General features: G+C 42.5%; 61 protein-coding genes. 36 read left to right on the forward strand and 25 right to left on the reverse strand.

From position 1 onward, the window contains the following. Positions 1-231: 231 nt before the first annotated feature. From Q4B79_RS04110 to Q4B79_RS04120, 3 genes are all read right to left on the reverse strand, one after another. On the reverse strand, positions 232-1,293 hold the full coding sequence (locus Q4B79_RS04110; RefSeq protein ID WP_303085162.1) for a Fic family protein: 1,062 nt from the start codon (positions 1,291-1,293) through the stop codon (positions 232-234). Between the two features lie 148 nt (positions 1,294-1,441). Beyond that, a complete protein-coding gene (locus Q4B79_RS04115; protein ID WP_303085163.1) occupies positions 1,442-2,617 on the reverse strand; it encodes a restriction endonuclease subunit S in 1,176 nt (391 codons plus the stop codon). Positions 2,618-2,621: 4 nt separating this feature from the next. Beyond that, a complete protein-coding gene (locus Q4B79_RS04120; RefSeq protein WP_303085164.1) occupies positions 2,622-4,169 on the reverse strand; it encodes a type I restriction-modification system subunit M in 1,548 nt (515 codons plus the stop codon). A 154-nt stretch (positions 4,170-4,323) separates the two neighbouring features. Between Q4B79_RS04120 and Q4B79_RS04125 the strand changes: the two genes are divergently transcribed. After that, positions 4,324-5,385 (forward strand): NADH:flavin oxidoreductase/NADH oxidase, encoded by a 1,062-nt coding sequence (locus tag Q4B79_RS04125; protein ID WP_303085165.1) that lies wholly within the window; start codon positions 4,324-4,326, stop codon positions 5,383-5,385. Between the two features lie 174 nt (positions 5,386-5,559). Here Q4B79_RS04125 and ahpF read toward each other — a convergent pair whose 3' ends face one another. Then, on the reverse strand, positions 5,560-7,116 hold the full coding sequence (gene ahpF, locus Q4B79_RS04130; protein WP_303085166.1) for an alkyl hydroperoxide reductase subunit F: 1,557 nt from the start codon (positions 7,114-7,116) through the stop codon (positions 5,560-5,562). 250 nt (positions 7,117-7,366) lie between these two features. Between ahpF and Q4B79_RS04135 the strand changes: the two genes are divergently transcribed. Then, positions 7,367-7,591 carry a YdcH family protein gene (locus Q4B79_RS04135; protein ID WP_303085167.1) on the forward strand — a complete coding sequence of 75 codons (225 nt, stop codon included), beginning with the start codon at positions 7,367-7,369 and terminating at the stop codon, positions 7,589-7,591. 209 nt (positions 7,592-7,800) lie between these two features. On the opposite strand, the gene ahpC is transcribed toward Q4B79_RS04135, so the two are convergent. Next, a complete protein-coding gene (ahpC, locus tag Q4B79_RS04140) occupies positions 7,801-8,367 on the reverse strand; it encodes an alkyl hydroperoxide reductase subunit C (protein WP_303085168.1) in 567 nt (188 codons plus the stop codon). Between the two features lie 171 nt (positions 8,368-8,538). Between ahpC and Q4B79_RS04145 the strand changes: the two genes are divergently transcribed. After that, positions 8,539-9,441 carry a hydrogen peroxide-inducible genes activator gene (locus Q4B79_RS04145; protein ID WP_303085169.1) on the forward strand — a complete coding sequence of 301 codons (903 nt, stop codon included), beginning with the start codon at positions 8,539-8,541 and terminating at the stop codon, positions 9,439-9,441. Here Q4B79_RS04145 and Q4B79_RS04150 read toward each other — a convergent pair. Together Q4B79_RS04150 and Q4B79_RS04155 are read right to left on the reverse strand one after the other, a co-directional pair. Continuing rightward, the gene (locus Q4B79_RS04150; RefSeq protein WP_303085170.1) at positions 9,435-10,037 is read right to left on the reverse strand and encodes a M48 family metallopeptidase; all 603 of its coding nucleotides are present in this window, start codon (positions 10,035-10,037) and stop codon (positions 9,435-9,437) included. The two genes, Q4B79_RS04145 and Q4B79_RS04150, sit on opposite strands and share 7 nt — an antisense overlap. A gap of 56 nt (positions 10,038-10,093) precedes the next feature. After that, positions 10,094-10,738, reverse strand: a complete 645-nt coding sequence (locus Q4B79_RS04155) for an OmpA family protein (RefSeq protein WP_303085171.1) — start codon at positions 10,736-10,738, stop codon at positions 10,094-10,096. A 330-nt stretch (positions 10,739-11,068) separates the two neighbouring features. Here Q4B79_RS04155 and Q4B79_RS04160 point away from each other — a divergent pair, with 330 nt between their 5' ends. The 5 genes from Q4B79_RS04160 to minE all read left to right on the forward strand — a co-directional run bounded on the left by Q4B79_RS04160 (position 11,069) and on the right by minE (position 15,191). Further along, positions 11,069-12,037, forward strand: a complete 969-nt coding sequence (locus Q4B79_RS04160; protein WP_303085172.1) for an acyltransferase — start codon at positions 11,069-11,071, stop codon at positions 12,035-12,037. 54 nt (positions 12,038-12,091) lie between these two features. Beyond that, entirely contained in the window at positions 12,092-13,198 is a 1,107-nt protein-coding gene (locus tag Q4B79_RS04165; RefSeq protein ID WP_303085173.1) for a hypothetical protein, read from the forward strand. A gap of 57 nt (positions 13,199-13,255) precedes the next feature. Then, positions 13,256-14,005, forward strand: a complete 750-nt coding sequence (gene minC / locus Q4B79_RS04170; RefSeq protein WP_303085174.1) for a septum site-determining protein MinC — start codon at positions 13,256-13,258, stop codon at positions 14,003-14,005. A 90-nt stretch (positions 14,006-14,095) separates the two neighbouring features. Then, positions 14,096-14,911 carry a septum site-determining protein MinD gene (gene minD, locus Q4B79_RS04175; RefSeq protein ID WP_303085175.1) on the forward strand — a complete coding sequence of 272 codons (816 nt, stop codon included), beginning with the start codon at positions 14,096-14,098 and terminating at the stop codon, positions 14,909-14,911. 1 nt (position 14,912) lies between these two features. Further along, positions 14,913-15,191: a cell division topological specificity factor MinE gene (minE, locus tag Q4B79_RS04180; RefSeq protein WP_303085176.1), complete on the forward strand. Its 279-nt coding sequence runs from the start codon at positions 14,913-14,915 to the stop codon at positions 15,189-15,191. Between the two features lie 55 nt (positions 15,192-15,246). Here the strand turns inward: minE and Q4B79_RS04185 are convergent, their stop codons facing one another. Together Q4B79_RS04185 and Q4B79_RS04190 are read right to left on the reverse strand one after the other, a co-directional pair. After that, positions 15,247-15,795, reverse strand: coding sequence for a Sua5/YciO/YrdC/YwlC family protein (locus tag Q4B79_RS04185; protein WP_303085177.1), 549 nt, complete (start codon positions 15,793-15,795; stop codon positions 15,247-15,249). Between the two features lie 8 nt (positions 15,796-15,803). Beyond that, the gene (locus Q4B79_RS04190; protein ID WP_303085178.1) at positions 15,804-16,484 is read right to left on the reverse strand and encodes an elongation factor P hydroxylase; all 681 of its coding nucleotides are present in this window, start codon (positions 16,482-16,484) and stop codon (positions 15,804-15,806) included. Positions 16,485-16,582: 98 nt separating this feature from the next. Between Q4B79_RS04190 and Q4B79_RS04195 the strand changes: the two genes are divergently transcribed. From Q4B79_RS04195 to lysM, 6 genes are all read left to right on the forward strand, one after another. After that, the gene (locus tag Q4B79_RS04195) at positions 16,583-17,119 is read left to right on the forward strand and encodes a DUF177 domain-containing protein (RefSeq protein ID WP_303085179.1); all 537 of its coding nucleotides are present in this window, start codon (positions 16,583-16,585) and stop codon (positions 17,117-17,119) included. A 181-nt stretch (positions 17,120-17,300) separates the two neighbouring features. Further along, positions 17,301-17,486: a 50S ribosomal protein L32 gene (gene rpmF / locus Q4B79_RS04200; protein ID WP_066804843.1), complete on the forward strand. Its 186-nt coding sequence runs from the start codon at positions 17,301-17,303 to the stop codon at positions 17,484-17,486. 182 nt (positions 17,487-17,668) lie between these two features. After that, positions 17,669-18,619, forward strand: coding sequence for an ACP S-malonyltransferase (fabD, locus tag Q4B79_RS04205; protein WP_303085180.1), 951 nt, complete (start codon positions 17,669-17,671; stop codon positions 18,617-18,619). Continuing rightward, entirely contained in the window at positions 18,603-19,337 is a 735-nt protein-coding gene (fabG, locus tag Q4B79_RS04210) for a 3-oxoacyl-ACP reductase FabG (protein ID WP_303085250.1), read from the forward strand. The genes fabD and fabG overlap by 17 nt, the downstream gene beginning before the upstream one ends. 145 nt (positions 19,338-19,482) lie before the next feature. Continuing rightward, entirely contained in the window at positions 19,483-19,716 is a 234-nt protein-coding gene (gene acpP / locus Q4B79_RS04215; protein ID WP_303085181.1) for an acyl carrier protein, read from the forward strand. A gap of 181 nt (positions 19,717-19,897) precedes the next feature. Beyond that, positions 19,898-20,377 (forward strand): peptidoglycan-binding protein LysM, encoded by a 480-nt coding sequence (gene lysM, locus Q4B79_RS04220; protein WP_303085182.1) that lies wholly within the window; start codon positions 19,898-19,900, stop codon positions 20,375-20,377. A 241-nt stretch (positions 20,378-20,618) separates the two neighbouring features. Here the strand turns inward: lysM and coaE are convergent, their stop codons facing one another. Then, positions 20,619-21,296, reverse strand: coding sequence for a dephospho-CoA kinase (gene coaE, locus Q4B79_RS04225; RefSeq protein WP_303085183.1), 678 nt, complete (start codon positions 21,294-21,296; stop codon positions 20,619-20,621). A 64-nt stretch (positions 21,297-21,360) separates the two neighbouring features. Here coaE and tsaD point away from each other — a divergent pair, with 64 nt between their 5' ends. From tsaD to Q4B79_RS04250, 5 genes are all read left to right on the forward strand, one after another. After that, positions 21,361-22,395 carry a tRNA (adenosine(37)-N6)-threonylcarbamoyltransferase complex transferase subunit TsaD gene (gene tsaD, locus Q4B79_RS04230; RefSeq protein WP_303085184.1) on the forward strand — a complete coding sequence of 345 codons (1,035 nt, stop codon included), beginning with the start codon at positions 21,361-21,363 and terminating at the stop codon, positions 22,393-22,395. Between the two features lie 64 nt (positions 22,396-22,459). Next, positions 22,460-23,155 (forward strand): ribulose-phosphate 3-epimerase, encoded by a 696-nt coding sequence (gene rpe, locus Q4B79_RS04235; protein ID WP_303085185.1) that lies wholly within the window; start codon positions 22,460-22,462, stop codon positions 23,153-23,155. Then, complete coding sequence (locus Q4B79_RS04240) at positions 23,152-23,490, forward strand: hypothetical protein (protein ID WP_303085186.1); 339 nt, start codon at positions 23,152-23,154, stop codon at positions 23,488-23,490. The genes rpe and Q4B79_RS04240 overlap by 4 nt, the downstream gene beginning before the upstream one ends. After that, positions 23,490-23,804, forward strand: a complete 315-nt coding sequence (locus Q4B79_RS04245; RefSeq protein WP_303085187.1) for a hypothetical protein — start codon at positions 23,490-23,492, stop codon at positions 23,802-23,804. Before Q4B79_RS04240 ends, Q4B79_RS04245 begins: the two co-directional genes overlap by 1 nt. A gap of 18 nt (positions 23,805-23,822) precedes the next feature. Continuing rightward, positions 23,823-24,305, forward strand: coding sequence for an META domain-containing protein (locus Q4B79_RS04250; protein ID WP_303085188.1), 483 nt, complete (start codon positions 23,823-23,825; stop codon positions 24,303-24,305). A 20-nt stretch (positions 24,306-24,325) separates the two neighbouring features. Here Q4B79_RS04250 and Q4B79_RS04255 read toward each other — a convergent pair whose 3' ends face one another. Together Q4B79_RS04255 and ccmA are read right to left on the reverse strand one after the other, a co-directional pair. Further along, a complete protein-coding gene (locus Q4B79_RS04255; RefSeq protein ID WP_303085189.1) occupies positions 24,326-24,985 on the reverse strand; it encodes a heme exporter protein CcmB in 660 nt (219 codons plus the stop codon). Beyond that, positions 24,982-25,584, reverse strand: a complete 603-nt coding sequence (gene ccmA / locus Q4B79_RS04260; RefSeq protein WP_303085190.1) for a heme ABC exporter ATP-binding protein CcmA — start codon at positions 25,582-25,584, stop codon at positions 24,982-24,984. Before ccmA ends, Q4B79_RS04255 begins: the two co-directional genes overlap by 4 nt. Positions 25,585-25,846: 262 nt before the next feature. On the opposite strand from ccmA, the gene Q4B79_RS04265 reads away from it, so the two are divergent. Genes Q4B79_RS04265 through Q4B79_RS04275 form a run of 3 tightly spaced genes read left to right on the forward strand, consistent with a single transcriptional unit; the run spans position 25,847 to position 28,483 of the window. Beyond that, the gene (locus tag Q4B79_RS04265; protein WP_303085191.1) at positions 25,847-26,506 is read left to right on the forward strand and encodes a YbjN domain-containing protein; all 660 of its coding nucleotides are present in this window, start codon (positions 25,847-25,849) and stop codon (positions 26,504-26,506) included. A 15-nt stretch (positions 26,507-26,521) separates the two neighbouring features. Further along, on the forward strand, positions 26,522-27,562 hold the full coding sequence (locus Q4B79_RS04270; protein WP_303085192.1) for a hypothetical protein: 1,041 nt from the start codon (positions 26,522-26,524) through the stop codon (positions 27,560-27,562). 9 nt (positions 27,563-27,571) lie between these two features. Continuing rightward, complete coding sequence (locus Q4B79_RS04275) at positions 27,572-28,483, forward strand: histone deacetylase (protein ID WP_303085193.1); 912 nt, start codon at positions 27,572-27,574, stop codon at positions 28,481-28,483. Here Q4B79_RS04275 and Q4B79_RS04280 read toward each other — a convergent pair. The 5 genes from Q4B79_RS04280 to Q4B79_RS04300 all read right to left on the reverse strand — a co-directional run bounded on the left by Q4B79_RS04280 (position 28,467) and on the right by Q4B79_RS04300 (position 36,818). Then, complete coding sequence (locus tag Q4B79_RS04280; RefSeq protein ID WP_303085194.1) at positions 28,467-29,378, reverse strand: DUF5655 domain-containing protein; 912 nt, start codon at positions 29,376-29,378, stop codon at positions 28,467-28,469. The genes Q4B79_RS04275 and Q4B79_RS04280 overlap by 17 nt on opposite strands. A 9-nt stretch (positions 29,379-29,387) precedes the next feature. Then, positions 29,388-30,509, reverse strand: a complete 1,122-nt coding sequence (locus tag Q4B79_RS04285; RefSeq protein ID WP_303085195.1) for an IS256 family transposase — start codon at positions 30,507-30,509, stop codon at positions 29,388-29,390. 129 nt (positions 30,510-30,638) lie between these two features. Then, positions 30,639-31,778, reverse strand: a complete 1,140-nt coding sequence (locus Q4B79_RS04290; RefSeq protein WP_303085196.1) for a restriction endonuclease subunit S — start codon at positions 31,776-31,778, stop codon at positions 30,639-30,641. A gap of 8 nt (positions 31,779-31,786) precedes the next feature. After that, positions 31,787-33,847: an N-6 DNA methylase gene (locus tag Q4B79_RS04295; RefSeq protein ID WP_303085197.1), complete on the reverse strand. Its 2,061-nt coding sequence runs from the start codon at positions 33,845-33,847 to the stop codon at positions 31,787-31,789. An 82-nt stretch (positions 33,848-33,929) separates the two neighbouring features. Further along, entirely contained in the window at positions 33,930-36,818 is a 2,889-nt protein-coding gene (locus tag Q4B79_RS04300; protein ID WP_303085198.1) for a valine--tRNA ligase, read from the reverse strand. A 196-nt stretch (positions 36,819-37,014) separates the two neighbouring features. On the opposite strand from Q4B79_RS04300, the gene coaBC reads away from it, so the two are divergent. From coaBC to Q4B79_RS04320, 4 genes are all read left to right on the forward strand, one after another. Then, complete coding sequence (gene coaBC / locus Q4B79_RS04305; protein WP_303085199.1) at positions 37,015-38,238, forward strand: bifunctional phosphopantothenoylcysteine decarboxylase/phosphopantothenate--cysteine ligase CoaBC; 1,224 nt, start codon at positions 37,015-37,017, stop codon at positions 38,236-38,238. Further along, a complete protein-coding gene (locus Q4B79_RS04310) occupies positions 38,228-38,959 on the forward strand; it encodes an SGNH/GDSL hydrolase family protein (protein ID WP_303085200.1) in 732 nt (243 codons plus the stop codon). Before coaBC ends, Q4B79_RS04310 begins: the two co-directional genes overlap by 11 nt. Positions 38,960-38,969: 10 nt before the next feature. Further along, positions 38,970-39,725, forward strand: a complete 756-nt coding sequence (locus Q4B79_RS04315; protein WP_303085201.1) for a sulfite exporter TauE/SafE family protein — start codon at positions 38,970-38,972, stop codon at positions 39,723-39,725. A 211-nt stretch (positions 39,726-39,936) separates the two neighbouring features. Then, positions 39,937-41,640 carry an AMP-binding protein gene (locus tag Q4B79_RS04320; protein ID WP_303085202.1) on the forward strand — a complete coding sequence of 568 codons (1,704 nt, stop codon included), beginning with the start codon at positions 39,937-39,939 and terminating at the stop codon, positions 41,638-41,640. Between the two features lie 32 nt (positions 41,641-41,672). Here Q4B79_RS04320 and Q4B79_RS04325 read toward each other — a convergent pair whose 3' ends face one another. Continuing rightward, a complete protein-coding gene (locus tag Q4B79_RS04325; protein WP_303085203.1) occupies positions 41,673-42,962 on the reverse strand; it encodes a tetratricopeptide repeat protein in 1,290 nt (429 codons plus the stop codon). A 133-nt stretch (positions 42,963-43,095) separates the two neighbouring features. Between Q4B79_RS04325 and rph the strand changes: the two genes are divergently transcribed. After that, positions 43,096-43,812, forward strand: coding sequence for a ribonuclease PH (gene rph, locus Q4B79_RS04330; protein WP_303085204.1), 717 nt, complete (start codon positions 43,096-43,098; stop codon positions 43,810-43,812). Next, positions 43,812-44,264 carry a hypothetical protein gene (locus Q4B79_RS04335; protein ID WP_303085205.1) on the forward strand — a complete coding sequence of 151 codons (453 nt, stop codon included), beginning with the start codon at positions 43,812-43,814 and terminating at the stop codon, positions 44,262-44,264. The genes rph and Q4B79_RS04335 overlap by 1 nt, the downstream gene beginning before the upstream one ends. A gap of 5 nt (positions 44,265-44,269) precedes the next feature. Here the strand turns inward: Q4B79_RS04335 and cmoB are convergent, their stop codons facing one another. The 6 genes from cmoB to cmoA are packed head-to-tail and all read right to left on the reverse strand — an operon-like array spanning position 44,270 to position 47,339. Beyond that, positions 44,270-45,292, reverse strand: coding sequence for a tRNA 5-methoxyuridine(34)/uridine 5-oxyacetic acid(34) synthase CmoB (gene cmoB / locus Q4B79_RS04340; protein ID WP_303085206.1), 1,023 nt, complete (start codon positions 45,290-45,292; stop codon positions 44,270-44,272). Between the two features lie 26 nt (positions 45,293-45,318). After that, positions 45,319-45,462 (reverse strand): hypothetical protein, encoded by a 144-nt coding sequence (locus Q4B79_RS04345; RefSeq protein ID WP_303085207.1) that lies wholly within the window; start codon positions 45,460-45,462, stop codon positions 45,319-45,321. Between the two features lie 9 nt (positions 45,463-45,471). After that, positions 45,472-45,765, reverse strand: coding sequence for a hypothetical protein (locus tag Q4B79_RS04350; RefSeq protein WP_303085208.1), 294 nt, complete (start codon positions 45,763-45,765; stop codon positions 45,472-45,474). Further along, on the reverse strand, positions 45,743-45,988 hold the full coding sequence (locus tag Q4B79_RS04355) for a hypothetical protein (protein WP_303085209.1): 246 nt from the start codon (positions 45,986-45,988) through the stop codon (positions 45,743-45,745). Before Q4B79_RS04355 ends, Q4B79_RS04350 begins: the two co-directional genes overlap by 23 nt. Positions 45,989-45,997: 9 nt before the next feature. After that, a complete protein-coding gene (locus Q4B79_RS04360) occupies positions 45,998-46,552 on the reverse strand; it encodes a TIGR00645 family protein (RefSeq protein WP_303085210.1) in 555 nt (184 codons plus the stop codon). A 25-nt stretch (positions 46,553-46,577) separates the two neighbouring features. Further along, positions 46,578-47,339 carry a carboxy-S-adenosyl-L-methionine synthase CmoA gene (cmoA, locus tag Q4B79_RS04365; protein ID WP_303085211.1) on the reverse strand — a complete coding sequence of 254 codons (762 nt, stop codon included), beginning with the start codon at positions 47,337-47,339 and terminating at the stop codon, positions 46,578-46,580. Positions 47,340-47,408: 69 nt separating this feature from the next. Here cmoA and msrA point away from each other — a divergent pair, with 69 nt between their 5' ends. The 4 genes from msrA (at position 47,409) to murJ (ending at position 51,859) form a co-directional block, all read left to right on the forward strand. Then, positions 47,409-47,924: a peptide-methionine (S)-S-oxide reductase MsrA gene (gene msrA / locus Q4B79_RS04370; protein ID WP_303085212.1), complete on the forward strand. Its 516-nt coding sequence runs from the start codon at positions 47,409-47,411 to the stop codon at positions 47,922-47,924. A gap of 73 nt (positions 47,925-47,997) precedes the next feature. Next, positions 47,998-49,383, forward strand: coding sequence for a lytic murein transglycosylase (locus Q4B79_RS04375; RefSeq protein ID WP_303085213.1), 1,386 nt, complete (start codon positions 47,998-48,000; stop codon positions 49,381-49,383). Between the two features lie 147 nt (positions 49,384-49,530). Beyond that, the gene (ampD, locus tag Q4B79_RS04380; RefSeq protein WP_303085214.1) at positions 49,531-50,127 is read left to right on the forward strand and encodes a 1,6-anhydro-N-acetylmuramyl-L-alanine amidase AmpD; all 597 of its coding nucleotides are present in this window, start codon (positions 49,531-49,533) and stop codon (positions 50,125-50,127) included. A gap of 181 nt (positions 50,128-50,308) precedes the next feature. Beyond that, a complete protein-coding gene (gene murJ, locus Q4B79_RS04385) occupies positions 50,309-51,859 on the forward strand; it encodes a murein biosynthesis integral membrane protein MurJ (RefSeq protein WP_303085215.1) in 1,551 nt (516 codons plus the stop codon). A 26-nt stretch (positions 51,860-51,885) separates the two neighbouring features. Here the strand turns inward: murJ and Q4B79_RS04390 are convergent, their stop codons facing one another. Further along, positions 51,886-52,107: a DUF2788 domain-containing protein gene (locus Q4B79_RS04390; RefSeq protein WP_303085216.1), complete on the reverse strand. Its 222-nt coding sequence runs from the start codon at positions 52,105-52,107 to the stop codon at positions 51,886-51,888. Between the two features lie 199 nt (positions 52,108-52,306). Here Q4B79_RS04390 and Q4B79_RS04395 point away from each other — a divergent pair, with 199 nt between their 5' ends. The 4 genes from Q4B79_RS04395 (at position 52,307) to Q4B79_RS04410 (ending at position 56,452) form a co-directional block, all read left to right on the forward strand. Continuing rightward, the gene (locus Q4B79_RS04395; RefSeq protein ID WP_303085217.1) at positions 52,307-53,011 is read left to right on the forward strand and encodes an SPOR domain-containing protein; all 705 of its coding nucleotides are present in this window, start codon (positions 52,307-52,309) and stop codon (positions 53,009-53,011) included. A 280-nt stretch (positions 53,012-53,291) separates the two neighbouring features. Next, on the forward strand, positions 53,292-55,472 hold the full coding sequence (locus Q4B79_RS04400; protein ID WP_303085218.1) for an ATP-binding protein: 2,181 nt from the start codon (positions 53,292-53,294) through the stop codon (positions 55,470-55,472). Positions 55,473-55,530: 58 nt separating this feature from the next. Next, positions 55,531-55,893 (forward strand): response regulator, encoded by a 363-nt coding sequence (locus Q4B79_RS04405; RefSeq protein WP_303085219.1) that lies wholly within the window; start codon positions 55,531-55,533, stop codon positions 55,891-55,893. Between the two features lie 103 nt (positions 55,894-55,996). Then, positions 55,997-56,452 (forward strand): chemotaxis protein CheX, encoded by a 456-nt coding sequence (locus Q4B79_RS04410; protein WP_303085220.1) that lies wholly within the window; start codon positions 55,997-55,999, stop codon positions 56,450-56,452. The last annotated feature ends 183 nt before the right edge of the window (positions 56,453-56,635 follow it).

A 56,635-nucleotide genomic window follows, 5' to 3' on the forward strand; every position in this document is an offset into this window, starting at 1 on the left:
ATTTGTCCAAAACAATAAAATGATTGGTTTCGGTAATGGGGGTGGTTTGGGTGGTCATCTTTATTCCTATTTATGGCAACATATAAAATTTAGGCTCTGGTTCAAAAAGTATGCTACAAAGAAAACCGTTCGTGGTGCGCTTGTCGAACCATAACGGTTTTCCGACCCTTCGACAGGCTCAGGGCGAACGGAAAACCTAGTTCAGCATACTTTTTGGACTACTATCAAAATTTAATTGCGATTTAAAAACAAATTAAACAAAGGTCTATTAATATAATACGCACTGCGTCCAATTTTCTCTTTTTCCAATAAACCAATTTCCACCAGTTCATCCAAATATTTACTGGCAGTTTTGCGAGTTACCTCTAAATCATTCATCACAAATTCAATTTTTGTATAAGGGTGATTGAATAGGTTATTAAGTAACTCCTGTTGGTATATTTTTGGTTTTTCTGTACGCATTTTGTGTTTATAAATCTGAATTAATGCTTTGATTTCTTTAACCAATTCAATGGTGGAGATGGCTGTTTTTTCTACACCATCTAGCATATACAACAGCCAATTTTCCCAATTCCCTGTATCTCTAACCTCTTGGATATATTGATAATATTCAGATTTGTGATGGATTAAATAATGACTCAAATATAAAACAGGCAAATCCAATAACCCCTGTATAACTAGATAAAGCATATTTAAAATACGCCCTGTGCGACCGTTTCCGTCATAAAATGGATGAATACTTTCAAATTGATGATGAATAATAGCCATTTTAATTAAAGGATCAAGCTCGCTTAATGAATCATCATTAATAAACTCAACCAAATTCGCCATTAAACTGGTAATTTCATCAGGGTGTTGTGGCGGTGTATAAATAATATTGCCCGAACTGTCTTTTAAGGTTGTACCAGAGACCTTGCGAAAGCCCGCCTTATTTCTCTCTAGCAACTGTTGTATGTGCAAAATATCATTTAAGCGAATGATTTTATTTGTGCGTACCTCAAAAAAGCCAAAAAGCAAAGCCTCGCGATAATTTTGCACTTCTTTGGTTGCAAGATTGATATTATCTTGTGTAATGTCTGATTTAAACAAATCATCGTGCGTAGTAACAATATTTTCAATTTCGGAACTATGTTTGGCTTCTTGCAAGGCAAGCGTATTGATTAAAATTGCTTCATTGGGAATGGACAGCACCACCCCTTTGAGCTCTGCCAAGTAACGGTTTGCTGATGCCGCCTTCTTTAGCACAGCTTTGGTTTCAAGATTTTCCAGTTCCAAAAAGGGAAGAAATTGCATATTTTTACCTATATGGTTGTCAATGTGGGTAAATTTTTGGGTTTTTTGCCCAAGATTCACATTATATGGGTAAAAAATCGAATTTTCTACCCATATTATCAAAATATGGGTAAATTTTTGGGTTTTTGACCCACATCAAAAAAATCAGTCAAGTAAAATCAAGCAACAACGCCCGATAATATTCATATTGCTTTTGACGCAACTGGATTTCACGGGGCAAACCTTCGCTAATGGAGTGGGTCAATGTTTCAAATTTATCCAATATCTCTACGATTTGGGTTTGGATTTCTAAGGGTGGGATTGGAATCTTATAGTTAGAAATCATCTGCAAATTCAATCCACCTCGAGTTCCTTCTCCTGATGAAATGCGTCGTAAATTTTCATATTGCGTATTCAAAAAGTGATATACATAATCAGGATTTATTCTTTCTTGATCAAAAACCAAAGAAGCAAGAGATTGATTGGTTGTTAAATCAATTCTAATTCTAGCCACTTTACCACGAGTTTTTCCTTGTCCAGCCAAAGCAATAACAATAGAATTTTTCGGAACAAGTTTAGCACTAGAATTTTTCAATCCTGCTTCTGTAATGAATTTTTCTGTACAAAAAACCGTACCTAAATTAACTTCCCCTGAACTCATCCAAGGAATTGTACCATTCTCCCAATATTCATATTTTTCAGTCTTAGGCGTTCCTCCAGAGTAAATCCTTTCAGCAACCTCCCCCAAAGGTTTCCACTCTACATTATCGGAAAAATTTAATAATTTATCACGATAGTATTGATATTGCTTAACTCTTAGGTTATACTCGGCGGTTAGCTCGGCGGTTGTGGCGGTAAATGCGTCCAAAATTTGGACGATTTTTTGTTGGACTGGTAGGGGCGGGATTGGGATTTTAAATTTATCTGTATCAGGTGTAGCAATTTGTGGCATTTGCATTTTTGAACCCAAATTTTGAAAAAATGGTTCATTTAGTTTTAAAAAATAATATACAAATTTAATATCAATATTCTTATCTATGGAGTGATATGCCCACATTTCATTTTTATGTGAAAAAGGCTTATCATAATATTCAAATTCAATAATTCCACGAGATTTGACGATAATTGACGGTTTTTGGTTAATATCCTTTTCTGGTATATCGCCATAATTAACCATTGCAAAAGTCTTACCGCCAGCAAAAATTTTAATTGGTGCATTTTCTTGATGCAATTCTTTCATTTGTCCTGCGGTAATTTTTGTGCCTTTTGTGCGAACCAAAACCTCCCCCAAAGTTTTCCATTCCACCGATTGCCCATTTAAGAGATTTTTAATAAAGGTGTGCATTATTTTACTCCACTTCAATCTGTGCAATAATCTCATCAATACTTTGGCGTAAAGTATCAATTTTACTGACCGTTTGGCGGATTTCTTCATTTAATACCGCAATATCAATCACTTCTTTGGTGTCTTCGGCTTCTACATAGCTGGATACAGAAAGATTATAATCATTGCTCGCAATTTGACTATTTTCAATATTGGCACTTTGATGAGTAATTTCACTTTTTTCGGCAAAGATTTGTAGAATTTGGGCGATATGCTCATCGGTCAAAACATTGTTATTGGTTTCTTTTTTAAATAATTTGCTGGCATCAATAAATTGAATTTGGTTACTTGTTTTGTGTTTGGACAAAACCAAAATATTGACCGCAATACTCGTCCCAAAAAATAAATTGGGGGCAAGGGCAATCACGGTTTCTACAAAATTATTATCAACCAAATATTTGCGAATTTTTTGTTCTGCTCCACCACGATAAAAAATCCCTGGAAAAGTAACAATCGCCGCCCGACCTTTGGCAGATAAATAATTTAAAGCGTGCATAATAAAAGCAAAATCGGCTTTTGACTTTGGAGCGAGTACGCCAGCAGGGGCAAAACGGTCATCATTGATTAAGGTGGGGTCGTCTGAGCCAATCCAATTAATCGAATAAGGCGGATTGGACACAATGGCATCAAAAGGCTTACCATCGCCAAATTCAGGAGAAAGTAGGGTATCGCCCAATGCAATTTCAAACTTATCATAATTGATATTATGCAAAAACATATTCATACGGGCAAGGTTATAAGTGGTGTGATTGATTTCTTGCCCAAAAAATCCGTCTTCAATAATATGTTCGTCAAATTGTTTTTTGGCTTGTAATAATAATGAACCAGAACCACAAGCAGGGTCATAGATTTTATTAATGCTGGTTTGACCGTGTAAAGCCAATTGGGCAATTAATTTAGAAACATTTTGTGGGGTAAAAAATTCACCGCCCGATTTGCCTGCATTGGCAGCATAATTGGAAATCAAAAATTCATAAGCATCGCCAAACAAATCAATTTGGTTATTTTTAAAATCGCCAAAATCCAATTCCGCCACGCCCTTTAAGACAGACGCTAGGCGTTTGTTTTTATCGGCAACGGTATTGCCCAAACGGTTTGAGGTGGTATCAAAATCAGCAAATAAGCCTTTGATGTCGCGTTCAGAATCAAAGCCATTGGCGGACGATTCAATGGCATCAAAAATGGCTTTTAAATCGGTATTGAGATTGGGATTGTCGTTGGCATTTTTGGCGACATTTTCAAATAATTGGCTAGGATAAATAAAATAGCCTTTGGTTTTAATGGTGTCTTCTTTGATTTGTGCCAAAATCGGGCTATCATCGGAAAAACTGGCATAATGAACGCTGTCATCACCTGCTTCAATATAGGCACAGAAATTTTCGCTAATAAAGCGGTAAAATAAGGTGCCTAAAACATATTGTTTAAAGTCCCAACCGTCAATAGAGCCTCGTACTTCGTTGGCTATTTGCCAAATACGGCGGTGCAGTTCGGCGCGTTGTTGTTGTGCGGTCATTGTTTTTCCTTGCTTGCATAAAAGGTAATATAGGCAGTTAAATGCTTTTGCCACTATCAATGAGCATTATACCTAACTATCAAAATAATCAATTTGAAATGATAGCATATTTTCTCTAAAATATCAGCATTTTAAACCGAGTAAGAAACGAACAATGGCAAAAATCCGTAACCTTTTTACCCCCTTTACCCTTAAAAACCTTGAACTCAAAAACCGCGTAGTAATGCCGCCAATGTGCCAATATTCCGCCACAGACGGTGTGCCAAACGACTGGCATTTGGTGCATTACACCAGCCGAGCGGTGGGCGGTGTGGGCTTAATTATCGTTGAGATGACCAATGTCGCCCCAAACGGTCGCATTAGCCCAAATTGCTTGGGGCTGTGGAATGATACGCAAAAAGACGCATTCAAAAAAATCGTGGACAGCGTACACGCACACGGGGCGAAAATTGCCGTGCAAATTGCCCACGCAGGTCGCAAAGCCCAAGACGAGCCAAATGCCGTTGCCCCGTCTGCCATTCATTATGGCGAGTTGGATTATGCTGGGCAAAATTTGATTACGCCACGCGAATTAACCACGCAGGAAGTCAAAGATTTGGTTCAAGATTTTCAGGCTGCCGTCAAAAGAGCGGTGGACGCAGGGTTTGATGCGATTGAACTGCACGCGGCTCACGGCTATTTGATTCATCAATTTTATTCGCCCAAATCCAACCAACGCACCGATGAATACGGTCAAGATAGGGCATTGTTTGGTGTGGAAGTGATTCAGGCAGCCCGTGAAGTAATGCCTGCCGATATGCCTTTAATCGTGCGAATTTCCGCCCAAGAATACGGCAAAGATGGCTTTGATTTGGACTATGGCGTAGCGATTGCCAAGCGATTTTCTGACGCAGGGGCAGATGTGTTTGATGTGAGCGGTGGTGGCGATGGCGTGCTGTACAAGGGCAATCACCCAGAGTTTTATGCAGGCTATCAGGTGGATTTTGCCCGCAAAGTCAAACAAGCCACAGGCAAGCCCGTGATTGCGGTGGGAATGCTTGATAATCCGTCTGTGGCTGACCATATTTTGGGCATTGGCGATGCCGATTTGGTGGCGGTGGGGCGTGGGCTTTTGCGAGACCCCTATTGGGTGTTAAACGCCCAATATCAGCAAAATGGGGCGGATAGCGATGAGGTGCAGTTTGTGCCGAGACAGTATCAGCGTGGGTTTATGTGATTTTTTTAGACAATCTAAAAAATAACTTTCCTCACAGTCCATAAATCAAAACACCGTTTCCAAATTTTGGGGCGGTGTTTTTTGTAAAACACATTAGTAGGGAATGCTCCAAAAAGGATAACTACCAATGAAAACACGCCCCATCAGGAGCGTGCTTTATCAAACCCAAGCAGATTAGGAATTCATCATCAGATATTCAAAGGCAGACAGACCTGCTTTTGAACCTTCACCCATCGCAATGTTGATTTGCTTATAAGGTACGGTGGTAACGTCCCCGCAAGCAAAAATCCCTGCCTTGTTGGTGCGACATTTGGCATCAATCTCAATCTCGCCTTGTGGCGTGATATTCACCAAACCTTTGACCACATCAGAGCTTGGCACAAGACCGATTTGCACAAATACCGCATTTAAAGGTAATGTGATATTTTCGCCAGAGACACGGTCTTGATAGATTAGGCTATCTACCTTACCACCATTTGCGGTGATTTCTTGGGTGGCGGCGTTTTTGATGATGGTGATGTTGTCTTTGGCTTCGGCTTTATCAATCAATACTTGGTCGGCACGCAATTTGTCGCCAAATTCTAGTACAGTAACATGCTCAACGATACCCGCCAAATCAAGTGCCGCTTCAACGCCAGAGTTACCGCCACCGATGACCGCCACAGGCTTACCTTTAAAGAATGGGCCATCACAGTGTGGGCAATATGCCACACCATTGCCAATGTTTTCATCTTCGCCCTTGACACCAAGTTTACGCCATTTTGCCCCTGTGGCGATGATGAGTGTGCGTGAAGTCCAACTTGCCCCTGTGTTTAGGGTAACTTGATAACCGCCTTTGACTTCTTCGATGGCAGACACGCTCACATGCTCTTTGACCGTGATGTTGTATTCTTTGATGTGGGTGGCAAGGTTCGTGGCAAGGGCATTACCGTTGGTTAGCGGAATTGAAATCAAGTTTTCAATGTCTTGGGTGTCTTTGACTTGACCACCGATACGGTCAGCCACCAGTGCCACACGCAGACCCTTACGAGCCGTATAAATCGCCGCCGCCGAGCCAGCTGGTCCACCACCGATGACAGTAACGTCTTGGGTTTCAAGCTGCTCTACCACGCCTTCGGATAGTAGGTCGGCGTACTCAGATTGGAGCTTGTCAATGATACGAGCGGTGTCCACTTTACCATTCAAAAATGGTTTGCCGTTCAAAAATACCGCAGGCACGCCTTGAATGTTGTGTTTTTCAACGAGTTCTGGGAACACGCCCCCGTCAATCATCTCGTTTTCAATGCCATCATTTAGGATGGCAAATTGATTCAGTGCTTGCACCACATCAGGGCAGTTGTGGCAAGACAGTGATACAAAGGTTTGGAATTTCAAAGGTTTTTGGATACGCTTGACAAGCTCTTGAATGCCTTCGTCCAACTTCATGGTATGACCACCTGCGTGCAAAATCGCAAGCAGTAAAGACGTAAACTCATGACCGCCTGGAATGCCACTAAATACAATGCCTGTATCACGGTTTTCGGTGGTGATTTTAAAACTCATGGGCGATAAATCGGTGTCCACCACTGTCTTGTCAAAGCCGATTTTGTCCGAACAACTGGCAACTTGGCTCAAAAAATCCACAAGTTCAGCACGCTTGGCATGTTCGCCTTGACCCAAAATCATTTGGATTGGACGAGTCATGTTGGTGCTGTAGGTTTTGATGGCGTCAAGTAAGGATTTGTCTAGCATGGGATACTCCTATTCATATGGATTATCATTAGGTTTTTATCATTATAAGAGGTTTTTTGTTATTGATAAAATTAAATGTTTTTAAGATGATGTTTGTTAAAGTTAATTGTGATAAAAAGTATAATTTTGCTTGCTTATATCGCCAATTCTTGTTAAGATAAGAGCAAGCTCAAAGCATGATTACTCTCTTGTGTCGGCATTGTAGTCATGATTTGGAATGCTCTAACTTATTGATATTTAGGAGTTTTTCATGTTCCCAGAACATCGTGATTTGATTACCAAACTAAAAACCGAAAACGATTTGCACTTTGTTAAGCTATTTGACGAGCATAACGAACTTGACACCGAAATTACCAACCTTGAAAACGACCCAGTAGCTTCTGCCAGTCGTGCCGATGAGATTGAAACCCTAAAACGCAAAAAACTTGCTCTAAAAGACGAGCTTTATCAGTATCTACTGACCAAAGCTCAATAAGCCTTACCAAGCCTCATTGACAAGAACGCAAGTTTTATGACTTGCGTTTTTTATTGCACAGCTTTACGTATTTACAAAGCTCAATTAAGTTTTTGCTTAAAGTGAGCTTGTCAGACCACAGCAAAGACCATCTAGGGTTTTTGATTGTCAATGCCATAAAAAACCGCCCAAAAGAGCGGTTTTTGATTTTTGTGATATAAATCCAAAAATTAGATTTTACCAACTAGGTCTAGGCTTGGCTTCAAGGTTTCTTGACCTGCTTCCCAAGCAGCTGGGCAAACTTCACCGTCATTTTCACGAACGTATTGAGCTGCCTTAACCTTACGAATCATGTCTTTGGCAGAACGACCAATGCCCAAGTCATGGATTTCAGCAACTTTGATAAGACCATCTGGGTCCACCAAGAAAGTACCACGAAGTGCAGCATGCTCTTCTTCAATCATGATGTTAAAGCCACGAGTGATGTTACCTGTGCCGTCGCCTAGCATTGGGTACTTAACTTTACCGATGGCAGGAGATGAATCGTGCCATGCTTTGTGAACGAAGTGGCTGTCAGTAGAAACTGCGTATACTTCTACGCCCAAGCCTTTTAGCTCTTCGTAGTGCTCTGCCATGTCTTCTAGCTCAGTTGGGCAAACAAAAGTGAAGTCATGTGGGTAGAATAGGAAAATCGCCCATTTGCCTTTAACGTCAGCAGTAGTGATGGTTTTAAATTCGCCATTAACAAAGGCTTCGGCGGTAAATTCTGGAATGTGTTGATTAATGATTGCAGTCATAATATCACCTTCATGTTGTTGGGTGGAATGATGGGCTTATTACCCTGTTTTGCAACATGATAACAAAATTTAATGGTTTATCCAGTTAAAAGTTTTAAATAATCTGTTTTGTTTTATAAAACTTAGGTGGTACAATAGGCGTAATTTTAAGACTGCTTTTAGGAATGAACGATGATTACGCTACGCCAATTAGAATTTGCTCTTGCTGTTGCCAAGCACAAGCACTTTAAGCGTGCCGCCGAAGAATGCAACATTTCCCAGTCTGCTCTAAGTTTGGGGATTGCCGAGCTTGAAAAACAGCTTGACACGCAGATTTTTGAGCGTAACAATAAGCAAGTGCTTATCACACCCATCGGTGAGGAGCTTTTGGAGCGGGCATTGCGAGTGTTCAGTGAAGTGAATGATTTGACGACACGTGCTCATAGCCATCAGTTGCCACTAGCATACCCCATGACGATAGGCATTATTCCCACCATCGCCCCTTATCTTTTACCTAAGGTGTTGCCAACACTAAAAGCAAACTATCCTAATTTTGAATTATCTGTCATTGAAAAACAAACCGAACGTCTTTTGGAGCAAGTGCGGTACGGTCATATTGATACCGCCATCATTGCACTGCCTTATGCACTTGACGGTTTGCATGCTTTTGAGTTTTGGCAGGAGAATTTTTATGCCATTTTTGCAAAAGATGGCGAGTATGCCACTAAGCTAAGTATTTCTAGCAGCGAGCTTTTTCAAAATGATGTTTTGTTGCTGGGCGAGGGACATTGTCTGACCGACCAAGTGCTGTCTGTGTGTTCGATGAATAAGCAACACATTCGGTCAAGTTTTTCTGATGCCAGTCTAAACACGCTCATTCAGATGGCAAAGGTAGGCATGGGAACAACGCTTGCTCCGCAGATGGCACTTGAACAGCTTGGCGATGATGTGGTTGCCCTGCCACTTAGCGAAAAAGGTCCTCACAGACGTTTGGTGTTTGTAACACGGTTAAATTATGCACGTGTCAATGACGTTAAGATTTTAAGTCAGTTGTTTCGTGAGGCTTTGACGGCTCATCAAAACACCCGTCAATAACGATATGTTTTGTGCTTCAATGTATCGTGCCATGTCTGATAATCAGGCATGGCTTTTTTGACTTCACGCCAAAAATTGGCACTGTGGTTGGCGTGGATAAGATGACATAGTTCATGGACAAAGACATACTCGGTGCATTCATAGGGATAAGCAGGCAGATAAGTACATAGCCAAATTCGACCCCGTGCAGGATTGCAGGTTCCCCAGCGTGTTTTCATCTTTTTTAGACGAACCTCTTTGGCGTATCTGCCAACGATGGGTTGCCATTTTTGTTGAAGTAGGGGGATTTTTTCGTGCAGTGCTTGACGATAAATTGCCAAAATGGCATGCTCATCATCAGGCAACTCATGAGGTTCTCCCCATAAGGTACGCCATATTAAGGGGGTCTGATTTAATAATCTTTGATGGGTGCGTATCGCCCACGATAGGCGTGCATGAATGACGCTGATGGCAAGCGAATGATTTGCTTGGATTGGCACACTGACATGACATTGACCTGCCTGCATACGAAAATTGATGTTTTTGACAGTCTTTTTATGGATTACAAGATGTATGCCATGTTGTGCAAAAATATGATGAAGTTCATCTAAACTCATGATGGACAACCATTAAAAAAGCAGGTTGAAATCAACCTGCCTCGACATGGGTCAAATTAGTTCACGCTTTGTGGAGCGATGATGGTTAGTTCAACACGGCGGTTTGGCTCATATGTGCTACCAAACTGAGTGGTGGCACCACGACCGATGGCACTGATACGAGCTGCATTCACGCCTTGTGCAGTTAGGTAGTTTGCAACCGCAGCGGCACGGTTTTGTGATAAGATTTGGTTGGTATTGGCGTTACCCTCGATAGAAGCATAGCCATTAACCACAACATTGGTTTGGTCGTATTGTTTTAGGGTGCTAGCAACTTGGTTTAGGGCGTTGTATGAGCTTGGTTTGATGTCATATTTACCAACATTAAAAGTGATCGCCTCTGGGATAGCAAGATTGATGTTATTGGTAACAGGGTCGCGAGTTACTTCGATGCCAGTACCAGCAGTTTGTGCTTTTAGTTGGGCTTCTTGGCGACCCATATAAGCACCGATACCCGCACCCAGTGCTGCACCGATGGCGGCATCACGACCAGTTTTCTCGCCACCTGTTGCCTTAGAGATGGCAGCACCTAGTGCAGCACCGCCCAATGCACCTAGACCTGCTTTGGTAGCAGTGCTGTTTGTGCCTGTGGCACCAGTGGTCGCACAGCCTGTCAAAATCATGCTGGCAGAAACGGCAGTTACAGTAAGAATTTTTTTCATGGAATGTTTCCTTGTGAATGGATAAAGTAAATAACGCCCAAAGACGCTAGGCTTAACTGTGCATATTATGCCAAAAAAACCTCTCTTATTTGTTATTGATATGTAGTTAATCGGTTATTTTAGGTTGAAAAATAATGGCAGATTTTTGTGTGTAAAAGGTGGATTTTAAAAAAATCTAGCAAAATTAATGAGTTGTGATATTTTATTGATATTTATTTGTTGCTAAATATGTGTCATCACGCCAAAATTCGCCATTTTTACCCAAAATTTTGTTAAAATAGCAGATGTTCACGCTTTGTTTTAGATAAAAACACAAAATTGGTAGATGTCATGAGCCACAACAAAAACCGCACCACGTTACCCATCATTCAAAAACTGCACGACAAGCACCCAAAGCTCGCCCAAAAATTTAGCAAGCTGACCAATTATGGGGCGATTGCAGCCAACAGCATGGCATTGGGTGTGCCACTTTATACCGCAGGACTTGCCAAAACCTTTTTAAAATCCAAAAAAGGCGATAAAGCAGTGCTAGACATTGCCAATTATTGGATTTGTGCCAATAATCTTTTGATTGATAAGTGCCTGCCACAGCGAGATTGGCGAATCAGTATTCCCAATGACTTAAAACCTGATGGTAAATATCTACTCATTTGCAATCACCAGTCATGGGTGGATACCAGCGTCATTCAATATGTGAGCGAGGGGGTGTTACCCATCACTCGGTTTTTTGCTAAGCATGAATTGCTCTACATTCCTGTGGTAGGGCAGGCGTTTTATTTTATGGATTTTCCGATGATGAAACGCCATTCTAGGGAACAGATCGCCAAAAACCCCGCCCTAGCAACACGAGATTTACAAGAGGCACGCCGAGCATGTCAGCTTTTGTCTTCTAAGCCATTTGTGCTGCTAAACTATCTTGAAGGCACACGCTTTACAAAAACCAAACACGACCGCCAGCAGTCGCCTTATCAACACCTCCTCAAACCCAAAGCAGGGGGATTTGCACTGGCGATTGCAAGTCTGGGCGAGCAGATTGATGGGATTTTGGACATGACGGTGGTGTATCCTGATGGTGTGCCTGATTATGGCGAGCTTTGGTCGGGAGAAATCACTCGTTTGGGCGTGGATATTCGTCATTTGCCGATGAGTCAGACGCTTTTTGATGAATTGCAAGCAGGCAAGTACGACAGCGACGAGAGTGTCAAAGCCCAGCTGTTTGCCTTTTTGGACGAGGTTTGGCAAGTCAAAGATGAGCGAATCACACAAATGTTGAAGGATTTTGGCGAGCATGTCAGCTAATTTTATGCCAAACCATGATGAGACTACTCAATTTTACTATTAATACATTATCCTATGTCAAATAACGATACCTCCAAATTCTCAACCCTTGAAATCCCCAAATCCTCCGATGTGCCTGAGGACGTGATTGTACTTTTTGGCAATGACAAAGACGACCATGAGCCCACACTTGCCCAAAGTCGCACTAAAATTGTGTATGACTTGGTAATGTTGGTACTACTACTTGTTGATTTATGCTTGATTTTCGCTGACAACATCTTGATGAGCGGACTTTTAACTAAGCTTGCTCAATGGGGTGGATTTAGTGCTACGCTTGATGTCTATCAAACCACTCATCATCTAAGCCTCTCTGCCATCGGCGGTGTGTTTACGCTGTTTTGGGTAGGCGAGCTGTTGGTGCGTTGGGCGATTGCCATCAAAAAGGGTACGTACTATCGCTGGTTTTTCTTTCCCTTTGTGCATTGGTATGAGACACTTGGGTGTATCCCCATGCTTCGTGCTTTGCGACTGCTACGAGCAGGCATTATCATCAAACGTCTGCACGATACTGGCGTAAAAGTCATTCCTGATAATTGGCTAAATTCAGCTCGTTTTTATTATCATGTGGTACTAGAAGAGTTGTCCGATAGAGTTATCTTGACCGCCATCGGCAATTTTCGTGAGCAACTTGCCAAAACCACAACCAATGACGAGCTGGTTCAGCGTACCATTGACCGTAACCGAGCCGAGTTTGAAGCGGTGGTACTGGGGCTGTTACGCCGTGAGCTTGCTCCCAAGCTTCAACAGGCTTTTTTGGCACAGACAGGACAAAAACTCTCCCAAGAAATTGGACTTTCGGTCGAACAGGCTCTTTTGGACACGCCTGAATTTAGACGCTATCTCAAACTTATCCCCATCGCAGGCTCAATGATAGAATCCCAAATCACCAGCGTGGGCAAGCACATTGGCGAGAATGTAACCACCGCTGTCAATAAATGCCTGTTTGACACCCAAACACTAGATTCATTGATGGTCAATGTCGCCAAAGGGGTGGCAAGTATTGACACCACCGAACCCAACCTCCAAAAGCTCGTAGGTGGCGTGATTGAAGATGCGCTGACTGCTTTTGAAGCTCAGGTAAAAGTTCAGCAGTGGAAACACAAAGACCAGCTACCCCTTTAATGTTTGGAAAACCACCTTTAAAATGATAAAATTGCCGAAATTTTTGCGGAATACACCATGAAAGCGATAACCTTATTTGGCAAAATGCTAAGTTTTAGCCAACTAAAAATCAATACCGACAACCTAGATACCATCAAGGCTGAATTATCCGATTTAACACAAAACAACAGCACCGTTCCTGTGGTCTTAGACAGCGAGTGCATGCTTGACTTAGAGGCGTTGGTGGAGCTGTTATGGGAGCTTGGGATACAGCCCATCGGCGTGGTTGATGGCGTACTTAGCGAGCAAGCAAAGACGCTAAAACTGGCAATATTCCCAGCCGATGGCAAACGTATTGAACGCATTAAGGCAAGCCCCAAACCTGACACCACCCCCAAAGAGGCACAAGTTGCCCTGCCAGCCTCAGAGGTTGTAACCAGCACACCCAATGAAACCTCCAAAGACGAAAAAGATGCGATGGGGGAGCGAGGCATTACCAGCGTGGTACACAATCACATGCTACGCTCAGGGCAGAGCCTACAACACATCGGTGGCGACTTGATTGTCATCGGTGGCGTCAATAAAGGTGCAGAGGCTATCACGGATAATAGTTTGCATATCTACGGACACGGTCAAGGTCGTCTCGTGGCAGGGGCGACAGGCGACAAAAATGCTCGTATTTTCTGCCAAAAATTTGACCCCACGCTCGTGTCAGTGGCGGGTACTTATTGTCTAAGTGATGCCATTCCTCCTCAGATGATAAATAAAGCAGTTCAGGTACATTATGATGAAAATCAAGGGCTTATTTTTAGTTTGATGGAAATGTGATTTAGCATTTTTAAAAAATGTGGTACAATCGTCTGTTTGTAAGATTGTCATAAACAGACAGTAAAGATTTAGAAAATTAAGGAGTGCCTTGTGGCAAAAATCATCGTTGTAACATCAGGCAAAGGTGGCGTGGGTAAGACCACCACCAGTGCATCATTTGGTGCAGGTTTGGCAAAACGTGGCTATAAGACCGTGATTATTGACTTTGATGTGGGCTTGCGTAACCTTGACCTGATTATGGGCTGTGAAAATCGCATTGTCTATGATTTTGTTGATGTGATTAGTGGTAACGCCAGACTCTCTCAGGCATTAGTAAAAGACAAACAGCTAGATAACCTCTACATTCTACCAGCTTCCCAAACACGAGACAAAGATGCACTGACTGATGAGGGCGTAGCCTCCGTCATGAAAGAGCTGTCTGATGAGCTAAATTTTGATTATATCATTTGTGATAGCCCAGCTGGGATTGAGCGTGGTGCCCAGCTTGCCATGTATCACGCAGATGAGGCACTTATCGTTACCAATCCTGAGGTGTCGAGTGTCAGAGACTCCGACCGTATCATTGGCATTTTACAATCTCGCACCAAACGTGTTGAGGAGGGAGGGGCTGTCAAAGAGCATCTCATCATCACACGTTATAATCCAGAGCGTGCCGCACAAGGCGAAATGATGGGGATTGACGATATCGCCAATGACATTCTAAAAGTGCCTTTGATTGGGGTCATTCCAGAATCTAATGCTGTGCTAGAAGCTTCCAACCACGGACAGCCCGTGATTCATTACCAAGATTCAGCAGCAGGTCAGTGCTATGACGACATCGTGGCGAGATTCTTGGGTGAAGAGCGTCCACTGCGTCATATCGATGTCAAGAAAAAAGGCTTCTTTGCCAAGCTGTTTGGGGGTTGATATGAAAAAAGGATTTTGGAGCAGTTTGTTTGGCGGGGGCAATGAACCAACCAGTGCCTCGATTGCCAAAGACCGCCTAAAAGTCATCGTAGCAAGTCATGACCGCCTAAATACTCGTCTGACTCCTGAGCGTATCGATGAGATGAAGCGAGAGATTTTGGCGGTGGTCAATAAATTCATCAATGGCGTTCAAATTGATGATGTGAACATCAAACAACGCCATGAGGATAGTCTTGATGTACTAGAAATGAACATCAACCTACCCGAACGCAACTCTTAGAATGTCAAAATCGATGTTCTAACTGTATGACCAATCCCCCTTTTTAAAGGGGGTTTTATTGGGTTAAATCCACCACATTGACCGCCACATCATCAACCACGCCCACATCCACCAAAACCGCCACTTGGGTGTCAAACTTATCAGCAATCTCATAATACTCGGTTACTCGCTCGCCTTGATAGATGAGCGGGGCGACAAAGATAGGTTCACCCATTTCTTGTAACAACATCGTCATCACAGGTGTGGCGGACGTGCCAAAGGCTAAGGATTTTTTGGTGATGATTTTTTTGTTGACCGCTTTGGTTGGTTCTAGGATAAAGGCATTTTGGGGCAAAAAGTCAGATTTGAGCGTAGCAAACGCCCCATTATCCACCACCGCCACGCTTGATAATTCGCTGATGTTTTGGCAAATCAGCACCAAATCCGACTCACTCACGCCCAATCGTTTGAGGTTTTCAAAGGCATTTTTGGCATTCATACCAAACATAAAGCGATAGCCATTTTCGGTAGGAGCGATGATAAGCTCCCCTGATTGCAAAGCGGATACCGCCTCACTCATGAGGCGAGCTTGGGGGTTGTCGGGGTGAATGTATAGGGTTTTCATGTGTATCCTTAGTTGGCGTTGTGAGCATTCATGTCCAAAAACACCCAAATCAACCGCTTGGCATCTTTGGGTAATGTGTGTACATTGGCAAGATAATCATGGGCTTTGGCGTAGACATCTTGGGCAAAGGTACTGTTTGATGTGTCAAAATCGGCGTTGAGATTATCTGCTGACACATAAAAATACCGCCCCAATGCCAAGGACAGCAAGCACTCAATCGCTTGGGGTTTGATTTCTACTTGCTCAAACTGACGCTGAGTGCTTTCATCTCGCCCGTCAGGACAATACCAATACCCAAAATCATCAAGCTCCCGACGCTTTGCCCCTGCCACGCACCAATGGCTGATTTCATGTAAGGCACTTTGGAAAAATCCATGAGCAAAAAGAATGCGGGCAGGTTCACCACCCCTACTGGCAAAATACTCAGGTTCACTCTCGCCACGCACCAGCACCGTTGGTGTAGAGCCGTGCTGATAAAGGTGGTTAAATAGGGCGATGAGCCAATCGGTTTGTTGGAATTCGTCATCTGGTAGATGTTGCCATGCGTGTTTGAGTGTGGCGTAGAGAGTATCGTCTGTGTTGATACCAATATCTTGGACGAAAGCTTGGATTTGGGTGTTTTGATAAAAATCTTGCCATAGGGTAGGGCAAGATTGTGGGCTTAATGCACTAAAATCAACGCTCATCATAAAACTTTACAAATTTTAAAGTTAAATTATAGCACATTTGCCAACAAATCATGTATTTTGCGGTATAATGGATAATCAACAAGAAAAATTGGGAAAATATGACCGAACAATCAGTAACCATGCCACAGCGTATTTCCTTTGATAAATGGGCGGATATTGGCTTTGAGTGGCAGGGCGTTGTGCCAGTATCTACTTTTGAGCGATTATCCACCCAAGTTCATGCAACAAACAGCGAAGACTTGCAAATCGCACTTCGCTTAACCAAAGAAGATGGTGTTACATGGCTTGGTTTCGATGTGATGGCGGTATTATCTACATCATGTCAGCGATGTTTGGACGAGCTGTCTGTGGATGTCTCTGGTAGCTATCGTATGGCTATTTTGGAAAATGAGCAGAAAATTAGTCATTTACAGTCCATTGATGAGATGGCGGACTATGTGCTACTTGATGAGGTGTGCATGGGCGTCCAAAAGATGCTCCCTGTGGCGGATTTGCTTGAAGATGAGTTGCTACTTGCCATGCCGTTATCGCCACGTCATGACGACTGCCAAATGCTAATAGAGAATGCAGATGAAAAGGGCGAGCCTAGTGATAATCCATTTGCGGTGTTGCAGACCTTAAAAGGCACGCTATGATATTTTGAGATTATTTTGTGAAATTTGAAAAATATTCTTTAAAAATAATAAATTTTTGGGTATAATAGGGAGTTTGAATGTATCTGCACCCATTTGTAAGGCGAAATGATGCTACCGCCACAGATACCCACTTTCATTTAAATTTGGCACACTCGTTGCCCACTTATATTTAGGAGCTATCATGGCAGTTCAACAAAACCGCAAAAGCCGTTCACGCCGTGATATGCGTCGTTCACACGACCGTATCAGCGTTGCTACTTTGAGCATTGATTCTACTACTGGCGAAAAACACATTCGTCACCACGCCACCAAAGATGGTTTTTATCGTGGTCGCCAACTGTTCAAAGTTAAAGCAGTAGAAGCCTAACTCTTTGTCTGCAAAAGATAAAGCCAAGTTTCATGAGTGCATGAGCTTGGTTTTTTTATAAACAAATTTTTTAGAAATTACCATAATTTTAAAAAATTTGTTTGTATTTTTCTGCTTAATTTGTAAACAACCGTTCTATTTTTATGATAAAATGGACGCATTTTAATCAAACATGGTGAATTATGACACAGACAAAACGTGTGGCAGTGATTTTTCCCGGTCAAGGCTCACAAAGCATTGGCATGCTGGACGAACTTGCCGAACAATTTGACGTGGTTAAGACAACTTTTGACGAAGCAAGCGAAGCCTTAGGCGTGGATTTGTGGGAGATTACCCACGATGAGACTCGCCTGCATGACACCAAATACACTCAGCCTGCCCTATTGACCGCCAGTATTGCCATTTGGCGTATCATCACGCCTGTGCTGGCACGCCAAGACATCAAGCCTGCCTATCTGGCAGGGCATTCTTTGGGTGAATACTCCGCACTCGTGGCAAGTGACGTGCTGAGTTTGGCGGAGGCAGTTTGTCTTGTCCACGAACGTGGCAAACTCATGACGGACGCAGTAGCAGGCATGGACACACAAATGGCGGCGGTACTTGGTTTAGAAGATGAACAAGTGGCAAGCCTATGCGAAGATGCCACCGAAAATGCAGGTATCGTGGATACTGCCAACTTTAACAGTCCTGCCCAAGTTGTCATCGCTGGCACACAAGTGGGCGTAACGCACGTCTTGACAGCGGTTGAGACGCTGGGTAAAAAGGCTGTTCCACTCAAAGTCTCCGTGCCTTCGCATTGTGCTTTGATGAAGCCTGCCAGCGAAAAACTCTCAGAACTTCTAAACCAAACCGATTTTCACCCTGCGACCATTCCTGTCATTCAAAACCGCCATGCCGAAGTTCATAAGGGTACAGGCGACATCAAGCTTGCCTTGATCGAACAGCTCTCCATGCCTGTTCAATGGACAAAAACCATGCAAAAACTGGCGGATAAACAAATCGAACTGGTCATCGAATGTGGACCTGGCAATGTGCTATCCAACCTTGCCAAACGCCAAGAAACCCCGATTACTGCCCTACCTACTGACAAATTGGCACGTTTAGAAAAATTGGAGAATTTACATGAGTCGTAAGATTGTTTTGGTTACAGGAGCCAGTCGTGGCATTGGGCGTGCGATTGCTGAGCGATTTGCAGGTGACGGTCATTTTGTCATCGGTACTGCCACAAGCGAAAAAGGGGCAGAAGCCATTGAAGAGTATCTGGGCGAGTCAGGGGGCATTGGACGTGTGTTAGATGTATGCGATGATGAAGCCATCGACAAACTCTTTGAAGAAATTGACAGCGTGTATGGCTCGGTCAATGTCCTTGTCAATAACGCTGGCATTACCAAAGACGGCTTACTCATGCGCATGAAAGATGAGGATTGGGTGAGTGTCATTGACACCAACCTCACCGCCATCTATCGCACCTCTCGCCGTGCTGTGCGTGGCATGATGAAAGCTCGTTTTGGGCGAATCATCAACATTACCTCTGTGGTCGGTCAAATGGGTAACGCCGGTCAAACCAACTACGCATCTAGTAAAGCAGGCGTGGAGGGCTTTACTCGTGCCTTAGCCCGTGAAATCGGCTCTCGTGGCGTTACCGTCAACTGTGTCGCTCCTGGTTTTATCGAAACGGACATGACCGAGGAGCTAGACGAACGCCTCATCAGCTCCATGCTGGACGCTGTACCAGTTGGTCGCATGGGTCAGCCTCATGAGATTGCGGCGGCGGTTGCTTTTTTGGCGAGCGATGACGCCAGCTACATCACAGGAGAAGTGCTGGCGGTCAATGGTGGCATGTACATGTGATTGTTAAGTAAGTGTTGTAAAAATATTAAAACGTGAACAAACGTACTAATAGCACTTGCACAAATCACAAAAATGTTTTATCATAGGCATAATTTTTAACAAACCTAATTTGTTAATTTCATCCTTACCTATTTTGGAGTATCTCATGAGCGATATTGAAGCAAAAGTAAAAGCAGCCGTTGCCGAGCAACTTAGCCTAAATGCTGACGACATTAACAACGCTGCGTCTTTTATGGACGATTTGGGTGCAGACTCACTAGACTTGGTTGAGCTTGTCATGGCGTTTGAAACCGAATTTGGCATTACCATTCCTGATGAGGATTCAGCAGAGCTAACCACCGTCCAAAAGGCGATTGATTACGTTTCTGCCAAACTCTAATCATAAGTTTGATAAGTCAAACACAAAACCATCTCATTTTGAGATGGTTTTTTGCGGATGGAACACATGGCGTTAAGACGACATTACAAAACATAACAATTTTATGCAAAAATCCAGTGCAAATTTTGGGATTTTGTACTAAGATAATGAAGCGTCTCATTTATTTTTACGGAGGTTTTTTATGGGTATTTTTAGTTTTGCCAAAGACATCGGCGATAAAGTATTTAACCGAGACAAAAAAGAGGAGGCTACCCAAGCCCCATCAGCACCTGCCGAGCCTAATGCTCAGGAGATTGCCAATTTGCTACTTGCTCGCGTTCAAGCCAATGCCAAAGTTGAGGGTCTAAAAGTCAGCTACAACGGCAATACTGACACTGTGGTACTATCAGGTGTGGCAGCTTCCCAAGCCGACCGTGAAAAAGCAGTGTTGGCAGCAGGTAACGTGCAGTACGTTGCTCAGGTTGAGGATAACATGACCGTTGCCACTCCTGAACCAGAATCACGTTTTTATACTGTCAAATCAGGCGACACCTTATCCAAAATCGCCAAAGAAATGTACGGCAATGCTAACGAATACAACAAAATCTTTGAGGCAAACCGTCCGCTACTTAGCGACCCCAACAAGATTTATCCAGGTCAAGTGCTTCGCATTCCTGCCTAAATACACTAAACACCTTGATATTCAAGGTGTTTTTATTTGGGCAAAAAAGCAAAACCACAAACTTGGGGGAGTTTGTGGTTTTATGGGGTTACTACCTGCTCTATCCGTAGGATCGTCCATCGTATCAGCATTCTTCCATGTCGGCTTATCCGTTTGCCATCTCCTTGCTGATGTGTGTATTATGCCAAAACTTACCCACCAAGAAAATACGCAAAAATCGTCAATGCGTGTAAGCCAATGCCTACAAAGCATTTGCCAAAAATAAGTATTTTTGATGTAACTGATTGATTTGACGATATAAATCATCTAAATTCCCTGAATTACCAATGACATCATCGGCATAAGAGAGACGATTTTTTCGGTCGATTTGCTTTTTGATGATGGCTAAAATACCTTCTTCGTTCTGATCATCTCTCTGTTTGGCACGATGGATTTGAACATCGGTGGGTACGTCCACAACCAGTATGCGACTGCAAAAGGCGGTTAGACCTCTGTCTGTGATGATATTGCCATTGGTTTTTATACTTTCTAAAAGTAGAGGGGCTGATAAGATGGCGTAAGGGCTTGTGGTGTGGGCGAGTTCTTGATGTATTTGCTCTCTGATGGCAGGGTGCATGATGGCGTTTAGTTTGGCAAGTTTATCAGGGTCGTTAAAGACCATTTGGCGTAGGCGAGGGCGGTTGAGTTCGCCATTTGGGGCGATGTCGCATCCGAAAGCCTCTTGTAGAGTTGTGATGATGGGCGAGCCTTTGGCGGTAATGGTGTGGCTAATGACATCAGCGTCCACCACATCAATGCCAAGCGTGGCAAAATAATCGCTGACCGCAGTTTTTCCGCTACCGATACCGCCTGTCAGTCCGATGATGAGTTTGTTATTTGGGTTTGTCATGATGGTTTTGATGGATAAAAATACCATCATACACAATCCTGTCAAATAAAGCCAATAAAATGATATAATGGATAAAAATTTAAGATGATGTATTATGAAAATTTTAGGTTTAGAAACCTCCTGTGATGAGACAGGGCTTGCCATTTATGATAGCGAACTCAATGACGGTAAGGGCGGTGTGCTTGCTCAGGTTTTGTACAGCCAAATTGAGCTACATGCCATGTATGGTGGCGTGGTGCCAGAGCTTGCCAGTCGAGACCATATTCGTAAATTAGTGCCACTACTGCACGAACTGCTTGATAAAGCCAAGCTTGACAAGCATGAAATTGATGCGGTCGCCTATACCAAAGGACCGGGCTTGATTGGGGCGTTAATGACAGGGGCGTTATTTGGGCGGACGCTGGCTTATGCGTTGGGCGTGCCTGCCATCGGTGTTCATCACATGGAGGGGCATTTGCTTGCTCCAATGATTGAGCATGGTGGACTAGCATTTCCTTTTGTGTGCCTGCTTGTCTCAGGCGGTCATACCATGCTGGTGCGTGCCGATGGCGTGGGGCGGTACACCATCTTGGGCGAATCCATCGATGATGCGGTGGGAGAGTGCTTTGATAAAACTGCCAAGATGCTTCGCTTGCCCTATCCAGGAGGTCCTAACGTAGAGAGACTTGCCAAAGATGGCAACCCTCGTGCTTATGAGTTGCCACGTCCCATACTCTCTCGTGGTTTGGATTTTAGTTTTAGCGGCATGAAAACCGCCGTCCATAACCTCATCAAAGACACAAAGGGTAGTGATGATGACCCTGCCATCAGGGCGGATATTGCCGCTAGCTTTCAATATGCCGTAGTGGATACGTTGGTCAAAAAATGCACCAAAGCCCTAAATGAAACAGGGCTTGACAAATTGGTCATTGCAGGGGGTGTATCTGCCAATCAAACGCTACGCACCGAACTTGAAAAATCTTTATCAAGGATAAATGCTCATGTGCATTACGCACCATTACATCTGTGTACCGATAATGGGGCGATGATTGCCTATGCTGGCTACTGTCGCCTAAAAATGGGTGGGGCAGATGATTTGGGTGTGTCTTGTGTGCCAAGATGGAGCATGGAGAGTTTGGAGGCAGTTTAGCCATCGCAATTTTACCCAAAATCTGCTATGATACGCCAACTTTACCTATCATTTATGATTGATTATGAAAATTTTACCTAAGCAACAATTTTTAATCGCCCCTTCGATTTTGTCGGCGGATTTTGCTCGTTTGGGCGAGGGCACCCAAGCGGTGCTAGATGCTGGGGCGGACGTGGTGCATTTTGACGTGATGGACAATCACTATGTGCCAAATCTCACCTTTGGGGCGATGGTTTGTAAGGCATTAAAAGATTATGGCATTACCGCTCCGATTGATGTGCATTTGATGGTAAAACCTGTTGATAGAATGATTGAGGAATTTATCAAAGCAGGGGCAGACATCATCACTTTCCATCCAGAAGCAAGCGAGCATATTGACAGAAGTTTACAACTCATCAAAGATAGTGGGGTCAAATGTGGTTTGGTATTTAACCCTGCCACGCCTTTACATTATCTCGATTATACCATTGACAAACTCGACCAGATTCTCATCATGAGCGTGAATCCCGGTTTTGGCGGTCAAAAGTTCATCGACTTTACGCTTGATAAAGTGCGTGCGGTGCGAAAGATGATTGATGAGCGTGGGCTGGATATTCGCTTGGAGATTGACGGTGGCGTGAACCCTACCAACATCCGTGCCATTGCGGACGCTGGCGTGGATATGTTTGTGGCGGGGTCGGCGATTTTTAGTCAGCCTGATTATAAAGCGGTGATTGACAGTATGCGTGATGAGCTTGCCCAGTCGGTGCGTGCGTCATGAGCGAATCTGGTCAAACCCCAAACCCCATTTCCCCAAACGCTCGCCCAAGCCTTGTTCCTATTGGGCTCACCATTGGGCTTGGGGTGTTTGCCTTGATTTTGGCATTGGCGGGTTATGGTTTTCGCTTACTGGCAGGGCATGATGTCGGTGCGGTGGTGCGTCATGCCTCTGTGGTGGTGTCGTTTTTTATGATTGTTGTGCCAAGTTTGTTTGTGGGTGGGGCAAAATTATCCAACAAATTTCAAGGCACTAACATCCAAACTCGCAACGCTCTAACGCTTGGGTTTTTGATTTCGTGCGTGGCGATTTTGACGATTATGGGGCGGTATAGCTGATGAAAATTACCAACATATTGCCCGACCGCTTTGTCCCCAAAGACATTCCCAAAGGCTTGATTTTGGCATTGGTGGTCATCATCATGCTCATGAGTTTGTCCGCTTATCGCTATGGGCAGGGCAACAGCGTGCAGGGCTGGCTACATGTTTTGGAAAATTGGGTGCTGTATTTGTTTTTAATTCCCAGTTGTACCGCTTTGGTGAGTATGCCTATCAAATACCGTGATGATACCTTTGATGTGCGAATGGCGTATTATTTGGGAATGTTTGTGGGGCTACTGTTTATGATGGCAAAACTTCGCTATTGGCGTTAAGATTTTTGGAGTGCAAAGATGAAAATTATCCACGTTGGCGTATTGGCGATATTGTTTTTAACCGCTTGTCAAAGCAATGATATCCAAAAAAGTAGCGATATTCAACAAACACAAGTCCACATGCAGGATTTGGGAGGGGATTATCAAGTATTACCCATGACGGCACAGGCTTTAAGTGGTGTATGGCAATTACAAGATAGCTCACTTGTGGGGAGTGATAATCAAGCATTAAAATTGCACTTTGATGATGGCGTGGTCTCTGTGGTAAATGGTTGCAACAACATCAAAGCTGGCTATCGGGTGTCATCACAACTAAGCATTGACAGACCCATGTCTACTCGCATGATGTGCGATGAGACACTGATGGCGTTGGATAATTTGGCAAGTAGTTTGCTGGGCGGACAGATGACTTTATATGAAAGCTCGTCATCAGGAAAGGTGTTTCTTGGTATCCAAGTTGGCGATAAGGTTTATCGACTGACAAAAGTCTCATCATTTTAGATGTGGGCGATGATTTGTATTTAATCCGCCCACGCCATTTTTAAAATACCAGCAATCACAAAAGGTGAGATAATCACCGCTAAAATACTCCCCGCCCCAAGTAGGGCAAGTGTTGGCAAACCGTTTAGTCCCGTACTGTGCAAATCGACTGCCCCTGTCGCGAAAATCAGCACAGGCAGTTGCATGGGTAGGGCGATGAGTGGGACGAGTACCGCCCCGTTTTTGAGTGTGAGTGTGAGTGAGCTTGCGATGGCGGACAGCATGAGAAGCATGGGCGACCCCACCACAATCGACAGGGCGAGCATGAGTGCGTCATTTGTGGGTAGGTTGAATAATGGAATTGCCAAAAAAGACAACACCGCCACAAATCCTGCACTAAACAGCCAATGCACCCACAGCCTGACCGCGACCCATGTGGGGACGGACGCACCTGATACGACAAGCTGGGCAAGGGTGCCATTGTCAAAATCGGGGCGAAACAATTCTTCAATGCCCATGACAAGCGACAATAACACCGCTATCCACACCGCCGAACTTGCCAGACGTAAAAGTGTGGCAGGTTCAGCCCCAATGGCAAGCGGAAATAGCGTAATGATGAGTAAGAATAGTACGAGTGGATATAGCCACGATACCGCTCCTTGTCGTTTGATGTGCCATTCTCGGCGTAGTAACTCTTTCATTGGGCGAACTCCGCCAAATCTAAGCGTTTATTTGCCCCTTGCATGGCTTGGTGGCTTGTGGCAAGTACTGCCCCACCTGCTTTGGCAAATTCTTGCATACGCTGTTCTAATTTACCCACCATGCTCACATCTAGGGCAGTCAAAGGCTCGTCCAGTAGCCATAAGGGGGCATGAGTTGGGGTCATGATGAATAGTCGTGCCAAACCAATTCGCCGTTTTTGTCCTGCTGATAACTGCACGCTTGATGTATCGCCCAAACCATACAGCCCCACCATGTCAAGGGCGGTATCTATCATCTCATCGTCCGTTTGTATGTCGTATAGGGCGAGTAAAAATCGTAAATTTTGGGCGACAGTCAAGGCAGGGCTAATGCCAAGCTGGTGCGAGACGTACACCAATTTGGATTTGGTGATGTGTCCGTGTGGGGTGGGGAGCAGTCCTGCGATTTGGTTTAATAGGGTGGTTTTGCCAAGTCCGTTCTCGCCAATCAAATGGCAAATGTCCCCTGCCAACAAGGTCAGATTGACCTGCTCGCACAACACAAAATCGCCACGCCCCACGCTCACATCATCAAGGCTTAAAATCGCTGAATCGCCCATAACACACACAATAAATAAAACGTTATCATATCAAATTTTGGGGTAAATTGAAATTGACTTTATGTTAATGGTGTTTTTACATGGGATTTTGGGGCGTGTCGAATTTTTAATATAAAATACTGAAAATATTTCTAAATCATTGCCAATTTGTAAATAATATGATCACGGTTTGGTATGCTCCAATCTTTTATTGTAAAAAGGCTTTTTAAAATGTCCATTTTTTGCTATGCTAAACGATGGTATCTATGTTGTGGTAATAAAGATGTTTAAAAAAATTAAAAGTTTATTTGCAAAACCCCAAACGGACAATCAAACCAAAAGTGAGCTTGCCAATACAGGGACGAGGGACGTTCGCCCAAAAAATGAGGGGGTATCAGCCACCAAAAACGCCCACCCCATTACCAGCCAAATCATGACGTGGCTTGACAAGCAGGACTGGAAATACGACCACCGCACCCCCAGCGAGGGGCATATCCATCATCTTATCATGGGATTTAGCGACCGTGAAAATGATTGGACGTGCGTGTTTCGCATTAATGAAGAAAACCAGCTGGTAACGATATTCGGTATCCTTGAAAATAGCGTGCCAGTCAGTCATTATACTGCCATGCTGATGGAGCTTGCCAAGATGAACATGAATGTGGGGTTTGGTGGGATTGAATTTGACCCCACCGATGGCGAAGTGCGTGCCAAAGTGGCGTTTGATGTGGAGTTTAGTCCGCTAAGTGATAAGGCGCTTGGTTGTTATTTGCAAGCGGTGGCGGGCTTGACCGAAGTGGCACGAAACATCATGCACATTGTGCTGGCGGACGATGAGCCGAGCCAATTTGCAGGGGATTATATTGACGTGGGCGATGAAGTACGAGCGGTAGTTGATGACGAAAAACGCACTTTCTTTTTGCCCACCCAAACCACCCAATAATTTTTAGGATGATTGATGAAAAAACTCCCCCTAATCGCCCTAAGCCTAACCGCTTTACTTCATTCAAACATTGCGTCCGCTAATACAGGCAATGCGGTGATTGTTGCCCCTGCGATATTAGCAGTTAGTGCCTTAATGCTACCAAAAGCATTATATGACAATGCAAAATTCAACAAGACCTGCAAAAAGACCCCACATCATCTCACCACCAATATGGGGTCATATTACAACACGATGCACAACATTTCGCCATTAAGTGCTGATTATCAAGGCTTGGCACGCACGCCGATTGATAAGGTGGGGAAATTACCTGACACGACCAAAGTGGCGGTGTATGGCAATTTGATTAAAAATGGCGAGCAACTTTATATCAAAAATGACACACAAGCCATCAATGTTTTGCCTGATTTGACTTACCAATGTGGGCTTGCCAAGTTGAACGCCAAACTTGCCAAATTTCCTTCCTTGCACGACAATGACAAAGCCATCTTTTATGGGCAAGTGCATTATGATGAACAAAACACGCCTTATCTGACGCTGGATTATATCATTTATGACAAACCGCACAGCAGACAACCAAAATATCAATCGTATTTTGATGAATATGCCGAGATATACAGTGATGAACTCATTGCCTTAGCCAAAGAAGGCTATCCGCACGCCCAATACCAGTTGGCGATTTTATGGAAAGAGCAAGAGAGAAACGGTTTTGCCGAATTGGGTAGAGATGACAGTAAAACCGTCATTGACCCAAAATTGGCAGGGCAATTATTGCAGGCTGCCGCCAATGCCGAAGATGAATGGGCGATGATGAGTTTGGCAATCATTTTAAAACAAGGGGGCAATGCCAACTTGGGGATTGCTCCCAATCAAGCTTTATACAATAAATATTATCAAAAAGTTCCCCAGCTTGTAGATGCCACCAAATACAGCCCCCATTTGTTTCAAGGCTGGGACAAATGGCAAAATTGGCAAAAAATGACCCCTGTGGATTTTAAAGTAACCGTCCAAGACGAAGGGGAGTACAAGGTGTCGTATCGTTTGGAATTGCCTTAACGGTGTGTTATGGTTAAAATCGCCCATTGCCCCGAATTTGCCCTGCCTTTGCCAGACGGACACCGTTTTCCGATGGCAAAATATGACTTGTTGCCCAAAAAACTGATTGCGGACGGTATCGCTAAGCCTTCCCAGTTTTTTGTGCCAACAATGGCAAGCGTGGACGAGATTTTAATCACGCACACGGCGGAGTATTGGCACGCCCTTGATAATCTGACCTTATCGCCCAAAGAGTGCCGTAAAATTGGCTTGCCAATGAGCAAAGCCCTGATAGACCGTGAACGGCTGGTGGTGGGGGCAACCATCGAATGTGCCAAATTTGCCTTAAATGACGGCATTAGCCTGTCTACTTCGGGCGGTACGCACCACGCCTTTGCCGATAGTGGCGAAGGCTTTTGTATTTTAAATGACATTTGTGTGGCGAGTAATGTGCTTTTAAAAGAAGGGCTTGCCAACCGCATTTTAATCCTTGATTTAGATGTCCATCAAGGCAACGGCAATGCGTCCATTATGGCGGACAATGATGATGTCTTTGTGATGAGTATGCACGGCGAGAAAAATTATCCCTATCACAAACCCAAATCCGATTTGGACATCAACCTACCTGATGGGACGGGCGATGATGACTATTTGTCGCTGTTAAAATACCATTTGCCCAAAGTGCTTGATGACTTTAAACCTGATTTTGTCTTTTATCAAGCGGGGGTAGATGTGCTGGCGGAAGATAGGCTTGGACGGATAAACTTAACGATGAATGGGCTATATGAGCGAGAGCGGTTTGTGGTGGAGACGATGTTTCATCGGCAAATCCCAATGGCGGTAACAATGGGCGGTGGCTACGCCCCTGATGTAGGGGTGATTGTGGCGGGGCATAGTGTGGTGTTTAGCGTAGCTTACAACTTATTCAAATCACCTGCCTAATCAAACTCATCACATATTCTTTATTTTGATTATTGCTTATTTTTAATTCATAATCGCCCAATCCGTGATGCCCAATATTACTCACATCGCGAGACAAACCTTTTTCGTCTTTTAAATCGCCATATTTGGCATTTATCCAAAGTTTCAATTCATTTTTTAAAATTGCAATGGAGCAAATGTTATTTTTGGTTTTAAAGCCAATATACACTTTGGTGGTTTTTATTTCTATATTGTCCGCCAAATCTAAAATGGCGGTTCTAAATTCTTGATATAATTCTTTAACATCATCATATTTATTTTCCAAATGATATTCTTCATCATAAGTTTTCACTTCTTTAATAATGTTAATAAGCTCATTATCATCACTAATTTCTTTGGGTTTAATTTGTTTGATACTTGGAGCGGATTTGCTTTTTCTGATTGGGTTAATTATGATAATGTCATTAAAGCGTTTAATTTCCCATAATTCAATGGCAAAATCCTTAAAATTGGTGGATTGTTTTTGGTCATCGGTAAAACTTGGAGCAACAAAAACAATTTTGCTTTGTGACCAATCCACATCGTCTCGTTTTAAATTTTGATTAAGACTTTCATTATATTCAATGATAAATTCTGCTTTATATTCTAGCATTAAATTTAAATAAGAAACCCCTTGGTCAACCACGCTGTAATTTTTATTTCTTTTATATTCAATAATCACAAAGCTGTTATTTTCTGGGTCATGTGCCAATGTGTCAATGCGTTTATTTTTAATGCTAAATTCAGATTTGACAAAAACCAATTCACTAATTTGTGATAAATTTTGTTCGCATAAGGCTTGAATGTCTTTTTCTAACAGAAAAGGCGTTTCTGATAGGGGTGTTAGGGTGTTATTTTGGGTATAAAATAATTGCATTGCTGTTTCCTATAAAAGTCTTTCTTCAAATAATAACTTAAATTGATTGAGTATTAACTGCCAATGAGCAATGGGCATTGTCCACTTTTTTCTAGCAACTTCTAAATATAAATACAGTGCGTTTAAAGCAATTTGGTCGCTCCCAAATACCCTTTCTTTTTTTGCAACTTTCCTTAATTGAGAGTTCAAGCTTTCAATCATATTGGTTGTATATAAAACTTTTCTAAGCTCTGGAATATACTCATAAAATGGTGTTAAATTCTCCCAATTGTGATACCAAGATTTTACCATTGCTGGATAATTTTCTTGCCACTTTTCTGCCATTTCGCTTAATCTTTTTTCTGCAATCTGTAATGTTGGGGCAGTATATATCATTGCCAAATCATTTGATAATATCTTTTTGTCTTTTTTGGCAACACAGGCTAGGCTGGCTCTTTTTTGATGTAAAACACATAACTGAATTTGCGAATGTGGATAAAGCGATTTAATTGATTTTGTCAGTCCCGATAAGTTATCACAACATACAATAAAAATATCTTTAACCCCCCTATTTTTTAATTCCGTTAATATATTTGCCCATATATCCGATTTTTCACGATGAGCTATCCATAGTCCCAAAACTTCTTTGCGTCCTTCTAGATTAATGCCCAGAACAATATGTACAGATTTATTTCTTTGAATATTATTTTCTTTTACCAAAATCCGCATTGCATCTAAATATACAATCGGGTAAATTGAGTCCAATTCTCTGCCTCTCCATAATTCCATTTCCGACTCACTTTTATTAATAATACTATTAATATGACGAGTTGTTAAATGAATGTTTTGTGATGCTGAAAAATGAGCTTGGATATCTGTTTTTATCATGCCTCTTGAATATAAAGAAATAATTTCATCTTTTAATTCAATGGCTTGTTTTTGGGTTAAATTAAGCGATTTTAAAAAAGCATAATCAGAATGGTCATCATCGTCTATACCTTCTAATGGTGCATTTAAGCCAATTTTAATAGCATAATCCATAATTTGACTATGTAAATTTGCTAAAAGTCCGTTTTCACCTAATAAATCTTGGTTATTTTTACAATCTTTTAGCAATTCTAAAATGATATGTTCTGGAATTTGTTTGGACATAAAACACCATTATTTAAAAAAATAAAAATTTTATTTTAACAAATATTTAATGGGTTGGCAAATGGATTTTTTGCTATGCCCCTGATATTGATGTCATTGTGCAGGGGCATAGTGGGGTGTTTGGGGTGGTTAGGGGGATTTTATCTTACCATTCACATACTCAACCACATCTTTAATCAAATACTTCTGTAATGCCAAAATCAGCGTTTGCATTTTTTCAATATCTGGTGCATTATCTTTTGTAGGCAATTGAATATATTTATCCTTAACCACATTCCACCCGCCCAATTTATTTTTATAAGAATAAATTGGCAAATCGGTTACTTGATTGATACTTGCCACCATAAACAAAAATAATTTGGCATCATATTGTTTATCATCATATTTCCATTTTATCGCATAGGCATCGGATAATACCGTAAAATCACGAGATTGAAAATAGGCTCTATACACATCGCTATTAGATGGAATAGAAATCACATTTTTTAAAATCGTTGCATTATCCGTAGGAGTAAAGTAATTAAGCCCTTGATTTTGAAAACTGGAAGTCAAGCAAGGTAAAACATAATCATCAGTTGGTTCTTTGGGTAAACTTTTGGCTGGATAGGGTAATTTTTTGGTTTTGATTTTTTCAAATAAATCGCTCATTTTATATTCAGCCCAATCAATATTATCTGACTGAAACTCATTTAATACTCGCCATTCATCATCGGTCAAGGTGCAGTCTATTAAACCTACTTCTCGTAGATGTTCATTGAGCCGTGCCAAGCGTTCATTCTCAATTTCGCTAATAAATTTCTCCATAAATTCAAAATCAATTTGGCTAATTTTATCCAAATCAGAATTTTGTTTTATTGGGAGAAAAATTTTGTCTGTTTTTAGTTTGTTTAGTGTAGGATAATCTGTATAGCCATCACCATATTTTTTTAATAGGAAATTGATAACAGAGTTAAGAAAATTATAATTTTCTACTGCTTGTACATTTTTTGGTGATAGTAAAAATATATTTTGACTAGCATACCATTGTCTATTTCTAAATTGACAAACATTTTTTCCTATTTGAGTAAGTGAAAAAGTATTTTTTGGATTAGCTGAAAAATCTAATTCTTCTATAAAACCCTGAACACCATTATTTAAAGATGTTCTCCCAATAAAATCAAAATCAGATTTTTTATCAGAAATATCTAATTTTCCTTTATCTACACTTTTGGAAGTGCTAATATCAAACAATTCCTGCAACTCAAATTCCGCCCATTTAACCTGTTGCAATTCTTGGATTAAATGGGTTTGTGCTTTTTTATTTCATCACCGATATTGGATTGTGTTTTGATGATGTTTGCCACTTCCCACGCCAAATACTCTTTGACGGTTTTTTCAAAATCATCAAGCGTTGGTTTGCCATCTATGGGTGCTGACTGGTTCCAATCTGCCCCATTTTTTGGGTCAATCGTGCCTTCAAAATATTCTTTTTCGGTCAATAATTTTAATTTTGATTTACCAAAACGCACCAAATTCACCACTTCTTCATAGCGTTCTTTGGCATTATTGATGTCTTTTAAATTATTGGTAGATTTTTTTCTGTCCGAACGAGCATAACCATCATTACTAAAATCAATAAATTTAACCATTTCATCAGCGTGATGTTTTTCACCCACTTTAAAAACATAGATATGGGTTTGCACGCTTGACTTGCCAATAAATAAATCAAGAGGCATTCTAATGCTGGCAATTAAAGTATGTTTTTGTAAAATACGCTGATTGATTTCTTGTGCTTTGCCATTGCCTGCGGTATCTTTAATCAAAATAGCAGCATAGCCTTTATTCATCATATTTAAAGCGGTTTCTACAAAATTCATTCCATTGCCATTGGCGGAATAAGGCGGATTTAACACAAAAGCGTCCGCAGGGAATTTATCGTCCGTATTATCAAACCCATAATTGCCATTAAAATCCACTAATGAATCTTTGTTGATGATATTAGAACTGCCATCACCCATCATAATCATATTTAAAATGGCAAGCATATAAACACTGGATAACAATTCTAGCCCCAATAATTGTTTGGCTTTGATATGAGCTTCTTTTTTGCGTAACTCATCAGGAGAATGAATATTTTCTCTGGCATCTTTTAGCATTTCATTCATTGCTGCTACCAAAAGCCCTGCTGAACCTGTGGCAAAATCCCAAACAAAACTATCTTTATTAACCCTTGCTAATTTTGCCAATAATGTTGCAACATAAGCAGGTGTTAATACGACATCATTTAATTTGTCTTGGGTAAAACCCAGCCAAGAATACATTTCATTAAAAAGTTTGCCTGTAAAATCTGTGGTTAAACCAATTTTATAATAAATTCCCAAATCATCTACAATTTTAGCAAATACTCTTTTTAATTGGCTTTCACCATCGTGTGCTTTGTTGATATTATCTGTTAAAAGTGTATTAGATAATGTACGAATGATTAACTCTTTTTTATCTTGTGGCAATTGTTTTTCATTAAAAAATGCGTTAATTTTTCGGATAATAATATCGCCATCTCTATCGCCTTCTTCTTGACTGGATTTTAAATCTTCTTTTTCTAGGGGTTTTACCTTACCAGCAACGCCAATCGTTGCAATAATTGCAGCAGCAACAAGATAAACACGGTCATTTTCTCCCAAGCCTTTTTCATTTTGGTAAATGTCATTATTTAATTTTGTTAGGCTGGCGGAAATTTCCTTTTCACGCTTTTCTTTAATTTTTTCTAATTCATCTGGCGAAAGTGATAATTGTTTAACTTGTGCAATAAAGTTATCAAAATTATCTTTGGCTAAAAATGAAAAGTCATTAAAATCAGCAACTTTTTGTCCTACACCAAGATTGGATTTTGAAACATAATATACGCCAATTTGATGACGAATATTGCCTTTTTCATCTTTTTCACCTGTCATACCAATGGCGATAATATGGGTATAACTGGTATGATGAAGTAAAGCATTGGCATAATGCACAGCACCATTAACCGCATAGCCATTGATATTGGTAAAATTGGGTTCATTTTTGGCATTGCGATTGTCCACATTGCCATCTTTATCTAATTTAACAAGTTTATCCGCATAACCTTTATATTCAATCAAAATAGGATAATAATCGGTATTATTATCTTGCAAAAGTAATTTTACATCAGGGCGATTTCCACCTGTACCACCGTTTTTTGAATAATAATATTGCAGGGCTTTATCAATTTCATCATTCAACGATTCTTGTTCTAACTTATAGGATAAACCATAGCTTTTCAACCAACCATTTGCTAAATCAGCAATATTTGGTTCTATACTTTGAGATTTTTTCTTTGCCATTTTAATCACTTTTAAAATATTAAATAATAGATTTAAATTGATGGGAATTGGGCATAATCAATCATAATTATGCCCAGTCTTCTTACAGAGCGTCAATCTCCCCCATACTCTCCTTCACCTTCCCAATCTGCCCTTCAAGCTCACTCAATTTCTCTCGTTCAGCCGAAACGACACTTGCAGGGGCTTTGGCAACAAAGGCTTCATTATTTAGCTTATTGGCAATTTGGTCGTATTGTTTGGTAAGTTTTTCTAGCTCTTTATTAAGACGAGCCAATTCTACCGCAGGGTCAATCAAGCCTTTCATTGGCACAAGCACCACCGCACCACCAACCACGCTGGACGATGACAATGGGGCTTTTTCATCATTACCTAAAAACGCCAAACTTTCTACTTTGGCAAGGGCTTTAAATAAGGGTTCAATTCTTTGAATTTGTGTTTTTTCGCCCTCATTGATGTTTTGCAATAAGACAGGTAATAATTTGGCATTACCCAAATTCATCTCACCACGAATATTTCGCACCGCCCCAATTAAACCTTGTAGCCAATTCATATCATTTTCGGCTTGCTCGTTAATACGACTTTCATCAGCGATTGGATATTGAGCAAGCATAATGCTTTCTCCGCCACGCCCAATCATCGGAGTCAGTGTTTGCCAAATTTCTTCGGTAATAAATGGCATAATTGGATGCGTTAATCGTAATGCTACTTCCATCACCGACAATAATACATAACGCACTTGGGCTTTGCGTTCATCGCTAATATTCGGGTCATTTAATACAGGTTTGGTGAGTTCCACATACCAATCGCAATACTCATTCCAAATAAAATCGTAAATCGCCTGACTTGCCAAATCCAAACGATAAGTTTCAAAGGCTAATTTCACCGCCAATTCTGCTTTTTGTAATCGACTAATAATCCATTGTTCTGGCAATTCCCAAAGTTCTGGTTTTGCCGCTTGGTGGATTTCTTTACCGTCCACATTCATCAAAACAAATCTTGTGGCATTCCAAATTTTATTACAGAAATTACGATAGCCTTCAACGCGTTTTAAATCAAATTTAATATCCCGCCCTGTATTCGCCAACGCACAGAAGGTAAATCGCACCGCATCTGTGCCATAGGCATTGATACCATTTTCAAATTCTTTACGGGTGGCTTTTTCGATTTTGCTGGCTTGTTTTGGATTCATCAATCCTGATGTACGCTTGGCAACCAAACTTTCCAAATCAATACCATCAATCAAATCTAATGGGTCAAGCACATTGCCCTTAGATTTGGACATTTTTTGTCCTTCGCTATCACGCACCAAACCATGCACATAAACGGTTTTAAATGGCACTTGTGGCGTGCCGTCTTGGTCTTTGACAAAGTGCATGGTCATCATAATCATACGGGCAACCCAGAAGAAAATGATATCAAAGCCTGTTACGAGTACCGAAGTTGGGTGGAATTTTTGCAAGATTTCATTTTGTAAATCAAGCTCTTCTTTGCCAGTCCAGCCAAGCGTTGAGAATGTCCATAAGGCTGATGAGAACCAAGTATCTAACACATCTTCATCTTGTTTTAATGCGGTATCGCCCAAATTGTGCTTTTGACGTACTTCCTCTTCACTGCGTCCCACATAAATATTGCCTGCATCATCATACCACGCAGGAATACGATGACCCCACCATAATTGGCGACTAATACACCAATCTTGAATATCACGCATCCATGCCATATACATATTGGTATATTGTTCTGGTACAAATTTAATGCGTCCGTCTTGTACTGCTTCAATGGCAGGTTTGGCTAATACTGCTGCTCTGACATACCATTGGTCAGTTAAGAATGGCTCAACAATCACGCCAGAACGGTCGCCACGAGGGGCTTTTAAGGTGTAAGGCTCGATTTTTTCTAGCCAACCTTCACTTTCAGCTTGTGCCACCAATTTTTTACGTGCTTCAAAACGTTCTAATCCTGCATAATCGCTTGGTGCAGTAATACGTTCACTAACCGCTTCATCTGATTTCTTGATGAAATCAAATTCTGCTAAAATTTCAGCATTGATATTAAAAATATTGATAAGCGGTAGATTGTGGCGTTTACCGACTTCATAATCATTAAAATCATGAGCAGGGGTAATTTTGACACAGCCTGTACCGAAGTCTTTTTCCACATAATCATCAGCGACAATTGGCACTTCACGCCCTGTAATTGGCAGCACAATGGTTTTACCAATTAAATGCCCGTAACGCTCATCTTCAGGGTGAACCGCTACCGCCGTATCGCCAAGTAAAGTTTCAGGACGTGTGGTTGCCACAACCAAATGGTCTTTACCATCAGCAGTTTTTAATGATTTATCGGCAAAGAAATATTTAAAATGCCACAATGAGCCTTGCTCTTCGCTGCTTTCGACTTCAAGGTCGGACAAAGCGGTGTGTAGTTTTGGGTCCCAGTTGACTAGGCGTTTACCACGATAAATCAAGCCTTCCTCAAACAAACGCACAAATACTTCTTTAACCACGTCTGATAAATCATCGTCCATCGTAAAGCGTTCACGAGACCAGTCCACGCTTGAACCTAAACGGCGGATTTGCTGGGTGATTGTGCCGCCTGATTGGGCTTTCCATTCCCATACTTTTTCTAAGAATTTTTCTCGACCCAAGTCATGGCGTGTGATGTTTTGTAAGCCAAGCTGACGTTCTACCACCATTTGTGTGGCGATACCTGCATGGTCAGTCCCCGGTTGCCACAGGGTATTAAAGCCTTTCATACGATGATAGCGGGTCAAGGAATCCATGATGGTATTGTTAAAACCATGTCCCATGTGTAATGAACCCGTTACATTTGGTGGTGGCAAGGCAATCGAAAACGACTGTTCTTTATCGGTGGTAGGTTTAAAATAGCCCTTTTCTTCCCAGTTTTGATACGTGCCTGCTTCGATTTCGACAGGATTATAAGTGGCTGAGAGTTTGTCTAATGTGCTCATGCAAAAGCTCCAAATTTTGGTAAAAAATACGCTCTATTCTAACATAAGAATTGGGAAGTTTTGGGGATTTTAGTGATAAAGAGTTGGTATTTGGTCGGTCATAAATATTGGGTATGTCAGCTAGTCTGGTGGGGTGTGTGCCTAAGATGGGCGATTTGTGCTAAAATAACCCATTTTAATGATAAGACCTAAGTTAATGACCCCCAAAAATATCCTTCTTGCCGTCACAGGCGGTATTTCCGCCTATAAATCCGCCATTTTGGCACGCCTACTCATCAAAAACGGACACCGTGTGCGAGTGATGATGACACAAGGGGCGTGTGCCTTTATCACACCTTTGACCTTGCAAGCCTTGACAGGCAATGAAGTGCATACTGAGCTTTTGGACGAAACCGCCGAAAAAGGCATGGGGCACATTGAGCTTGCCAAATGGGCGGATTTGGTGGTGATTGCCCCTGCAAGTGCCAATACCATTGGTAAACTGGCGAATGGCTTGGCGGACAACCTTGTAACCAATGTCATTCTTGCCACCACCGCCCCTGTGATGCTTGTGCCAGCGATGAATCAGGCGATGTGGGGCAACGCCATTGTGCAGGACAATTTAGCCAAACTTGCCCGTTTTGGCTTTGTCATCATTCCCCCCGACAGCGGCGAGCAGGCGTGTGGCGATGTCGGGGCAGGCAGATTGCCCGAGCCAGAGAGTTTATGCGAGCAAATTAACCAATTTTTAACCGTCCAAAACACCGCCCAAACTTTGGCGGGCAAAACAGTTGTCATCACCGCAGGGGCAACGCTTGAACCCATTGACCCCGTCCGCTACTTATCCAACCATTCCACAGGTAAAATGGGCTACTCGCTTGCAAAAGCGTGCGTGAATGCAGGAGCAAAAGTCGTCCTTGTCGTAGGGGCAAAGGTCAATTTGCCCACGCCAATGGGGGCGGACAAAATCACGATAGGCACGGCTGACGAGATGTTAAAAGTATGCTTGGAAGTGTGCCAAACGGCGGATATTTTTATCGCCACCGCTGCTGTGGCGGATTTTAGGGTTGAGAGTATCGCCACACAAAAACTTAAAAAAACCGCCGACAATGACGGCTTGACCTTACACCTTGTCAAAAATCCTGATGTCTTGGCGACAATTTCCACCACTTATCCACACCTTTTAACGGTTGGTTTTGCAGCCGAGACCAACGATGTGGAAAATTATGCCAAAGGCAAACTCATCGCCAAGAATTTGGATATGATTGCTTGTAATGATGTCTCGGATAAAACGATTGGGTTTGGCTCTGATGACAATGCGATGACGGTGTTTTTTGCTGAGAAATATGGATTTAATGAAGTGAAACTGGCTAAAATGAGTAAGGATAAGATTGCTCAAAATTTGGTGGACTGTGTGGCAAGGTTATTAAATGGCAATTGAGTTACTAAACCGCAAGCGTGATTTGGTGCTTGCTCCGATTTATTATGCCCAAGCCAAAAGGGTTGCCAAAACCACCCTAAGATTGCCCGAGCCTGATGGCGAGCGGGTCAGGCGGTTCGGTGGGGATAATGCGGTGTCGCTTGCGATTTTTGGCGACAGTGCAGGGGCGGGCGTGGGCGTGGACAGTCAAGATGACGCTCCGCTTGGGCGGATTGGCAAGGGGCTTGCCGAACAAGGTTTGGGCGTCAATGCCGAGCTACACGCCACCAGCGGACATACCAGTTTTGATTTACTCTACCGTTTGTATGCGATGGGTGCGTGTAGCTTTGATGTGGCGATTATCAGCATTGGGGTCAATGATGTCATCAAAGCCAGCTCCGATAAGGCGTGGGCGGACAATCTACACGCCATCATCGCCATCTTAAAACGCAAATTTGGCGTGTCGCACATTCTGTTTTTGAGTTTGCCCCCAATGCACCTAGCCCCAAGTTTGCCCACGCCCTTAAATGGCTTAATCGGACGGCGAGCGGCACAGTTAAGTGTGATTTTGGCAGACATTTGCCAAGCCTATCAAGGCGTGCATTATGTCAAAGATGAATTTGATAAAGTCAAGCTTGACCGCCAAGCGATGTTTGCCAAAGATGGCTTTCACCCAAGCAAGCTGACTTATGGGGTGTGGGCGGATACTTTGGTGGGGTGTGTTGCCAACTTATTAAAATAAAAGGACTTTTATGAAATTTGAACTTTGGCTGATTCCCTTATTTATCATTGCAAGCCTATTGCACGGCATTGCAGGAATGGGCTTTCCGCTCATTACCATTGGGGCGTTGTCGGGGGTCTATGGGCTAACCACTGCCATTGTGTTGGTGCTTGTGCCAACGGCGGTGCTTAATTTTATCGCTTGGGTCGGTGGCTCAGGCGGTGTGTGGCACAATGCTACATTTTATCTTAAAAAATATTGGTCGCTGGTATTGGTTTCTATTTTGGGTAGTGCATTAGGGGCGTATTTGCTTTTGGTGGTTAATTCTGCTTATCTGATGCTTGCCTTAGCGGTGGTGGTGTTGTGGTATGCCGTTACCAGTCTTATGGGTAAAAAAATCACCCTGCCCAATACCACGACATCGCTTATCGTCATTGGCTTTGTCGCAGGCGTGGTCGGTGGGGCAACCAATGCGATGTCGTCCGTGCTTTTGATGTATCTTTTGTCAATGACTGATGATAAGGATACGATTATTAAGGTGGGTAATTTGTGTTATTTTGTCAATAAAATTGTACAAGCCATTGTGTTAAAAGAAGTTTTGTTAGAAGTTCCTGTTCAAACTTGGACGATGATAATCGGCTTAACCGTGCTGTCGGTGCTTGGCATTGTCATCGGGGCAAGGCTTGGCAAACGCCTGCCGTCCGCCAAATTTCGTACGCTGATTTTATGGGTGCTGGTCGGGCTTGGGGTGAAGGTCGGTTGGCAGGGTGTGCAAGGGATTTTATAAATTAAAATTGGATTGTTTGTAGGTTCATCGCATGAGCTGATGGGGGTATTTGATGGGCTGTTGGTCTTTGTTGTGTTAATGTACATATGTTGTAAATTTTGGGCATTTTGCCAAAAACCATTTGGAAAATTATCGAAAATGGTGTAATATTCCCAACAGTTGTACCGTGTGGTACATGATGTATTAATCTAAACAAAATTAAGGAAAAGCCATGCAAAACTTTACCGTTCCCACTGACAGAGCTTGGGTCAAAACTTATAATGAAGCCAATCTTGATTTAACGGTTAGTGTGCCAAATAACGTAAATTCCCTGCTAGATTCATTTGATGAAATTTTTAGGCTGCATGGCGATAAGGTAGCATTGACCTGCATGGGTGCTTCCATCACGTATCGTGAGCTTGACGTGTATAGCAGACAGATTGCCGCTTATTTGCAGTCGCTTGGGCTGGTGCAGGGCGATAAAGTCGCTGTGATGATGCCAAACGTACTTCAATATCCGATGACAGTGATGGGGATTGTACGAGCCGGTATGACATTGGTAAATATCAATCCACTATATACGCCACATGAGCTTGAACACCAACTAAAAGACAGCGAAGCCAAAGCATTATTTATTGTGGAGAATTTTGCCCACACATTCGAAAAAGTCAGGGATAAGGGACAAGTTAAGCACATTATCGTTGCCAGTATTGGCGACATGATGGGGTTAAAGGGTTTTGTGGTAAATTTGGTGGTGCGTCATGTCAAAAAAATGGTGCCTAGTTGGAATGTGCCAAATGCTGTGAGTTTTAAAGAGGCTTTAAACGCTGTCTCTGCCAGTCGCTATCAACGCCCCCAAGTGAGTCTTGATGACATTGCTGTCCTTCAATACACTGGCGGTACGACAGGCGTTGCCAAAGGGGCGATGCTTACCCACAAAAACCTCATCATCAACGTTGAGCAATGCATGACCTTTGTACATAAGGTATTCCCAGCGGATGAGGACTTGACAGGCAAGTATGTCGCCACCGCTTTGCCTTTGTATCACATCTTTTCGTTTACGGTGTCGATGCTTGCCATGAAAATGGGGTTTAGTTTGCTACTTATTACCAATGCTCGTGATTTTGATGCTCTGACCAAAGATTTTGCCAAGTACCGCCCCGTGTTTTTCCCTGCGGTCAACACTTTGTTTAACGCCCTTGCCAGCCACGAAGGTTTTAAATCACTTGACCACAGCAATCTACGCCTATCTTTGGGTGGCGGTATGTCGGTGCTACCTAGTACGGCGGCAGCTTGGGAGAGATTGACGGGTACATATATCGTAGAAGGTTATGGTTTGTCCGAGACATCGCCTGTGGCGACACTCAACCCACCGGGCAGTTATACAGGTAAAATTGGCGTGCCTTTCCCAAATACTGACGTGATTTTGCTCGATGATGATGGTAATGAAGTACCTATGGGTGAGGCTGGCGAGATTGCCATTAAAGGTCCTCAGGTCATGGCAGGCTACTGGAATCGCCCTGATGAAACCGCCAAAGTGATGACGGCTGATGGTTATTTTAAAACAGGCGACATCGGCATCATGGACGAGGCAGGTTTCTTTAAAATCGTTGACCGCAAAAAAGACATGATTTTGGTGTCAGGTTTTAACGTCTATCCCAACGAAGTCGAAGAAGTCATTACCGCTCACCCCAAAGTCTTGGAGTGTGGCGTGATTGGTATAACGGACGAATATAGTGGCGAGCTTGTTAAGGCGTTTATCGTCAAAAAAGACGACAGCCTAACCGAAAAAGAAATCATCAAATGGGCAAAAGAAAACCTCACAGGCTATAAACGCCCAAAATACATTGAGTTTATCGATACTCTCCCCAAATCCAACGTAGGTAAGATTTTACGCAAAGATTTGCGAGAGCTAGAAGCCAATAAAAACAAATAACTTCACAAACCGCCTGATTTGGCGGTTTTTTATTATGCCAGCGTTTTGGTTTGGATTTGCCAATGTTCGTGTTCAATTTTTTGGGTGTAAAAATACGGCAAATAAAGCTTAATGATGCGACGATTGTTTTGGGTTATCACGTCAGCTTCGTAGGAGCAAATTGGGTGGTTGTGCTGATTAACCAGTTGCCATTGTACTCGTTTAGCATCGGAGTTGGTGACTTCGGCGATGACTGCTTTGGCGCGAGCATCAACCATGCCGATATGAAAATAGGGGATTTTTTCGATGTCGGACAACGGATAATCAGGATAGGGCAAACTGTCTTTTTCTAGTCTGACTTTGTCATGCACCAGCACGCTTTGATTGACCGTAACCCAAATGTGATTACGCAAAAATTGTTGGTCAATGGTTTTATTTAGGACGGTTAGGCTACCAAAATACACTTGCATGTCCTCTTTGATGCTAGGAAATGCCCCTGTATAGCCACCCCACATGCCCGCCAAAATAAGTTCATTGTGGCAGACATCATCTCGCATGATGTGAAAAAATTTACCAGAATTTAGCCATTCATCAACCGCATAACGCTCTTTGTAAGAAAGTAGCGAATCTGCATCACGAATAATAAAGCAATGCACATTTTCATCTGCCAACACCAAAAACCGCCAAAACAGCCCAGAAAATCCCAGCTCTTTTCGGTTAACCTTGATGATTTGGGCGTGATACTGAGCAAGTCGTCTAAGTACATGACCAGGTACGCTATCATCGACATAAAAACGGCACGTCCATTCAGGATAGATGTGCGGAGCTAGGGTGGCGTTGATGACTGCTACCTCACAGTAGCGAGGATTTGCCCCAAAAAGTGAGTAGGCGATGATGTTTTTGGATTTGTCAGGGTGTAGACCTTTATGAGGGAGCGTGGGTAGGGGTAGGGGTAGGGGTTTGTGTTGTAGGGCGGATTTCTTTTTATCTGCCATGCTTTTTTTGGCGTAAAAGTAAGCTTCCTCATTACGGTTTAGTTGTCCGCACACCGATACCAATGTATCATAAATAGTATATTTGGGTTGGTCAGGACGGTAAGGCGTGTTGTCATAATGTGTGAGGGCTTTTTGTAGATAGTCATAAGCCTCTTTATACCTACCAAGCTGACTTTCTGCATATGCTAAGTCGCTCAGCATAATGGGGTGGTTGGGCAGTAGTTTTAATCCTTGTTCTGTCAAAATTCGTTTGGCAAGTGGGTAATCATGAGCATCTAAGGCATGACGAACTCTGTGGGCGATGGCGGTTAGCTGATGGTTTAATGTGGCAAAGTCGTGATTATCCATAACGAAGTAAGAAGTGAGTATTTAGCCTATTATAGCAAGAATTTTGTGTGTTTTTTGGGTCGTTTGAGGGGAAAATTTTGCCCTTTGACAAAAAACTTGCTACAATGCGTTTTATTTTGACAAGATGAGAGCCATGCGACACAACAACCGAGCCCTAAACGAACTTCGTCCCATTTCATTCACTCGCCACTACACCAAACACGCCGAAGGGTCGGTGCTGGTGTGCTATGGCGATACCAAAGTTTTGTGTAATGTCAGTATTGAGGCAGGTGTACCCCGCTGGCTCAAAGGTCAGGGTCAAGGCTGGCTGACCGCCGAATACGGCATGCTCCCTAGAGCCACAGGCACTCGCACACAACGTGAAGCGACGAAGGGCAAGCAATCAGGACGCACGATGGAGATTCAGCGTCTGATTGGGCGTTCTTTGCGTGCGATGGTTGATTTGAGTAAACTTGGCGAAAACACCATTTATGTAGACTGTGATGTCATTCAAGCGGATGGTGGTACTCGTACTGCCAGTATCACAGGTTCGGCGGTGGCACTCATTGATGCCTTAGAAGCCTTACAACGAGATAAAAAGCTCACTACCGACCCCTTGATTGGGCTGGTGGGAGCGGTATCGGTTGGTATCAAAGACGGTCAGGCGTATTTGGATTTGGATTATAGTGAGGATTCAACTTGCGATACTGATTTGAACGTGGTAATGACGCAGGCGGGCGGATTTATTGAAATTCAAGGCACGGCAGAGGACAAGCATTTTACTCGTGAACAGGCAAATGCCATGCTTGACCTTGCCGAACATGGCATTAAAGAGATTTTTGAAGCCCAAAAACAGGCACTTGGCTGGTAATGCTAAAAGTCATCGATGATGGCGTGCTGATTACGCTAAATGGCACGCCCAAAAATACGCTGTACTGGTTTTCGTTGGGACTGCTGGCTTTGGCGGTGGTCGTGGCGGTGGTGGCGATGGTTGCCCCTGTTCAGATAACCATTGGGTTCATGGCGGTGTTTGCGGTGCTGATTTTTATTTTTAATCTCTATAAAAACCGCCAAAAATACCAAAGCGACATCGTCAGCGGTCAAATTGCTATCAAAAATCGTGCGTTTGTCTTTGAGGGGCGAACCATCAAGCTTAGTGAGCAAGCATATATTCATTTGACGGATAATAAACTCATCATCAAAGATTTGGGTAGGACATGGCACATTAGTGGCTTTGACGATGTCAAAGAATGCCACGTCGCCCAATCGGTCTTGGAGGGTAAAGCCCTAGAAAAGCAAGAAAGAGCGATACGGATTTTGTAGTTGGTTTATTTTTTGGCAATCATCACCGCTCTTTTTGGGCGTGGATAACCTTCCACCGTTTTGGCACTATCATTCGGGTCTAAAAAATCTTGTAAAGAATGATAACCCATCCACTCGGTTGCCCGTTGTTCATCGGTGGTGGTAATATTAACATCCACGCATTTAATGTCTTTAAAGCCAACTTTTTCAAGCCATAATGTTAAAGCAGGCACAGACGGTAAGCAATAGACATTATTCATCATCGCATATCTGTCTTTTGGCACAAGCACGGTATTTTCATTGCCGTCCACCACCAAAGTTTCTAAGACCAATTCTCCGCCTTTGACCAATTGGGCTTTTAATTGCTCCAAACATTCAAAAGGCGATTTACGGTGATACAGCACCCCCATACAAAATACCGTATGAAATAAATCGCCTTGTGGTAATTGCTCCAATCCCACGGGAATAAAATGAATGCGGTTTAAAATGGGGTTTGGATTATTGCCACCTAATAACTTTTTAATTGCCATAAATTGATAATAAAACAAACAAGACGGGTCAATCACCATCACCGTTTTGGCATTTTCGCCAAGCATTCTAAAACCGTGATAACCCGAGCCACCACCAACATCAAGCACCCGTTTGTCCTTTAAATCGCTGATATGCGGTAAGACCCTATCCCATTTAAAATCACTTCGCCATTCGGTGTCAATATGGATATGGTTGTCATCACCCCCAAAATAAAAGCCGCCCTTTCGCCAAGGCATTAGGGTTTTTAATAAGGCTTCACTCTTTTTTAATTCAGCGATATTAAAATCAATATGAGCGGTAATGTTACTGGCGTTTAAATCAATATTATTAACTTCTAATACTGGCAATTTGTCCACCGCCGATTCAAAATAAGTGGCATTGGCATAGCGTTCTTTATTTTTGATATGAGCTATCCATTCTGGTAAATTTTTTAACCAGTCATTGGCGATTGGGTGTTTTTGACTTAACGATAAAAGTTCTAAATATAAGGCTTGTTCGGCTTGGAAAATGGTGTTCATTTTATCAATTATCAAATTATAAGTTGTTAAAGTTGAAATTCAAAAGGGTTAATAAATTTAACACCCGTATCGTCAATATGTTTGGTATTACGAGTTACCAAAATCAAATCGTGAACAATGGCGGTAGCACACAGCTGTTTATCCACAGGGTTTTGTGGATTTTTTGCCATTAGATTGCCCTAAACTTTGGTACAATCCAAATCAAAATCCAATGCCAAATGCTCAATTGGTTTTAATTCTTTATCATACCAAGATTGAATTAGTTTGGCTTGTGTAACATCGCCACGATTTTGTAAATAAGTAATACCCTTCAACACTTCGCCAAAAACGATACTACTCAATAAGATTTTATAGCCATTATCATTGACAAATTGATGAAAATTTAGCACATTTTGACTGGGGTTTTTCTTTCTTAATTCACTAATCACATTAGTATCATACAAATACACTTTATTCACCCCAATCAATTTCACGATTGCCTGTATCTATATAATCTCGAACAAAAAAATCTTCATTATCATTAGCCTTTGGTAATTTTTCTAAGGCTTGATTAAAGGGCGGTAATTCATTTTTTCTAATGATATATTTCTTTTCATCAAATGCCATAATGGATAATTCTTCCCCCATTTCTTTGGCAAAGTTTTTTAATTGCTCTACAAAGCTGTCATTCATTTTAACAAGATATTGAGTTGTCATAACTTCCCCTTAATGACCAGAAACATTATGCAATAATTTATCGGTATAAGCAATCGCAATCGCCGATGCTAAAAATCCCAAATGGAGCAATAACTGCCATTTCATGGTCGCCTCACTCATATTGGCAGCGTTAATAAAAGTTTGAAGCATATGAATGCTAGAAATACTAATAATCGCCATGGAGAGTTTGACCTTTAACACGGATGCATTGACGTGGTTTAGCCATTCGGGTTGGTCGGGGTGGTCGTCCACATTGAGCCGAGAGACAAAAGTTTCATAGCCACCGACAATGACCATCACGAGCAAATTGGCAATCATCACCACATCAATAAGACCAAGCACCGCTAGCATGATGGTGTTTTCGTCCATTTGTCCTAAGTTCACAATCAAATGCCATAGCGATTTTAAAAACTTATAAGCATAAATGGCTTGCACGACAATCAATCCCAAATAAATGGGTAATTGTAACCAACGGCTGGCAAATATCACTTTGGCAAAAATACTTTGGCGACTTTCAATGCCGATGGCGGTGCTTTCGATGTCGGTATTTGGATTGGTTGGCATAAATATTCCTTAAAATATAAATTAGTTATTTAAAGCTGATGATTGAGATGAAATTTAAAAACCGAAACCAAGTCATTTGTCTTTCAAAACCAGCCTGTTTTAATCGCTCATGATGGGCTTGTTCGCTGTCGGTAATTAACACATTCTCTAAGGCATTTCTTTTGCCGCTGATTTCTAATTCGCTATACCCATTGGCTCTTTTAAAATCATAATAGCGTTCGGTGAGCCATGCATTATCTTGTTCGTCTATCAAATGGGTTTTTTCGCTTAATATTAAAATGCCGCCTTTGGCTAAGGCTTTGTGGCATTTTTTTAATAAATCCAAGCGTTTTTCTGGGGCTAAAAATTGCAAAGTTAAATTAAGCACAATCATATCGCATTCTTGCAAGTCTAATTCACAAATATCCGCCAAAATAAAGTCAATGTGATGATTGGGATAATGAGTGTTCAATACCGTTTTGGCTTTATTAATCATTGGGGCGGAAATATCCACCGCCAAAATTTCTAATTCATCGGCATTAAATTTATCCGCCAACGCAAAACTGACCGCCCCCAAAGAAGTTCCCAAATCATAAATACGGCTAACCTTTTGCCCATCGGCATTCGTCTGACGATAAGCACAATGACGGCGAGCAAAAATGGGGAGCATGGCGAGCATTTGCCCATAACCTGGTACGCTACGGCGAATCATATCAGGAAAGCAAGCAACCACTTCTTCATCAAAAGAAAAGCGGGCGGATTTGTCAAGGGGGGTGGTAAATAGGGTGTCGTGATGGGAGCTGGTCATTTTATTATTTTACAAATCAAAATTTTTTTGCTATTTTACCATTTTTAGGCAAAAACGATAGGTTTTTTTATGCAGAGTATTGTACTTGGTGGGGGCTGTTTTTGGTGTGTAGAAGCGGTGTTTTCGGCGATTGATGGTGTGCAAAGTGCCATCAGTGGCTACATGGGAGGTGAGGCACAGACGGCAAATTATGAGGCGGTTTGCACAGGCGAGAGCGAGCATGTCGAGGTGGTAAAAATTACCTTTGATGAACAAGTTATTGATTTGTATGAAATTTTAACTGTATTTTTTGCCATGCATGACCCTACCACCCTAAACCGTCAGGGCAATGATATTGGCACGCAGTACGCTTCTGTTATTTTTGTCAATGATGAACAAGAGACCATTGCCAAGCAAAAATTAGACGAATTAAAGCAACAAGGCATTCATGCTGTAACGCACATTTTGCCTGTACAAGAATTTTATCCTGCTGAAAATTATCATCAACAATTTTTTGTGAGTAACCCAAGCCAGCCTTATTGTCATTTTGTGATTTTGCCAAAAATGATGAAGTTAAAAACAGAGTTTGGACATCTGTTGCGATAGAGTGTTACCAAAAGTTACTTTTATCTTGGATAAAAATCCGCTATCATGTTCAATTTTAGCTTAGAGAATTTCGATGTTGCGTTCTTATAAACCATTTGTATTAAGTAGTATTGTTTTGATGATGGGCGTTGCTCATGCCAATGATTTACCAAATCTTTCACAAAGTCATTTTAATCAATGTCTAAACACCCTAAAAACTTCCGCCAATTTTAAGGGGGTGGCTAGCACGTTTGAGCGTTATCGCCCCAGTGAGCCTGACCCTACGGTCATTCGCTCGCTCAATTATCAGCCAGAATTTAAAAAGGACGTTTGGGATTATCATGCCTCGCTTGTCGATAGTGAGCGTGTGTCAGATGGCTTGCGTGCCAAGACAGAGATGGCAGACGTGCTAAGACGTATCGAAAATCGCTATGGCGTAAAAGCAGAGCATGTGTTAGGCGTGTGGGGTGTGGAGAGTAATTTTGGGCAGACGCTGGGCAAAAAAGATTTGATTACAAGCCTTGCGACTTTGTCGTGCTTTGACCGCCGTCAGTCTTATTTTCGTGGCGAGTATGCCTCCGCCCTAAAAATCCTCCAAAATGGCGACATTCGCCGTGAAGACATGACAGGCTCGTGGGCAGGGGCGTTCGGTCAAACGCAGTTCATGCCGAGTACGTTTTTGGAGTTGGCGGTGGATTTTGATGGCGATGGACGTAAAGATTTGGTGAATTCTAAGGCAGACGCTCTTGCCAGTACCGCCAATTTCTTGGTAAAAAGAGGCTATCGTACGGGCGAGCCATGGGGCTATGAAGTGAAGCTCAATGGCTACTCTGGGGCGAGTGGTCGCACCGCCAAAAAGTCCATTTCTCATTGGCAGAGCATGGGATTGACCCTACCTGATGGTCGTCCACTACCAAATAATATGGCAAGTGCAGGGTTATTACTTCCTGCTGGGCGACAAGGACCTGCGTTTTTGGTGGGTAAAAACTTTGACACCTTTTATAGTTATAATGCCTCTGAAAATTACGCATTGGCGATTGCTCATTTATCCACCCTTTTAGAAACTGGCAACACCAATACGAGCTTTGCCACCGCTTGGCCAACAGATGACCCTGGCATCAGCCGTAAAGAAGCCAAAGAAATTCAACAAGCCCTCATCAGTCACGGCTATCAGATTGGCAATGTGGACGGTATCATCGGCGATGGTACACGTAGTGCCATCAGAGAATACCAACGCAAAATGGGCGTTACCCCTGATGGGCGTGCTGGACAAAAGTTCTATCGCTTGATTATGGGTAATACTGCCAGCTTAGGCGGTGTGCAGTCTGCGGTGAGTGTGCCTAGTACACCCACGTCCTCTGCCGGAACCACTTGGGGGGCGGTTAGTCCCAGCTCTCATAATGCTCCTGCTGGTACTGTTATCTATCGCCGTGTATATCATCAAGATGGATCGATAAGTCTTGTGCCAAGCACCAACTGATTTTATGAGACAATAGCACCGATGGTAAATGATTTACTGTCGGTGTTTTTTTGGGTGGATTTGAAAATGGTAAAAAATTGCTCATAAAGAATACACAAAACCAGCAAATTAGCGTATGATATCACAAACCCCAAAACATCAGGCCTTATGAAACACCCAGCCCCAAATTTTTGTATTAATCACGGCATCTTAGAGGGTGCCAATGTGATGACCTCGCCCAATTTTAATGAGCGTCCACCCAACGCCATCATCAGCGGTATCGTCATTCATAACATCAGTCTGCCACCCTCTAATTTTGGGCGTACCAATGCCGATGGCGTGCATTTTGTCAAAGCCTTTTTTCAAAATAAGCTAAACGCCAACGACCATGCGTATTTTAAGACGATTGCCAATTTGCAGGTATCGGCTCATTTGTTTATTGAGCGAGATGGTACGGTTACGCAGTTTGTGAACTTTGATGATAGGGCGTGGCATGCTGGACAGTCTTCTTATTTAGGTAGGACAAATTGCAATGATTTTACCATTGGTATTGAGTTGGAGGGTGATGATTTTACCCCCTTTACCGATGAGCAATATGAGGTGCTAGCGAGCATCATTATCGCCATTTATACTGCTTATCCTGCCACGCAAAGACAGCTGATGGGACATAGCGACATTGCCCCACAGCGTAAGAGCGACCCAGGCGAGCATTTTGAGTGGCATAAATTACGGCAGATGGTACAAAATAAACTGAACAAAGCATAATAACAATCATTGTTGGTATAAAATATGGGCGGTTAAGGGCGATTTTACTTGTTGGCATGCTTGGGCTTGGTGGGAGATTTTCAAGCACGCATGCATCAAATGCCAAAACACAAATTCATCATTTTTTCACGCCATTTTAGCAAAAATCTATTATAATACCCTCTTTTTATTATTTATCATCATGGCAAAGTCTCGCTTATTTCGCTCCACCCTCATCGTCAGCTCCATGACTATGCTCTCTCGTGTTTTGGGCTTGGTGCGTGATGTCGTACTCATGGGCGTGTTTGGGGCAGGCGGACTCATGGATGCGTTTTTGGTGGCGTTTAAAATCCCCAACTTTTTACGCAGGCTCTTTGCCGAAGGGGCATTTTCCCAAGCCTTTGTGCCTGTTTTGACCGAATACAAAGAACAAAAAACTCTAAATGAAATCCAGCTACTCATCAGCCGAGTCTCAGGCGTGCTATCCTTGATTTTGCTGGTATTGACCGTTGCCGTGCTGGCTCTTGCTCCGTTTGTTATCCAGTTATTTGCCCCTGGATTTGTGGGCGACCCTGACAAATTTACCACCGCCACCGAGCTTTTGTACTTGACCTTTCCTTATCTGTTTTTTATCTCGATGACGGCGTTTTTTGGCAGTATTTTACAAAGCTATGGTAAATTTGCCCCGCCTGCCTTTGCCCCCGTCCTCCTTAACATCTCCATGATAGTCGGAGCATGGCTCATCGCCCCCTTACTTGATAAATCCATCATGGCATTGGGCTATGCGGTGGCGGTCGCAGGTGTGTTACAGCTTATCATACAACTGCCTGATTTGTATCGTAAAAAACTGCTCGTCGCCCCAAGCGTGGATTTTAAACACGAAGGTGTAAGACGCATTTTGACGCTCATGCTCCCTGCGATTTTTGGGGTGTCGGTTACGCAGATTAACCTACTACTGAACACCATTTTTGCCTCCAAAATGATGAATGGTTCAGTCTCATGGCTCTACTCAGCGGAGCGACTGAGCGAGTTGCCGTTGGGTCTTATTGGTGTGGCGATTGGCACGGTGATTTTGCCTAGCCTATCAGCAAGCCGTGCCAAAGCCGATACGGTAGAATTTGGCAAAACGCTAGACTGGGCGATGCGTCTGATTATCCTAATTGGTTTACCTGCGTCTGTGGCGATGTTTGTGCTGTCCGATGTGCTGATGAACGCCCTATTTGTTCGGGGTGAATTTAGCCAACTGGACGGTCAAATGTCAGGGCTTGCCTTACAATGTATGGCAGGCGGGATTTTAGGCTTTATGCTCATCAAGGTGTTTGCCCCTGCCTTTTTTGCAGGTCAAGACACCAAAACGCCCGTCAAAATCGGCATCGTGTCGGTATTTGCCAACATGATTTTTAGCGTGTTGTTTATTGGGATTTTTTATCTTGCCAAACTGCCTTTGCATGGCGGTCTTGCCCTTGCCACGACTGGGGCGAGCTTTGTCAATGCTGGACTACTCTACTATTTTTTACACAAACGAGGCATTTGGCACTTTGGCAAACATTGGTACAAAATGGGAGCTCAATTTGTCATCGCCACCCTTGCCATGACCGTCAGTCTCTATGTGGCATTGCCTTTTTATCCGACAGACGGCACGGCATGGGCAAAAATCGGTATTTTAATCGGTATTTGTATTTTGGGAGCGACTGTTTATGGGGTGGTATTGCTAGCCACTGGATTTAGACCTAGACAGTTAAAGCATGGGTAATTGAGTAGGCTGTGAAAAAAACGTGGTTATTCAAGCCACGTTTTTACGGCAAATTCAATGACGATTTTGAGTAAAAAACCCACAAAACCTGCTCCTAATGCCACAAAAATCCAAAATGTCCCTGCTTTGCCTGCGTTGGATTTTTTTGCCATGTCCCACATGATAAAAAACAAAAATGCAATAAACGCAGGCAATAATCCATAAAGTCCAATTTTGACAATCATTCCTTCGGAAATGGCGAGTATCATAAAATTAGCCCCATGTTAAAAATAGGCATTATAGCATATTCCGATCAACAAATGTATGTATGCGATATTTAAAAAATTTTACAATATCATGATAACAATTTCTGTAAAAATTGCTATAATTTGCAAGTTTTTCAGATATATGTAATTAGGTGGCAACCGATAATCTCTTTGGGATAAACCCACAAGACAAAGGTATGATATGAAAAAAAATTATGACAAACCAATTAGTCGCCAACAAAAGGACAGGATTTCATCTGGGCTAGCTAGCCTGCTGTGGATGTTTGTGGGGGCGATGATTGCGGTGATGGTTGGCGTGTTTTTGTATTTATCGCCATTGTTTGATAGTTTTAAGGCGGATGTAGATGTTAATCCGCCCATGCAAGTACAACCCCTGCCCGCCACACCAGAACAACCTGAAAATTATGAGTTCTATGAAGTGCTTCCCAAGCGGGAGTTTCAGATGGGGCGTAGCGTGGTTGGCGAAAAAACAGAAGAGGTGGCTGTGGCATCTAGCGTGAAGCCTGATGTGGTGATAAATGCCGACAAAGCTACCAAAGTAATCACGCCCGCAGAGAAAGTAGACACCCAAAATCAAGGCGTAGCGATTGTCGAGGAAGAGACGACCTATGACGGTGATGATACAAAGGATAACATCAAAATCAGCATCTCTCAAAACAGCTATATCTTGCAAATCCGCAGCTATGACAACCCAGAGGAGGCTGATCGCATGCGTGCTGAGGTCATGATGTCAGGGGTGGACGCACGTGTTATCAAACGCATGGATAATGACACGGAGATATATCAAGTGGTCTCCAATGTCATGAATGCCAGTGAGGTGTCCCGTGCTAGCCGTAGACTCAAAGATAATGGCATTGATGCATTGATTGTTGAGCAAAAACATTAAACACATAAAATATTCTCATTAAAGGAATTGTGTGGGTGTTTGAATGATTGACCGTTGGTTTGCTAATTTGTTTTTAAGTTGTTACAAATTGTGTTATAAATGTTCGACACGCTTCTTGTAAATTATGTTATAATACATAGAGTATGCTTAAAATTCTATCAAGTCAAGTGTACTTGTGTATTGGATATATTTTAGCGAATACTTGTGTCAGTGATGGTTGTGTGTGTTATAACCAAAAATCATGATGCATAACCACCACCCTTTCCAGTTAGGAGTATTTATGTCTCAAAATACTGCAACGCAGATGCAGGGGCGTTATCAAGGCTTGATTGTCTCGATGTCGCTGTTCATGGTGCTGATTTTTGCATTGTTGGCTTATACGTTCTACGCCTCTAACGTTCTAGAACGTCACGCTGCTCTATCTAACGCTACACACACGGTAGCGAACGATACCCAGATTGTCATTAAAGATATCTTTGACATGCAGTTAAGTTATGGTGAGGACATTACCTCTCCACACATGAAAGAGGTGTTGGCACGTCTTGAATCCTCCTCCAAAACCATTGAGACAAACCTTAGTGCCATCGAAGGGTCTAGAAGCTATGTGGACGTGCATGGAGATGCTCACCCGCTAGCAACAATTACAGATGCACAGACGCTTGAAAACATGCGTATCGCTCGTGAGCAGTGGAATGCTTTGAAACCTAGGGTAGAAGCTTATTTGTCGGTGGTGGGCGATATTACCAAAGATGCTAGTACGCCTCTACGTCTGGTCGGTGAACAAGCCAAAATCTCCTCATTGGCGATGAACGATGCCTTGCATGGACTAACCTCAGAGGTTACCAACATCTATGAAAACCAAGCTGCCCAGATTCGTATCGTACAGTTGATTGGAGTGGGTGCGATTTTGGTTTACTTTGCCATCTTTATTTTGGTTGTACTAAGACGTCTACGTGAATCGGATGCTGAGACCGAAGCAGCACGTCAAGAGACCACCGAAATCATGCAGACGGTAAACACAGGTCTATTCCTTTTGGATAAAGATTTGGTTATCGGTCATCAGCACTCTCGTGTACTAGAAGACATCATGGGTACAGACCGACTTGGCGGCGAGAGTCTAAATACGATTTTGCGTAACCGTATCTCCGAAAAAGACCTTGATACCACCCAAAAATTCATTGATCAGCTTTATAATCCACGTGTAAAAGAAAAACTGGTGGACAGCTTGAACCCACTTAACAAAGTGATGATTCAACGTGAGAATAAAGACGGCAACAGCGAAAACCGCTACCTTGACTTTAAATTCTCGCGAGTTTATGAGGGTAAAGACATCGCTCGTATTCTGGTCAACGTAAACGATATTACTGATGCGGTACGCCTAGAACAACGTCTAGAACAAGAACGTGCCCAAAACGACATGCAGATTGAGATGCTGACCACCATCTTGAACGTATCTCCATCGGTCATTAGTGAGTTCATCGATAACACGCATCGTCATATTGAGAAGATGAACAATACCCTAAAAAACCCTGGTAGTTCACAGCTTGAACTCCAAAACAAGACCAAGACGCTGTATCGTGAAATGCACAGCTTAAAAGGTGAAGCGTCAGCATTGAAGTTGCACAGCTTTACCAAGATTGCTTCTGAGGCTGAAAATAAACTTCAAGCCCTCCAAAACCAATCCACTCTATCAGGTAACGACTTCTTGCCTTTGACGGTACATCTAGATGAGCTACTTAGCCTGTCAAACACCATTACGGGTCTAGGCGAGCGTATTAATGCTGCCGCTCGTAACATGATTAACTTCGGTCATGAGGAGCATGCACCAAAAGCACAAGAAGACTACCTAAGAAGTGAAAACACTTCTACTGATGACGTGCCAGCCATGCTAAACGCCAAAGAAGAGCTGGGAGATTATCTAACTTCTTTTGCCCAAGACATTGCAGAGCGTCAAGGTAAACTGGTAGAGCTTGATATTCAAGGTCTAGAAGGTCAAGAGATTCCTTCGCACCTAAAAACAGTTACCAAAGAGTTGTGCGTACAGCTACTACGCAATGCCATCGTGCATGGTATTGGTACGCCAACTGCCCGTATCCAAAACGGCAAAGGCGAAGTAGGCACGGTTAAGGTTATGGTGCAGTCTCATGCAGGTGCAGACAAGAACGACTTTATTTTTAGCATGGAAGACGATGGTAAAGGCATTGATTATGAAGCCATTCGCCAACGCATCATTGCTAAGGGTACACACACCGAAGAAGAGGTGCGCACCTTTGAAGAAAGTCGCTTATTGAACATGCTGTTCTCTTCTGGTTTTAGCACCAAAGAGCATGCTGATGAGGACGGTGGACGTGGCGTGGGTCTAGACATCGTCAAAGATCGTGTTAAAGAATTTGGTGGCAAAATCAATGTAAAAAGCGAAGAAGGTCAATTCTGTCGTTTTGTGATTAAGCTACCTATGTAATTAAATAATTAATCTAACTTCGTAAGTGTGTGCTTACGAAGTTTTAGTGGAGTTTGTTATGCATAAATTAATGGTTGTCGATGACTCAAACATCATCAGAAATCGTATTCAACGTGCTTATAATAACGAGCAATTTATGCTGGTAGCTACCGCAAATAACGGAGCAGATGCCATCGAAAAATTTCAGTTACACAAGCCAAATGTGGTAACGATGGATTTGACCATGCCACAGATGGATGGATTGGAGTGTATTGAGAAGCTAGTGTCTCTTGATGAGAATGTCCGTATCTTGGTGGTATCAGCGCTGTCTGATAAAGCAACGGGTATTCAAGCACTGTCTTTGGGTGCAAGTGGCTTTTTGTGCAAGCCGTTCTCTGATGAGGAGCTGGTGGCGGCACTTGATGAGTTGATGCACGACTAAAATGGGATTGATGATAAATACTTTATCATTATGATTTAAGATTAAGACTTTATTAAGATAAGCCTTTTCAAAGGGAATATCGCAAACAAACTGAGAGTGTTTTATGAAAGCAGAAAAACTCAATGTATTTATCAGCTCGGTTATGGCATTTTTCGACCAAGTTGGCGAAAAACTGACCGAAGTAGATACACCTTATCTTAACAGCAATGCCACACCATTGGCTTATGATTATAGCGGTATCATTACCATCACAGGACCTCTAACAGGCTGTGTTTATGTGAGTGCTGAGACACCATTATTGCGTGATTTGCTCATTACACTAGGAGAGCCTGAGAACTCATTGGCACTTCTTAAAGACCTAATTGGCGAAGTTGCAAACACCGTATCAGGTAACGCTCGTACCGAGTTTGGTTCGGACTTTATCATCTCGCCACCAAAAATTGTTGATGGTGCACCAAGTGCAAGCTTCCTACCAAAGGAAAAACGTACTTATGTAATTCCCTTTCACTGGCGTGAGCATGATGGTGTGATTGGCATTTGTGTTGGTTACAGCAACTAAGATAGAAAGCACCTTTTTGGTGGGTTTGATGTTTTGATTGTCAATATCCCAAAAAGGTGTTACAATAAACGGCTTTTTAGCATTTTACTAACTTAATGACACACACGAATAAAGTCTGTCATTGACAGGCTTGCGTTAGCTTGCTGGGGTGTTTATCTTTTGATGAATTCAGCGAAGTGTATT

This window comes from Moraxella sp. (genome assembly GCF_030525845.1).
GTDB lineage: Bacteria > Pseudomonadota > Gammaproteobacteria > Pseudomonadales > Moraxellaceae > Moraxella.

Bases quoted from the DNA above. Each gene is read 5' to 3' on its own strand.
- Q4B79_RS04110 (WP_303085162.1), bottom strand. From the start codon at position 1,293: ATGCAATTTCTTCCCTTTTTGGAACTGGAAAATCTTGAAACCAAAGCT.
- Q4B79_RS04115 (WP_303085163.1), bottom strand. From the start codon at position 2,617: ATGCACACCTTTATTAAAAATCTCTTAAATGGGCAATCGGTGGAATGG.
- Q4B79_RS04120 (WP_303085164.1), bottom strand. From the start codon at position 4,169: ATGACCGCACAACAACAACGCGCCGAACTGCACCGCCGTATTTGGCAA.
- Q4B79_RS04125 (WP_303085165.1), top strand. From the start codon at position 4,324: ATGGCAAAAATCCGTAACCTTTTTACCCCCTTTACCCTTAAAAACCTT.
- ahpF (WP_303085166.1), bottom strand. From the start codon at position 7,116: ATGCTAGACAAATCCTTACTTGACGCCATCAAAACCTACAGCACCAAC.
- Q4B79_RS04135 (WP_303085167.1), top strand. From the start codon at position 7,367: ATGTTCCCAGAACATCGTGATTTGATTACCAAACTAAAAACCGAAAAC.
- ahpC (WP_303085168.1), bottom strand. From the start codon at position 8,367: ATGACTGCAATCATTAATCAACACATTCCAGAATTTACCGCCGAAGCC.
- Q4B79_RS04145 (WP_303085169.1), top strand. From the start codon at position 8,539: ATGATTACGCTACGCCAATTAGAATTTGCTCTTGCTGTTGCCAAGCAC.
- Q4B79_RS04150 (WP_303085170.1), bottom strand. From the start codon at position 10,037: ATGAGTTTAGATGAACTTCATCATATTTTTGCACAACATGGCATACAT.
- Q4B79_RS04155 (WP_303085171.1), bottom strand. From the start codon at position 10,738: ATGAAAAAAATTCTTACTGTAACTGCCGTTTCTGCCAGCATGATTTTG.
- Q4B79_RS04160 (WP_303085172.1), top strand. From the start codon at position 11,069: ATGAGCCACAACAAAAACCGCACCACGTTACCCATCATTCAAAAACTG.
- Q4B79_RS04165 (WP_303085173.1), top strand. From the start codon at position 12,092: ATGTCAAATAACGATACCTCCAAATTCTCAACCCTTGAAATCCCCAAA.
- minC (WP_303085174.1), top strand. From the start codon at position 13,256: ATGAAAGCGATAACCTTATTTGGCAAAATGCTAAGTTTTAGCCAACTA.
- minE (WP_303085176.1), top strand. From the start codon at position 14,913: ATGAAAAAAGGATTTTGGAGCAGTTTGTTTGGCGGGGGCAATGAACCA.
- Q4B79_RS04185 (WP_303085177.1), bottom strand. From the start codon at position 15,795: ATGAAAACCCTATACATTCACCCCGACAACCCCCAAGCTCGCCTCATG.
- Q4B79_RS04190 (WP_303085178.1), bottom strand. From the start codon at position 16,484: ATGATGAGCGTTGATTTTAGTGCATTAAGCCCACAATCTTGCCCTACC.
- Q4B79_RS04195 (WP_303085179.1), top strand. From the start codon at position 16,583: ATGACCGAACAATCAGTAACCATGCCACAGCGTATTTCCTTTGATAAA.
- rpmF (WP_066804843.1), top strand. From the start codon at position 17,301: ATGGCAGTTCAACAAAACCGCAAAAGCCGTTCACGCCGTGATATGCGT.
- fabD (WP_303085180.1), top strand. From the start codon at position 17,669: ATGACACAGACAAAACGTGTGGCAGTGATTTTTCCCGGTCAAGGCTCA.
- acpP (WP_303085181.1), top strand. From the start codon at position 19,483: ATGAGCGATATTGAAGCAAAAGTAAAAGCAGCCGTTGCCGAGCAACTT.
- lysM (WP_303085182.1), top strand. From the start codon at position 19,898: ATGGGTATTTTTAGTTTTGCCAAAGACATCGGCGATAAAGTATTTAAC.
- coaE (WP_303085183.1), bottom strand. From the start codon at position 21,296: ATGATGGTATTTTTATCCATCAAAACCATCATGACAAACCCAAATAAC.
- tsaD (WP_303085184.1), top strand. From the start codon at position 21,361: ATGAAAATTTTAGGTTTAGAAACCTCCTGTGATGAGACAGGGCTTGCC.
- rpe (WP_303085185.1), top strand. From the start codon at position 22,460: ATGAAAATTTTACCTAAGCAACAATTTTTAATCGCCCCTTCGATTTTG.
- Q4B79_RS04240 (WP_303085186.1), top strand. From the start codon at position 23,152: ATGAGCGAATCTGGTCAAACCCCAAACCCCATTTCCCCAAACGCTCGC.
- Q4B79_RS04245 (WP_303085187.1), top strand. From the start codon at position 23,490: ATGAAAATTACCAACATATTGCCCGACCGCTTTGTCCCCAAAGACATT.
- Q4B79_RS04250 (WP_303085188.1), top strand. From the start codon at position 23,823: ATGAAAATTATCCACGTTGGCGTATTGGCGATATTGTTTTTAACCGCT.
- Q4B79_RS04255 (WP_303085189.1), bottom strand. From the start codon at position 24,985: ATGAAAGAGTTACTACGCCGAGAATGGCACATCAAACGACAAGGAGCG.
- ccmA (WP_303085190.1), bottom strand. From the start codon at position 25,584: ATGGGCGATTCAGCGATTTTAAGCCTTGATGATGTGAGCGTGGGGCGT.
- Q4B79_RS04265 (WP_303085191.1), top strand. From the start codon at position 25,847: ATGTTTAAAAAAATTAAAAGTTTATTTGCAAAACCCCAAACGGACAAT.
- Q4B79_RS04270 (WP_303085192.1), top strand. From the start codon at position 26,522: ATGAAAAAACTCCCCCTAATCGCCCTAAGCCTAACCGCTTTACTTCAT.
- Q4B79_RS04275 (WP_303085193.1), top strand. From the start codon at position 27,572: ATGGTTAAAATCGCCCATTGCCCCGAATTTGCCCTGCCTTTGCCAGAC.
- Q4B79_RS04280 (WP_303085194.1), bottom strand. From the start codon at position 29,378: ATGCAATTATTTTATACCCAAAATAACACCCTAACACCCCTATCAGAA.
- Q4B79_RS04285 (WP_303085195.1), bottom strand. From the start codon at position 30,509: ATGTCCAAACAAATTCCAGAACATATCATTTTAGAATTGCTAAAAGAT.
- Q4B79_RS04295 (WP_303085197.1), bottom strand. From the start codon at position 33,847: ATGGCAAAGAAAAAATCTCAAAGTATAGAACCAAATATTGCTGATTTA.
- Q4B79_RS04300 (WP_303085198.1), bottom strand. From the start codon at position 36,818: ATGAGCACATTAGACAAACTCTCAGCCACTTATAATCCTGTCGAAATC.
- coaBC (WP_303085199.1), top strand. From the start codon at position 37,015: ATGACCCCCAAAAATATCCTTCTTGCCGTCACAGGCGGTATTTCCGCC.
- Q4B79_RS04310 (WP_303085200.1), top strand. From the start codon at position 38,228: ATGGCAATTGAGTTACTAAACCGCAAGCGTGATTTGGTGCTTGCTCCG.
- Q4B79_RS04315 (WP_303085201.1), top strand. From the start codon at position 38,970: ATGAAATTTGAACTTTGGCTGATTCCCTTATTTATCATTGCAAGCCTA.
- Q4B79_RS04320 (WP_303085202.1), top strand. From the start codon at position 39,937: ATGCAAAACTTTACCGTTCCCACTGACAGAGCTTGGGTCAAAACTTAT.
- Q4B79_RS04325 (WP_303085203.1), bottom strand. From the start codon at position 42,962: ATGGATAATCACGACTTTGCCACATTAAACCATCAGCTAACCGCCATC.
- rph (WP_303085204.1), top strand. From the start codon at position 43,096: ATGCGACACAACAACCGAGCCCTAAACGAACTTCGTCCCATTTCATTC.
- Q4B79_RS04335 (WP_303085205.1), top strand. From the start codon at position 43,812: ATGCTAAAAGTCATCGATGATGGCGTGCTGATTACGCTAAATGGCACG.
- cmoB (WP_303085206.1), bottom strand. From the start codon at position 45,292: ATGAACACCATTTTCCAAGCCGAACAAGCCTTATATTTAGAACTTTTA.
- Q4B79_RS04345 (WP_303085207.1), bottom strand. From the start codon at position 45,462: ATGGCAAAAAATCCACAAAACCCTGTGGATAAACAGCTGTGTGCTACC.
- Q4B79_RS04355 (WP_303085209.1), bottom strand. From the start codon at position 45,988: ATGACAACTCAATATCTTGTTAAAATGAATGACAGCTTTGTAGAGCAA.
- Q4B79_RS04360 (WP_303085210.1), bottom strand. From the start codon at position 46,552: ATGCCAACCAATCCAAATACCGACATCGAAAGCACCGCCATCGGCATT.
- cmoA (WP_303085211.1), bottom strand. From the start codon at position 47,339: ATGACCAGCTCCCATCACGACACCCTATTTACCACCCCCCTTGACAAA.
- msrA (WP_303085212.1), top strand. From the start codon at position 47,409: ATGCAGAGTATTGTACTTGGTGGGGGCTGTTTTTGGTGTGTAGAAGCG.
- Q4B79_RS04375 (WP_303085213.1), top strand. From the start codon at position 47,998: ATGTTGCGTTCTTATAAACCATTTGTATTAAGTAGTATTGTTTTGATG.
- ampD (WP_303085214.1), top strand. From the start codon at position 49,531: ATGAAACACCCAGCCCCAAATTTTTGTATTAATCACGGCATCTTAGAG.
- murJ (WP_303085215.1), top strand. From the start codon at position 50,309: ATGGCAAAGTCTCGCTTATTTCGCTCCACCCTCATCGTCAGCTCCATG.
- Q4B79_RS04390 (WP_303085216.1), bottom strand. From the start codon at position 52,107: ATGATACTCGCCATTTCCGAAGGAATGATTGTCAAAATTGGACTTTAT.
- Q4B79_RS04395 (WP_303085217.1), top strand. From the start codon at position 52,307: ATGAAAAAAAATTATGACAAACCAATTAGTCGCCAACAAAAGGACAGG.
- Q4B79_RS04400 (WP_303085218.1), top strand. From the start codon at position 53,292: ATGTCTCAAAATACTGCAACGCAGATGCAGGGGCGTTATCAAGGCTTG.
- Q4B79_RS04405 (WP_303085219.1), top strand. From the start codon at position 55,531: ATGCATAAATTAATGGTTGTCGATGACTCAAACATCATCAGAAATCGT.
- Q4B79_RS04410 (WP_303085220.1), top strand. From the start codon at position 55,997: ATGAAAGCAGAAAAACTCAATGTATTTATCAGCTCGGTTATGGCATTT.